The organism is Echinicola marina (assembly GCF_020463795.1).
GTDB classification, from domain to species: domain Bacteria; phylum Bacteroidota; class Bacteroidia; order Cytophagales; family Cyclobacteriaceae; genus Echinicola; species Echinicola marina.
In genome coordinates this window covers 5,340,344-5,398,014 of record NZ_CP080025.1, presented here as the reverse complement: position 1 = coordinate 5,398,014, position 57,671 = coordinate 5,340,344, and the positions used below count along the sequence as shown (strand labels likewise).

Here is a 57,671-nt window from a genome sequence, read left to right as displayed (position 1 = left end):
TTTCATAGCCATGTCCTATTTCTTCAGTATTTTGAAGGTAGCCTGTTCCTCCTAGGATATAGGATTTGTCAATGGTGATTTTTACATCGAAATCACCCCAGATTCCATAAAATTCCCTGCCTATGTAGGGATTGGCATGCCAGCCTTGATCATCGTAATTGGCCATTTTGGGATACCATTGTGACATAGAATAACGAACACCTTCTTTATTGTCCCTGCCTGCTCTTCTGATTTGCAAAGGCACTTGTCCTTCAAAATCCATTTCAAAATTTACCGTTGTATTAGGAAGGATAGGTTCCTTAAGTTCGACTTCTAGGATGGTGCCTACATGTTCGAAATCCAGTTTTTTCCCATTCATTTTTAAGGAATGAACTTTGAGGTAGCCGATTTCATCAGGAGTCAGTTTTGAAATTCTGTCATTTACCCTGCCATCAGGATCCTCAATGGTCCTGGACCTGATGTCCATCATGGAGTTGGGCTGGAATGCGTTATAATAGAGGTGATAGAAAACCTTATAAAGTGTGTCGGGGGAATTGTTGGTGTAGGCAAGGTCTTGCTGGCCTTCGTACTGGTTTTTTTCGACGTCCATTTGCACGTCCATTTCATATTTTACGGCTTGTTGCCATCGGGTGGTCTGGGCATTTGCCTCCAAGAGGGAAAGGCAGCAGCTTCCCACCAAAGCTGTTAACAAAAATAATCTCATAGTTATAAATTTTTTCAAAAGTAAAATAAAAACTAAAAAACACCTAAACCGCTTATCAAAGGTTTTGGATGGAGAGGTTTGTCCTAAAAGCTGAATTATTCAATTGCTTCCTTAATATTTGGACTAATCAAGGGGACTTTACTAAAGGTTGCTTTGATGGGGTAATGGTCGGAATAATCTACTTCCTCAAGTGTGTTGAACTGTATAGGCGTAAGTGAATTGGAAAAGAAAATATTATCAATTCTGAGAAAAAACAAGACCCTGTTAAAGGTGAAACCAAAACCTCTGCCTACTGACTCGAAAGCATTTTCCAAAATAGACCTGAGGGTGAAATAGGTGTAACTGTAAGGTACATCGTTAAAATCCCCCATCAATATTACCGGGTATGGGCTAAGGCCTATATGTTCTCTCAATACATCTACTTGGCTGGCTCTGCTTACCATGCCTTTATTGAGCCTTCTCCAGGTTTCCTTATAATTTTCCTTTATTCCATCAATATTATCCAGCTGGTCAGCGGGTATGCTCATGGATTCTAAGTGCACATTATAAACCCGAATGGTGTCCTTGTCGACTTTGAGGTCAACGAACATGGCCCCGTTATTTCTTTTATTATCGAATATTTTGCCTTCGTTAATGATGGGGTACTTTGAGAATATGGCCAACCCATAGAATCTTTTGCCCGGTTTTCCTCCGGCAGATTGGGTGGAGTGATGGTATTTTCCCTCATTGCTGATCATTTTGATGGCATTTCGAGCAGGGGTGGTGTGATCCTGGAAAAATTCCTGAAAGCCCATGATATCTACATCTTGTTCTCTGATCCAATTATAAATATTTGATGGGGCTTTGGGGTCATTGGCCTTGTACCTTTCGTAACTAAACATGTGTGCATTATAGCTCATGACGGTAAGGCCTTTGGCGTCTTCAACTTTATCGTTCATTTGGAAAGTAATACCAAAAAACTTCCAGCCCAGTAAGATGGCAATAAGAGGGAAAATGAAGGTTTTTTTCCTGGCAATGACCAAAATGATCAAAAGGATAATATTCAGCAGTAATACCAGAGGAATCAAAACAGGTACGAGGCCGGCATAAGGCAATACTTCCGGTGAAATATTGACGCCGAAAAAGAGGATGATTGATACTGAAAAAAACAGAAACACCAGGTACCGCATAGTCTAAAGACACTTAAATGTTAGCGAAAATAGGAGATGATTAAGTGAATAACAAACATTCGAGCGCATGTATGAGCAATTTTAATGCAAGTTTTTTCAATTACACCAAAAGTGATGGCCGATTTGAAGATGCCCATAATGAAGTTTTACAGATGGTAAAGAGCAGGTTAAAAACGAACGGAAGATGAAATCTTTTAGGGATTAGGACAAGAGTTTGAAAAAATGTTTAAATTCGTTTAAAATCAACGGTAATAAATTTATGAAAAAGTCAACTACTTTATTTTTAATGCTATTCGTATTGATAAGTGTCTTTTTGGTCAGTTGTGGAGCAAAGGAGGAGAGTAAAGCGTCGAATGGTATGGGGGATATGGAGGAGATGGCAATGGAAGAGGAAGAAAGAGCAAGTCCTTTGAAAAAAGATGAAGGGATGATAGGAGATAAAAAGGTAAGTATACAATATGGAGCTCCATCTGTCAAGGGACGAGTGATTTGGGGAGATTTGGAGGCATATGGAGAAGTATGGAGGACTGGAGCCAATGAAGCGACCTATATTGATCTTCCACAGGATGTAGAAGTAGAGGGAGAGGCTTTGGCTGCTGGTAAATACTCCATATTCACCATCCCACAAAAAGAAGGAGATTGGACAGTGATTTTTAATTCAGAGTGGAATTTGGAACATGGCCATTATCAGTATAAGGAGGAGAAAGATGTATTGCGTGTTCAAGTGAGTCCACAATGGCTCGAAGAAAACCAAGAGCAATTGAAAATCACAGTTGAAGAACCTGGATTGGTCATAAGATGGGAGAAATTGTTGCTGCCAATAGCGATTAAATGAAAATTTAAATCATCAACAGAAAGCCTTAAGTCATGGACTTAGGGCTTTTTTAATATTTGAAATTATATTTCAAAAGCTAACAATTGAAAGTATTTCAGTAGCCATTAGAACTGTTTACTAAGTTTGACTCTTCATTTCATTTATTCAGGGACTATTGTTTTTTTATGGCCTTCATGAATGCCAGGCATTTATCTTAGATGAAAAGAAACGAAGCAAACCTGTCCCGAAAATTTCGGGAGAAAAATCAAGACACAGCTAAAGCTTCTTCCCTCTAGGCCCAGGCCGGCCTCCGCCAAGGCGGATCAACCTCCCCGCAATAAAACATCTTTCGAGATAATACTATTTGACTGCCTACTCCAACGAGTTTCAATTTTATAAGCTGATTTGATGGAAAACTGTAAAAAAGAAGTTTATATTAGAATTGTTTGTGGATATACATAGGGAAATGTGTCATTCATAAAATTCAATCATTGAGTAAGGATCAATTCGAACCTCAATTAGTGCTATAAACTATGAAATACTTCGGTTTTTTAATCGTGTTTATTTTTACTTTGATTTTGGCTGTAGGGCTTTCTGTAAAGCTTGGACCAGTGCCTCCTTTGGGCTACCTCATGGACCCCTTTCATGGGTTCTGGCAAAATTCCTACAGCGAAGATGAAACGGTCAAAAAGTCGGTAAAAATCACCGGACTCGAAGCGGAAGTGAAGATCAATTACGACGAAAATCTAATTCCACATATTTTCGCACAAAATGAGCATGACCTTATGATGGCCCAAGGCTATGTTACTGCTAGACACAGGCTGTGGCAAATGGAATTTCAGACCCGGGCAGCGGCAGGACGCATTGCAGAAATTGTGGGGCCAGTGGCTTTAGAATTTGATCGTATGCAAAGGAGAAAGGGGCTGGGCTATGGAGCTGAAGCAGGCTTGGAATATATAAAAAACAATGATCCAGAGACATTATCACTAATTGAAGCTTATGCCTCTGGAGTGAACCAGTATATCGATCAGATGGATATGGGGGAATTGCCGGTAGAATATAAACTCCTTGATTATCGTCCGGAGCCTTGGACGCCCTATAAGACGGTGCTTTTATTGAAGTATATGGCAGATATGTTGGTGGGAGATAAGGATGTAGAGTATACCCATCTCAGAAAAGTGCTGGGAGAAGCAGGGATGAACAAGTTTTTTCCGGATTATCCTGGTGTAAATGATCCCGTAATTGAAATGGACAAAAAGTGGGATTTCATTCCCCTAGAAGTGCAGCGGCCGGAGGGATTGGATTATCCTGATTTTTCTATTTTACAGGAAGCACTGCCTGATCCGGAGCCGGGTGTGGGTTCCAATAATTGGGCAGTATCAGGAGCCAAAACACAGAGTGGAAACCCTATCTTAGCCAATGATCCACATTTGGGATTGAACCTGCCCAGTCTTTGGTTTACACTTCAATTAAGTACCCCGGCCTACACGGTCAAGGGCGCATCTTTGCCAGGGGCCTTGGGGGTCATTAGTGGCTTCAATGAGGACATTGCTTGGGGAGTGACCAATGCAACCCGGGATGTAAGGGACTGGTATTCGATTGAATTCAAGGATGAAAACAGGTTGGAATACCGCTATAATGACCAGTGGATCCAAAGTACCCATCGAATAGAGGAGATTGCGGTACAGGGAGACTCGGCCTTTTTGGATACGGTGATTTATACCCATTATGGACCGGTCATGTATGACCATAGTTTTATGCCTAATAAGCAGAAGGTCAATTTTGCACTAAAGTGGACTGCATTGGACGGGTCCAATGAACAGAGAACTTTTTTGGATCTAAATAGGGCAAAAGACCATGATGATTTTATTGCTGCCTTGGATCATTTTACCGCCCCGGCACAGAATTTTGCCTTTGCCAGCAAGGAGGGGGATATCGCCCTGAAGGTACAGGGTAAATTCCCCCTGAAATGGCCTGAGCAGGGAAAATACCTTATGGATGGCAATGATGCCAGGTATGAGTGGACTGGCTATATTCCTAATGAACAAAATCCGGCGACCTTAAATCCTGATAGGGGATTTGTGAGTTCCGCAAACCAATATTCGGTAGGGTCTGATTATCCTTACTATATATTTGATGATAGTTTTGAGGAGTATAGAAACAGAAGGATCAATTCCAGGTTAACGGAAATGCAGGATATTTCTGTGGAGGATATCAAGTCATTGCAATTTGATGATTATAATTTGCATGCTGCGGAAGTACTTCCGGTAATGCTGAATTATTTGACCGCTGATAGTAGTCAGGTATTTGAAAGCCCTGCAACAGCGTTGATAGATACTTTGTCCCGATGGGATTTTTATGCGGATCCAGAGAAAACGGCACCGGTGATATTTGATATTTGGTGGGAAAAACTGCGCAGCAGTGTATGGAGGAAGTTGTCAGAAATCCCCGGGGCCATAGTACTTCCGGATAATTATAGAACAGCCAAATTTTTGATAGAAACGCCCAATGATAGCATTTTTGATCAGGCGGCAACAAATGCAAAGGTTGAAACGGCCAGTGATCATATAGAAAGTACTTTTTTTGAGGCTGTTGAGGAATGGAGTACTTTAGTAGAAAAGGATGAGAATTTAAATTGGTACCGTTATAAGGGAACCAGCATTTTGCATTTGGTTCCGAATTTTGCTGCTTTTAGTCATCAAAATATTAAAACGGGAGGAGGGAAAAGCATTATCAACGCCACTAGCAGTAGACATGGGGCGAGTTGGAGAATGGTGGTAGAGTTGGGGGATAAAGTGAATGCATTTGGTATTTATCCCGGAGGACAATCGGGAAATCCGGGCAGTAAGTTTTATGATAATATGATCCCGCTTTGGGCAGAAGGAAAGTATCTTGATTTTGGATTAAGGAGCAGTGATCAGACTGAGCATTTATTATATTCCACTACAATGGTTCCTAATTAAAAGACTTATGAAATTTGTAATATATATTATTGTATATGCTTTGATAACCATGGTTTTGGGGCATTTTCTAGGCTATTGGTTAATGATGGTGGTATGGGGCATATTGGGAGCAACACTAGGGGGAGAGGGTTCCCTTGCATTTTTTTCAGCAGCGATAGGGGTGGGCCTAGCATGGTTTGGACAAAGTATTTGGATCAGCCTTGGCACAGGTTCTCCCTTGCCTGAAATGATGGGAGAAATCATGCAGTTAGGAGGAAGGGGCGTGGTGATGACGCTTACTGGGCTAATTGGTTTTCTAATAGGCGGGTTCAGTGCTTTGACGGGAAACAGGTTTAGGAAGTTGTTTGAGAAAAAGAAGCCCTATTATTTCCGATAATGGGCGCTTATAATTGGTGGGGTTGTTTGGTAATCCTCTGATTGTTAGTTGTGTATGTGTGGTAGGTGGTTGAAGGAATCAACATTAAGGCATTAAGGAGTTAAGGACATTAAGTTTTTGATCTTAAAATTAGAACCATTGTGGCATGAAAGGGATAAGGGTATTGGGTGTTTGATTGTAAAAAAAGTGCACCATTAAGGCATTAAGGGGTTAAGGACATTAAGTTTTTGATCTTAAAATTAGAACCATTGGGGGATGAAGAGGATAAGGGTATTGGGTGTTTGATTGTAAAAAAATGAACCATTAAGGCATTAAGGAGTTAAGGTCGTTAAGTTTTTGATCTTAAAATTAGAACCATTGGGGGATGAAGAGGATAAGGGTATTGGGTGTTTGATTGTAAAAAAAAGTGCACCATTAAGGCATTAAGGGGTTAAGAACATTAAGTTTTTGATCTTAAAATTAGAACCATTGGGGGATGAAGAGGATAAGAGTATTGGGTGTTTGATTGTAAAAAAGTGCACCATTAAGGTATTAAGGGGTTAAGGACATTAAGTTTTTGATCGGGAAAACCGATAAGGCTATTGAGTTTTATTTATCTAAGATGGTTTCTGTTTTGGATTTTGAAAAAGGCTATGAAATTACTTCCAAGAATTTTCTAGGGACATTGACCATGACCGTTTGATGGATACTTGGTACACGGATAATAAAGTAATCTTGGTTGCCTTTTTGGATGCATTCTCCTTCAAAACCCTGTAGTGGCCCACCTAGGATTTTGACTTTTTCACCTTCTTGGATTTCTGAGCTATCCACTTCTACCGCTACGCCAGTATTGACAATTCTTTTGATGGCCTCAATTTCCTCTTCCCGCACTCGGGCATGGGTCCCTGAAAAGTTGACGAATTTTACGGCTCCCTGTACCTGCAAGGCTTCCCAGAGTCTGTTGTGTTCAATTCTTACAAAGATATAGCCATTGAAAAGTGGGCGCTGTACCTTTTTCTTTCGGTCGCTCCATTGCCTGATTTCCTCTATGATGGGTAGGTATACTTCAATATTGTTTTCTTCTAGCCTCTTTGCTACTTTCTTCTCCGCCCGTGGGGCAGTGTACATCACAAACCAGTTCCTTTCTGAATTCATATCTCCGTATTTTGAAAAGGCAAAAGTACATAATATTATTTGTGTATCCGCAATGTTATGAATAGACAAATTCAATAATGTTTTTCTTAAATAATATTACCTACTTTTTCCATTGATGAAAAAGTAGGCAAACCTTGCCTGCGGAAGGCAGGAAATCTAGGCTGTGTAGCATTCTTCAAATTGAGCAAATTAAGATTGGAATACGGTTAAAGTTTCTCAATTTGATTTTGTACCAGTCGCTGCTGACTAAAAATGAGTGGATATAGGGATCGATGGTGATCGGGACCTGCTCTTTAGGAAGAGGAACCGACCTCGTAAAAGAGACGGCCTGCCCTGCAAGCTGGCTACTCGCTAAAAACAGTCACTGACTGTTTTCTTTACGCTTGTCCCTCCACTTCGCGAGCTAACTCATTTTCTTAACGCCACCAACAACTGTCCCAAAACCGAATGCTCCAAAAGCCTACTAAAAGAATTTCGAAGAATATTATGCCTTTATTTTATTAGTCTATGCATAAAGTTATGGATGGTCAGAAAATATTAGGTTGTTTTGGAAAGATTTTTTAGGTCCTTTATTGACTTATCTTTGGTATTCAATTTCTTAAAGTTCTAGGGGAATAGCTGTCTAGGGAGGCTTGTGCTTTAGCGGGAATTAATTTGCACAATTGGCAGGCTTTGCGGCTAAAGCGCTCAACTAAGTTGTTCCTGGCCCCGGGATGAACCCGGGGTTAATAATATTTAGCCCCTTCAGGGCTGTTTTAAAGGTTTAATAGGGAAGTCGCAAGGATGGAATTGATGGTTTTAAAGTGAATTATTTTAAAGAGGTCATTGTACACATGGAGTGAATGAAACTTCAATTTAATATATGCTATAAAAGGGTTTTATGCCTCAATTGAGGGTAAAGCTTTCTGATTTTATAAGGGCTTAAGATAGGGACTATTCAAGGAGGCTTGTGCTTTAGCGGGAATTAATTTGCACAATTGGCAGGCTTTGCGGCTAAAGCGCTCAACTAAGTTGTTCCTGGCCCCGGGATGAACCCGGAGTTAATAATATTTAGCCCCTTCAGGGCTGTTGTGATTGTTTAATGCGGTAAAAGTTTAGGCCGGAAGCTTTATGGCTTTATTTGATACCCGAAAAGAACCACTCCATTAACATAATTCATGAGTTGGTACTTTATTGAAATTTTGTTCTCGTTAAATTACCTGATAATCTTTATTTTAAAGTTTGCATAGCTTTTAATTTTGTCTTTGGCTTTTGAATTCAGCGGTTATGCCATTTATAAATGTTATTTTTAATTTCTTAATTTGAACTGTTAACTATGAAAATTACTGTAGTAGGAACTGGATATGTAGGCCTCGTTTCCGGGGCTTGTTTTGCTGATGTGGGGATTGAGGTGGTATGTGTGGATATTGATGAGAAGAAAATTGATAAACTGAAAAATGGGATCATGCCCATTTACGAGCCTGGGCTGGAAGAAATCGTGGTCAGGAATTATGAAAGTGGTCGTTTGAAGTTTTCCACTAATCTTGGAGAGGCCATCCAAGGTTCGGATGTCGCTTTTATTGCTGTTGGGACACCACAGGGCGAGGATGGATCAGCTGATTTGAAATATGTGTTGGCCGTGGCTGATGAAATCGGCAGGACCATGTCTGATTATATAGTAGTGGCCACCAAAAGTACCGTCCCTGTTACTACAGGAAGTAAGGTGCAAAAGGCCATTCAGGATGCTTTGGACCAGAGGGGAAGCGACTTGCCATTTGCCGTAGCTTCCAATCCCGAGTTTTTAAAAGAGGGAGCGGCCGTTGAGGATTTTTTGAAACCGGATCGGATCGTTATTGGCGTGGAGGATGAAAGGGCCGAGGAGATCATGAAAAGATTGTATAAGCCTTTTCAGCTAAGCGGCGACAGGATTATTTATATGGATATCCCATCCGCTGAGATGACCAAATATACCGCCAATGCGATGTTGGCTACCAAGATCAGTTTTATGAACGATATCGCCAATCTTTGCGAGTTGGTAGGGGCAGATGCCAATATGGTCAGGGCCGGGATAGGGTCAGACCCCAGGATCGGCAATAAGTTTATTTATCCCGGGGTGGGCTATGGAGGAAGTTGTTTTCCCAAAGATGTCAAGGCTATTGTGAAGACTGCCAAGCAGTATGGCTATGACCTTAGGGTACTGCAGGCTGTAGAAGAAGTCAATGAGGCCCAGAAGCACGTTTTGGTGAAGAAAGTCAAGCAGCATTTTGGGGATGATTTGAGCGGAAAGACCTTTGCCATGTGGGGATTGAGCTTTAAGCCCAATACAGATGATCTTCGCGAAGCTCCTGCACTGGTCATTATCGATGAATTGAGGGCCGCCGGGGCGAAGGTGAAGGCCTTTGATCCGATCGCTATGGAAGAAGCCAGGGAGGTTTATATTGGCGATAAGGTCACTTATTGCAAAGATGCTTATGAGGCTTGTGTGGATGCGGATGCTTTATTGTTGGTGACAGAATGGTCACAGTTTAGGATACCGAGTTGGAGTGCTTTGGGCAAGTTGCTGAATCATAAAGTGGTCTTTGATGGCAGGAATATATATGATCGGAAATACCTTAAGGAGTTAGGTTTTACCCATTATGGGATAGGGGTTTAAGAAGTCGAATAGTGGGACTGGTGAATTGTCGAATTGTGGGGTTGTTGGATTGTGGAACTGTTGAAGCGTCGAATTGTTTGACTGTTGTTTCTAAAAGCTAGTTTTATGAAATTTGATTCCTATTCATTAGAGAAGCTTGAAGTAGGGCAGTAAAGGAAAGAAGAGAACTCAATGAAGAATGATGAATTATTAATGAGGAATGGGTGAATATTTCGTTTCTCAGGGGACAGGTGAAAAGACACGGATATGCAGATTAAATACTCTGATTATCCGTAATGATGCAAAAGCCATTGCTTAAGTGGGTGAAAGACAGAAGTCTGAAGACCGAAGTAACTGATACTTTATCAAAGCTATCGTTTTAATTCACTTTTAATCTTTACTGGTAAAATTGCGGATAAACTATTAAATAATATATAAGTAAATGAATATTCGTTCTCAAGGGAGCATTTCAGGGAAAAAGATATTGGTGACTGGTGGGGCTGGATTTATTGGGTCCAATCTGGTGGATGAATTATTACATCATGGGAATAAAGTGGTCTGTTTGGATAATTTTTCTACAGGGAAGCGGGAGAACCTAGAAGAAGCCAAGCAATTCAAGGATTTTATTTTGATAGAGGGGGATATCAGAAATTATGAAGATTGCCAAAAGGCGGTTGAAGGCTGCGATTTGGTATTTCATCAGGCGGCTTTGGGGTCTATACCGCGTTCTATAGCAGACCCTATGACCAGCACGGATGTGAATATAGGCGGTTTTGTGAAAGTATTGTTTGCTGCACATCAAGCAGGGGTAAAAAGGCTAGTGTATGCCGCAAGTTCTTCCACCTATGGGGATCATCCAGATTTGCCTAAGGAAGAACATAAGATAGGAAAAGCCTTGTCTCCCTATGCGATTACCAAATATGTGGATGAATTGTTTGCTAAGAATTTCACTGAAATATATGGAATAGAAACTATTGGCTTAAGGTATTTTAATGTCTTTGGGAGAAGGCAGGATCCAGATGGAGGATATGCTGCCGCAATTCCAAAATTTCTATGTTCATTGATCAAACATGAATCTCCAAAGATCAATGGTGATGGTACTAATTCCAGGGATTTTACCTATATCGATAATGTTATCCAAGCTAATTTATTGGCTGCTGAAGTACCAAAAGAGGAATTAGTAGAAAAGCTTGCTGCTTATTATAGTTCTATTGATGATCATTTTGACAGGGAGAAGGGAGTTTCAGAAGTGTTTAATGTAGCCTTTGGGGAAAGAGAAAATCTAAATAACTTGGTCAGAAACTTGAAATCTAATTTGTCCTTCTTTGATCCAGAAATAACAAATGTTAAAATTATTTATGGACCTAAAAGAAAAGGAGATATTCCCCATTCCTTGGCTTCTATAAAAAAAGCAAGTGAAGTTTTAGACTATGCGCCTTTATATAACTTAGAGCAAGGATTGTCCAAGGCCTGTGAATGGTATTGGAATAATTTAAAAGCTATTAAAGAAACTGATTATCCGCAATGACGCCAGTAGCCTTAAATCCTTTGTTCAAGTGGTCAGAAGGCTGAAGACCGAAGCAACTGCTACCAACGATCAAAACGATCATTTGGATATGCAGCCAAACTTTACTGGTACAATTTCGGATATACATTTAAAGAAATTTAAAGTTTTTGTAAAACAACTTTTTAGAGAAATGAAAATTATTAATGTAGTATTATCGGGAGGTGTAGGAAGTAGATTATGGCCCCTTTCAAGAAAGAGTTGTCCTAAGCAATATTTGCCAATCTTTGAGGGTAATACGCTTTTTCAAAAAACGGTACAAAGAAACCAAGCTTTTTGTGAGGAGTTGATGATAGTTGGTAATAAAAACAACTTTATGTTATCTAGGAAAGATTTGGAGGGACTAGGTATAATTAATTATATAGAAATTGTAGAAGCCTGTAGAAGAAATACGGCTGCGGCTATTGCTTTTGCCGCTCTATCCGCTAAGCCAGAGGATGTCCTTTTTGTTACACCATCGGATCATTTGATTGATGCGGGAGAAAATTATACCGCTAGTGTCCATCGGGCTATTGAATTAGCAAAAAAGGATCATATTGTCACTTTTGGATTAAAGCCAGATCATCCTGAAACAGGCTATGGATATATTGAATCAGAGGGAGAGGAAGTGAAAAGCTTTAGGGAAAAGCCCAACTTGGATACTGCAGAGAGATTTTTGAAAAAAGGAAATTTTCTGTGGAACTCCGGAATGTTTTGTTTTAAAGCTGGTGTATTCTTGGAAGAATTGGGGCGTTTTGAACCTCAAGTGCTGAAGTATTCCAAGGTAGTGATAGACAGTGCTGAAGATGTGTTTTTGGACTACGAAAAATCTTTAAAAATACCTTCTACCTCAGTTGATTTTGCTGTGATGGAACGGTCTTCAAAAATAAAAGTAGTTCCTTCAGCATTTTCTTGGTCTGATATGGGCTCATTTGAGTCAGTTTTTGAGTATTTGGAAAACCATGGTTATCAGTCGGATGAGGACGGAAATATGGTAATTGGCACAGATTTACATACAGAGTTTGTAGGGCTTAAGAATACGATGTTTATACAGACAAAAGATGCCATTCTGATATTACAAAAAGAAAAGGCGCAGGATGTGAAGAAGGTATTTGAGAAATTGGAAAAGGAAAAGCCGGATTTGGTAGATTGAATGTGAAGGGAAGCCGAATGCGGAAAGCCTAAGGCCAAAAGCTGTTCGACTTTTGCAAAGTCGAATAATAGTAGAAGAGGATTTTAAATCCTCTTTTATTATTATTTCCAGATTGTAAATTTGGAAAAGCATTTGAAATATTCGTAGAGGAGTCAGGGGACTCCTGTATTTAAAGGCTCGTAGAACAAAAGCGGACCTGCTTGGGTCCCGCAGCTCAGCTGGCGGGACAACGAAGTTTAGTAATGCCGAATGCTGAATGTCTAAGGCCTAAAGGCTGTTCGACTTTTGCAAAGTCGAAGAATAGTAGGAGAGGATTTAAAATCCTCTTTGTTATTTCCATATTTTAAATCTGTAAAAGCATTAGAAATATTCTTAGAGGAGTCGGAGACTCCTGTATTTAAGGCTCGCAGAGCAAAAGCATATCTGCTTGGGTCCCGCAGCTCAGCTGACGGGACAACGAAGAGTATTTAGAACACTATCGTGACATCTCGAATACTGACGATCAGGATAATTTTATCCTAGAGTAAGTATCAGAATTTCATTCTTGAACAAACCTATGCACTTCTAGTGCATAGTGGTTTAGTAGGTCCAAGTTAACGCTGCGCTAGAGACTTGGAGTAACGGAGTTAGGGCATTACAAATTCCCATTATTTAAAGGTCCGCATTGCAAATACGGACCAGCTCGTAGGCTTAATTCCTTGAGGTAATTAATAATTTATTGGCTTTAATTAAATTTCAATGTATAATATTGATAATTTAGCCGATTGAATTAGGCTAAGTGATTTAGGAGCGTTTTCCTGGTCAGGGATTCTAGCCTTTGCGATATCAGAAGGGTAATGTTTTGAGAGATGATCATTGGCCTTTTGTTTATTCAAAGTTTAAAAATCACCATTGAAGAAAAGTATGACATCACCTATTTTTTTGTTAAATCAAAGCAGGATAGCGGTTATTGGCTTGGGCTATGTAGGGTTACCATTGGCAGTTGAATTTGCCAAAAGGTACTCCACTGTTGGATTTGATATTTCTAAAAAACGTATTGATGAATTGGGTTTGGGAATAGACCATACCCTGGAAGTCGAAAATGATTTACTTCAGTCCGTATTAATCAAGGATAAATCAGCAGCTTCCAATACTCCTGGATTTTTTCCCAGCGATGATGCGGAAGCATTAAGTGATTGTAATGTGTTTATTATTACCGTGCCGACTCCTACGGATAAGCATAATAGGCCTGTTTTAAGCCCTATGTTAGCCGCCTCAAAGACTGTAGCCAAGTTTTTAAAGCAGGGAGATGTCGTGATTTATGAATCTACGGTATATCCAGGTGTAACCGAAGATGAATGTGTGCCTGTTTTGGAAAATGGCTCTGGACTGAAGTTTAATCAAGATTTTTATGTAGGCTATTCCCCCGAAAGGATCAATCCAGGGGATAAGGAGCATACCATCTCCAAAATTTTGAAAGTGACCTCTGGAAGTACAGCAGCTGCTGCCGAATTTGTAGATCAACTTTATCAATCAATCATTACTGCGGGTACTTATAAAGCTTCCTCCATTAAGGTGGCTGAAGCGGCCAAAGTGATAGAGAATTCCCAAAGGGATATCAATATTGCCTTTGTCAATGAACTGTCCAAGATTTTCAATCTGCTCAATATAGACACGCAGGAAGTTTTGCAGGCCGCAGGCACGAAGTGGAACTTTTTACCCTTCAAGCCTGGACTAGTAGGAGGGCATTGCATAGGTGTAGATCCTTTTTATTTGGCCCAAAAAGCCCAAGAAGTTGGTTATCATCCAGAAATTATTTTAGCTGGGAGGAGATTGAATGATTCCATGGGCAAATATGTAGCCACAGAGGTGATCAAGCATATGATGCGCAAAGACCTGAAAGTGATCGATTCCAAGGTGTTGATTTTGGGCTTTACCTTTAAGGAAGATTGTCCGGATGTAAGGAATACCAGGGTTATTGATATCTATGAAGAGCTGAGGAATTTTGATATTGCTGTGGATGTATATGATCCTTGTGCTGATGCCGAAGAAGTTCAAAGGGAGTATAATATCAAGATGCTAGAGGGAGATGAGCGGCCTGATCCCGATAAATATTCGGCCATTATATTAGCCGTTGCCCATCAATCTTTTAAAACTTGGGATATTAAGAAATCTGATCGCTTGGTCGTGTATGATGTGAAGGGCGTATTGGATAAGGATAAGGTGGATGCGAGGCTTTAGTAATGCCGAAGGGCGAATGTCTAAGGCCTAAAGGCTGTTCGACTTTTGCAAAGTCGAAGAATAGTAGGGGAGGCTGTCTCAAAACAAGAGTTAAAAAAGTGGGACAGTCGATTTTAGCCAATAGAGGCCGATTTTCATTAATCGGCCTCTATTTTTTTTGACTTACGGTCAATTCAGCTCTAGGTTCTTTGTTCTGAAGCGACAGTTTAAACTTGGGGGATCAGAGGGTTTTTGAACTTAAAAACGGCGTCAGCTCCTTCTTACCCGGCCATTTTTGCCAGGTTGTGGGCGATGGCAATCAATCCGGTTTCAATTGCTACTTTTTCGGCTCCTCTTAACATAAACCTTGCCCTCCCTTTGTTGTGTTTGAAGTCTGCAAATACCGGTTCCACATCGGTGGCCCGTTGCCTTCGTTTCTGGACTCCCTGCTCAGAGGTGAGTCGTTGTTTTGCCCTTGTCTTCTGTTGCTGTAACCTGGTGTTTACCCTGAGGGTTTTGTTACCGGCCCCTGGTCTACAACTAGCAGCCAGTGGGCACCCCTGGCAATTTTTGGCTGCATAGTGCCGGTAGTGCTGGACAAAACCGGTCGAGGTTTTTCCGGTACTTTCCCCACTGGGTTTCATCGCCTGTCCCATCGGACAGATGTAGTGATCTTTCTGTGGATCGTAATACAGGTTTTCCAGCAAGCCATGGACTTTCTTTGATTTGGATTCCTGACGGAGTTCTTTGTGGAAGGTGTTGTACTTGACGTAAGCTTCGATCCGGTTCTGCTCCAGAAAGCAATAGTTCTCTTCACTTCCGTATCCAGCATCTGCTGTACAACAGGAAGGGTAGAATCCGTAATACTGATGTAGATGGGGCTTCAGGGTTAAGGTGTCATTGGGATTGGGATGCAGGGAATAGTTGACCACGAACCGTCCATGGGTGCTGAGTTGAAGGTTGTAGGCTGGTTTAAGTTGGCCATTTCTCATATGGTCTTCTTTCATCCTCATGAACGTGGCATCCGGATCTGTTTTGGAATAACTGTTCCGTCCAGCCAGTACTTCCTCTTTCTGGGCATATTCTTCCAGTTTGGCTGGCCAGTTCTTTTGGGCATAACCCAACTTCTGTTTCACCTTCTTGTCAACGGCTTTCCCTTCCAGCGCCTGATTGATCTTTTCGATGGTCCGGGAAACGTTCTCTGCATTCGGATTTACAAAGTCGGGTTCTTCTGTCCCCAACTCAGCAGAGGCTACCGAACCGGCATAGTTCCAAAGTTCCTGAAGCTGGGAACTGATCCGTTCCTTGCTCTTCTTGATCGCCTTGCCCCAGACAAAGGTGTAGCGGTTGGCATTGGCTTCTATCTTGGTCCCATCGGTGTACACTTCTTTGATGTCCAAAAGACCTTCCTCATGCAACAACAGTACCACCTGGGCAAAAATATCACCAATCACATCTCGGAGACGTTCTGAACGGAACCGATTGATTGTATGGTGATCGGGACGCTGCATTCCGGCAAGCCACATGAACACAATATTCTCCCGGACCGCTTTTTCAAGCTTGCGGGAAGAATAACAGTTCTCTAAATATCCATAAACCAGCACCTTTAACAACAGCTTGGGATGATAACTGCTAGATCCGTTCTCTGAGTAGCGGCTATACACCTCGCTCAGATCTATCCGCTCAATGATCTGGTAAACAATACGGCCTGGATGATGGACGGGAATAAGCTCTTCCAAACTAGGAGGAAGAAACATCAGTTGGTTGGGATTGTAGTCTTTAAAAGCTACATTTAAGTCTTGTTTTTGCACACCTCAAAATAACATTTTTGAGTTAAACAAGAAAGGCTAGCCGAGAAATCGACTAGCCTTTTAAACTATCTACTTTTGAGACAGCCTCTTTTATTAATATTTCCAGATTATAAATCTGGAAAAGCATTGGAAATATTCGAAGAGGAGTCTGGAGACTCCTGTATTTAAAGGCTCGTAGAGCAAAATCGAACCAGCTTGGGTCCCGCAGCTCAGCTGACGGGACAACGAAGTTTAGTAATGCCGAATGCTGAATGTCTAAGGCCTAAAGGCTGTTCGATTTTTGCAAAAGTCGAAGAATAGTAGGAGGGGATTTAAAATCCTCTTTGTTATTATTTCCATATTTTAAATCTGGAAAAGCATTAGAAATATTCGAAGAGGAGTCAGGAGACTCCTGTATTTAAAGGCTCGTAGAGCAAAATCGAACCAGCTTGGGTCCCACAGCTCAGCTGGCGGGACAACGAAGTTTAGTAATGCCGAATGCTGAATGTCTAAGGCCTAAAGGCTGTTCGATTTTTGCAAAAGTCGAAGAATAGTAGGAGGGGATTTAAAATCCTCTTTGTTATTATTTCCATATTTTAAATCTGGAAAAGCATTAGAAATATTCGAAGAGGAGTCTGGAGACTCCTAAATTTAAGGCTCGTAGAGCAAAATCGGACCTGCTTGGGGCCCGCAGCTCAGCTGACGGGACAACGAAGATTTCTTGAGTGGGGGCAGGAGGTTCCTGTGATTTGTTAGGTTCAAGTCAGCGCTGCGCTAAGGAGATCCTTCCTTTGTCGGTATGACAAGGGGAATTATCCCAAAAACACTTTTTTATATACATCTTTTTTCCTGTCTTTGACAAGATTGGTTTTTGTCAATATGATAATCTTGTTTGGTCAATATTGTCATTTGTGTATTTTTGACGGTTTTTAATAAAAAATCAGAAAAAGCTTGGCGCTTTTGAAAGGACTGAGTACTTTTGGTGCTCATTAGGGAAGGACTTCTTTTTATGCTAGATTCTTTAATTACTTCCAAGACCAGATTGCGACTTTTGGTAAAGTTTTTTATCAACGCAGACAACCATAGCCATCTCCGCGGTTTGGCCGAGGAGTTTGGAGAATCTACCAATGCCATAAGAAAAGAACTCAATAATTTATCCGAAGCAGGTTACTTGCAGAAGGAGTCTGAAAAGAACCGAATCAGCTATAGTGCGAATACCCAGCATCCCTTATTTGGGTCCTTGCAGGATATTGTCCGCAAGTATTTGGGCTTGGACACCTTGGTGGAAGAGGTACTCGATAGGATGGGGGATGTGCACAAGGTTGTCTTGATGGGGGATTATGCCAATGGATTGGACACCGGTACTATTGATATAGTGATCCAAGGTAATGAATTGAATGAGGAATACCTCGACAGTTTGGGTAATCGCATAGCCGATTTGATCAACCGTAAAGTGAGTTTTACGGTTTTGGCAGAAGATATTCAAACTGGCATAGTTTTATATAATAAAGCTGCGGAGTAAGGAAAGCGATTTCCCTACTCTTTTTTATTAAATGAATTGCTCGCTAAGCACAGAATGTGACTGACCGGGCGAAGCTGTGGACGGAGCGGAAAGCGCAAGGCTAAAAGCCAAATGCCTAAAGAAAGGAGTCTAAAGCTGAAGGGCGAAGGCTAATAGAGAAGGCTGAATGTTGAAAGCCTAAAGCCGAAAGATAAAAGCTAGGGGACAAAAGCTTTTAAGTCTAAATATAGTAGTAAGCTGTACTGGATTGATGAGTGAGCGACATTTTAATTTTAAGGAGCTTAGGGTGTGGCAGAAATCGATGGATTTGGCTGAATATTGTATAGAGCTTGTTGAAGAATTGAATACTCCAGGAAAGCATTTTAGATTAATTGAACAGTTCGAATCTTGTTCTGCTTCTGTTCCACAAAATATTGCAGAGGGGAAAGGTAGAAATACAGACAAGGAATTTAAGCAATTCCTCTATTATAGTCGTGGATCATTATATGAGATGGTGACACTCGCTAATCTTTTCCACAGACGAAATTGGATTACAACAGCACAACTCAATAGAATAGAATCAGAGGGATTGGAGATAGCCTCAATGTTAAAGGCGCTTATAAATGCCATATAAACGAGCTTTCGGCCTTAGACCTTCGCCATTCGACTGTTAATCTAACAGTCCTCCAGTTCGACAGTTTGACAATAACACCATTCCTAATTATATATTAACATTCATCATTCCTAATCAATAAGGTATGTCCATTAATATCAAATCTTTTTATTTTACAATAATACTACTGCTATCAGCGATTGTGCTCCATGCCCAGTCCTTATCCAATATCCAAAATGTGAAGGTGGATGAGCTGTCGGATGCGCAGATTGCTGCTATTGTACAAAGGGCAGAGGAGCAAGGGATTTCAAAATCCCAAATTCCGACTCTAGCACAGGAAAGGGGGCTTTCGGCCATGGAAGCCAATAAGCTGGCCACTCGGATCAGTCAGTTGGGGACTGCTGGTGGAGGTGTAGATCAGTCAGCCAATAGCCCCGCGGATACAGGAGCACAGCGCATGGTGTCCACTCCTGTAGCAGGAAGTTTTAATGGAGATAATAGTAAATTAACTGAGAAACAGCAAAAGATCTATGGTTTTGGTCTTTTTCATCATAAGGAACTGAATTTTTCTCCCAATCTGAATATCCCTACCCCAGAAAGCTATGTGGTGGGCACTGGGGATCAGTTATTGATTGATGTGTATGGGGATTCTCAGCAGTCATATAGTTTGACGGTGAATCCAGAGGGCAGGCTGTATATTCCCAATGTGGGGCCCATTGCAGTAGGAGGGGCTAGTATATCCGCAGCTACGGCAAGGATCAAGCAGGAATTGAGCAGTATTTATTCAGATTTGAACAGTTCCAATCCCCGTACTTTTTTACAGATTCGATTGGGGAATATCCGTTCCATTCAGGTGTCTATGACGGGTGAACTGGCCCATCCTGGGACTTATACTTTACCCTCCTTCGCTTCGGTATTTAATGCCTTATACGCGGCTGGAGGTCCTAATGAGGAAGGTTCTTTTCGGAATATCAAAGTATATAGGAATTCCCGTCAGGTAGCGGAAGTGGATGTCTATGAGTTTTTGACCAATGGTAATCAAGCACAAAATATCCGTTTACAGGACAATGATGTGATTATCGTACCCGCTGTGCAGACCCGGGTTGAGGTACAAGGTCCGGTTAGAAGGCCAGGTTTATTTGAAATTCAGGCGGATGAGGATATTAGGGATTTGATCCACTATGCGGGAGGCTTTAAAAGCCAGGCCTATACACAACGTATCGGGGTGAGAAGGGTTTCTGAGGATGCAAGGAAGGTGGCTGATATATCGCAAGAGCAGTTTGAAAGCTTTAAGGTGCAGGATGGGGATATTTATTTGGTCGGAGAAAAACTGAACCGTTTTGAAAATCGGGTACAGATTTCCGGAGCGGTTTACCATCCTGGAGAGTTTGCTTTATTTGATGGGATGACGGTGAAAGACCTGATTGATAAAGCAGAGGGTTTAAGAGGAGAGGCATTTCTTAACCGTGCCACGCTTTATAGAACACAAGAAGATATGACTTTGGAGATTGTTCCTGTGGATGTCAAAGCAGTCGTCAACGGTACGGCTCAGGATATTCAATTACAAAGGGAAGATGTATTGCATATCCCGAGTAAGTATGATTTGAGCGAAGAGTATTATGTAAAGATTTCCGGTGAGATCAATCGACCGGGGGCCTTTGCCTTTGCGGAGAATATGACGGTAGAGGATTTGGTGTTAAAGGCAGGAGGATTTAAGGAGTCGGCTTCTGATGCCTATATAGAGGTGGCCAGAAGAGTTAAAGATAGAACGGATGGGCAGATCGCAGAAATCTTTACCATTGATATTGATCAGAATTTAGAAATTAATGGGGCAGATAAAGAGGTAGTTTTACATCCTTTTGATCATGTGATTATTCGAAGAAGCCCTGGTTTTCAAAGGGAGCAATTGGTACGCGTAGAGGGAGAGGTGAATTATCCTGGTCAATATACCATCGCTACTGCCACAGAGCGAATTTCTGATCTATTAAAAAGGGCAGGAGGGATTAATCCTTTTGCCTATACCAAAGGGGCTACTTTGATTCGGCGTACAGAGTTTTACAGTCCTCAAAGTGATAATGAGATCAAGTCAGCTGAATTAAGAGAGGTGAAGAATAATTTGCTGAAGGAGGATGGAAAGAATACAGAGGCCGAGAATAATATTCTTTCTAGGATAGATCAAAAAATTGGAGAAAAGGGTGGCGATTTGGCCAATCAAAAAGGTTTGGCATCTGGTGAATTTAAAATCAATCGTGTGAAAGAAGTCGCAACATCTGATAGTTCCAGGGTAGCAGAAGTTGAATTTAGAACCCAAGAACTGATCGGTATAGACCTGGACTATATTATGGAACATCCTGGTTCCGATCAGGATCTGATCTTACAGGAAGGGGATGTATTAAGTATCCCGAAGGAATTGCAAACCGTGCGTATGCGCGGAGAAGTTTTATTCCCTACCTCAGCCAGATATGAAAAAGGGGATAGCTTTAAAAATTATGTATCCAAGGCTGGAGGATTTACGGATAATGCCCGAAAAGGCAAGGCCTATGTGGTCTATGCCAATGGGGATGTACAGCGAACCAAAGGATTTTTGTTCTTTAAGAACTATCCGAATATTGAACCAGGTGCAGAGATCATTGTTCCACAAAAGCCGGTAAGAGAGGGCATGTCCGCTACTAACTGGATTGGTGTAGCTTCAAGTTTGGCGACTTTGGCGATATTGATTGACCGGATAGCGCAGTAGTAATACGTCATTCCGAGGCTTTTGGGTAGTAGCGAGGAGAGCAAGTCGTGGGAGTTCCGCATTTGGGATAGTGATTCGAGTAATCGATAATCGTGATTAGGGATTCGAGTAATAGAGATTAGAAAATTAGGAATCTGGTATTTGAGCAATCCGGATTTGTGATTGGAGCATTGGAGGCTGGTAATCTGGGATTGGTGTATTTGGGATTTGAATAGAAGAATTTAGTTTTCCTATTATTAATTATCAATGAATAGATATGGGATCTTATACATCATTTGAAGAATTGAAATGCTGGCAGGCATGTGATGGACTCAAGTGGTATATAAGAGAGGAAGTATTGACAAAATTGCCCAAGCATGAACGATATGAATTGTTCAGTCAATTATTAAGGGCTAGTAGATCAGCTACGGCAAATATTGCAGAAGGCTGGGGTAGGTATCATTTTAAAGAAAATATTAAATTTTTATTGAATGCCCGGGGATCTGTAGCTGAAATTTTAGATCATGCTTTGGAAGCCAAATCTTGGGATTATATCGATGATGCAATTTTAACCCAAATTAGAAAAGACTGTGAAAAGTGCCTTCAATTAATCAATGGATATATTCGATATTTGAGAAATCAAAATGAAAGACAGTGAATCATTGGGATTGGAGTAATTGATATTGGGGATTGGAGTAATCGGGGATTGAACGCCGAATCCCGAATAACAAATCCCGAATAACATTAACAATAACCTTGTCATAAGAATATTTATCATAAAATATGAACAACGATTCAAACAACAATACAGCTCCGAATTCCGACGACGAAATCGATCTCCTCGCCTTAGCCAAAACCGTTTGGAATCAAAGGAAGCTTGTTTTCCGTATCGTGGGACTTTTTGTCATCTTGGGATTGTTGGTGGCGATTCTTTCGCCTAAGGAATTTACTGCTAGCGGAACCTATTTGCCTCAGACTTCTGAGGGAGGTAAACCGGGAGGTAGCTTAGGTGGCTTGGCTTCTTTGGCAGGGATAAATTTAGGAGGTGTTGGAGGTGGATCAGAGATCCCGCCTACTTTATATCCTAAAATTGTAAGCAGTATTCCTTTTAAAAAGGCCATGTTAAAGGCACCTTTACAGTTTGAGGGAATGGATCAAGAAGTGACTTATCAGGAATATTATGAAGTGTATTACTCTCTGGGGCTTTTAGGTTATATCAAGCAATACACCATTGGATTGCCTGGGCTAATTATCAGAATCATTAAGGGGGGAGGTGAAAGTAAAATGGCTGGAGAAGAAGATAGGGAACAAATTATTGAAGTCTCGCAGGGAGAATTAGAGCATTTTAAAAGATTGGGTGAACAGCTTAGCGTATCATTTAATGATCAAGAAGGGTTTGTGGAGTTATCAGTTAGAATGCCGGAAGCAAAAGCAGCCGCCCAGTTAGCCAGTTATGCAGAGAAGTTACTTCAGAAAGAAGTGATCACTTTTAAAATAAAAAATGCACAGGAGCAGTTAAAGTTTACAAAAGAGCGTTTTGACGAAAAACAAAAGGAATATGAGCTTATTCAAAGCCGACTTGCAAGATTTAGGGACAGGAATCAAAATATATCCAGCTCGGTAGCCTTAAACCAACTGAAAAAACTGGAGGGGGAATATAACCTGGCATTCACCGTTTATTCAGAGCTGGCCAAGCAGCTGGAACAGGCCAAGCTTCAGGTAAGTAAGGATACACCGATCTTTTCGGTTATCCAGCCTATTAGCATACCTGCTGAGAAGTCTGCTCCGAGAAGACCTTTGATTTTAGTGGTCTTTACCTTTGTAGGTGCTGTATTGGGCTTAGGGATAGTGTTCGGTTCGGAATATTTGTCCAGTATTAAAGAGGAGTGGAAAAACGTCTAATAGATTAACGAATCCTCTGTAAAACTGTCTGATAAGTTTGTTATTAACTTTGTTGGAATTAAGATTAAAAAAACATCGATAATTGATAGAATATATGAATACACCGCTTTTACCCTTAAATCAATCCAAAATAGCCGTGATTGGTTTGGGCTATGTAGGTTTGCCTTTGGCCGTAGAGCTGGCAAAGCATTACCCTACCGTGGGCTATGATATTTCTCCCAAAAGGATCAAGGGATTGGAAGAAGGACATGATTTTACCTTGGAAGTGGAGGATGAAAAGTTACAAGTTTCTTTAGTGAAATCCTCGATTGATTTGGATCAAAAAGGTAAAGGATTTTTACCTTCTAATGCGATTACAGCTATATCTTCCTGTAATATTTTTATTGTAACGGTTCCCACTCCTATCAATGAACATAAGACCCCGGATCTTCAGCCATTGATTGCAGCTAGTACCATGTTGGGGAAAGTTTTAAAAAAGGGGGATGTGGTGATTTATGAATCCACCACCTATCCGGGATGTACAGAAGAGGATTGTGTGCCGGTGTTGGAAAAGGAATCTGGATTGATATTTAACGAGGATTTCTATTGTGGATATTCTCCTGAGCGAATTAATCCTGGAGACAAGGTGAATACCTTGACCAAAATCAAAAAAGTAACCTCAGGTTCTACTCCCGAGGTAGCAGATTTTGTGAATGATCTGTATGCTTCTATTATTGAAGCAGGCACTTATAAGGCTTCATGTATTAAGGTTGCCGAAGCTTCTAAAGCGATAGAAAATGCCCAAAGGGATGTGAATATATCCTTTGTCAATGAATTGGCCTTGATATTTGACCGTTTAGGAATTGATACGAATGAGGTATTGGAAGCAGCTGGAACTAAGTGGAATTTCTTAAAGTATAAGCCAGGCTTAGTAGGAGGACACTGTATTGGCGTGGATCCTTATTATTTGGCACATAAAGCAGAACAAACTGGATATCATCCAGCAGTCATTCTTTCTGGAAGAAGGGTGAATGATAATATGGGGATGTTTGTGGCCAATAAGGTGATCAAATTAATGATCCAGAAAGGCAAGACTATTAAGGGAAGTAAGGCTTTGATCTTAGGTTTTACCTTTAAAGAGAATTGTCCTGATATCCGTAATACAAGGGTAATCGATATCTACAAAGAATTAAACCAGTTTGGATTGGAAGTAGATGTATACGATCCTTGGGCTTCAACCGAAGAGGTACAGGAAGAATATGGTTTATCATTAACCTCTAAGGGAAATTTAGGTAAATACGATTCTATTATCTTGGCGGTAGGACATAAGGAATTCTGCGATATGGACTTAGAAGCCATCAAATCAAACGGCCGTACGGTACTATATGATACCAAGGCGTTTTATGCAAAAGAGTTAGTAGATGGAAGGCTTTGATTTTTTATCTAGATGGAATTTTTTGAATTACAAAAAGCTATTGGAAAATGAAAAATATTGGCGAGCTAATTAGTTTAGTGAAAACACAATATCCTGAAAAAGAGATAATTGCTTTGCATGAGCCTGTTTTTAGGGGGAATGAGAAAAAATACCTTTTGGATACCATAGATTCTACCTTTGTATCTTCTGTGGGCAAATATGTGGATAGGTTTGAGGAAATGGTCCAGGCCCAGACCAACACCAAGAAAGCTGTGGCGGTGGTGAATGGTACGGCATCCCTACAGGTGGCCCTACGCTTGGTGGGTGTAAAACCTGGAGATGAGGTGATCACCCAGGCGCTTACCTTTGTGGCCACCGTAAATGCAATCGCGTATAATGACGCCTCTCCAATTTTCATCGATGTAGATTTGGACACTATGGGCCTTTCGCCGTTCGCTGTGGAAATTTTTTTGAATGAATATGGAGAGATGAGAGAAGATGGGTGCTATAATAAACAAACAGGGAAGAAAATTTCAGCCTGTTTACCCATGCACACATTCGGCTTTCCTGTTCATATGGATAAATTAATTGAGATATGTGAAAAGTGGAATATCCCAATTGTGGAGGATGCCGCTGAATCCTTGGGAAGTGAATATAAGGGACAGAAGACCGGAAGTCTTGGTCAAATTGGTGCTTTTTCATTTAATGGCAATAAAATCGTTACTAGTGGAGGTGGGGGAGCAATTGTCACCAATGATTTGGAGATTGGAAAGAAGGCTAAACATTTGACTACCACTGCTAAAGTTCCCCATTCGTTTGAATTTATGCATGATGAACTCGGCTATAATTTTAGGATGCCAAACCTAAATGCTGCATTAGCTTGTGCTCAATTAGAGCAATTGCCATCCATAATGAAAAACAAACGTGAGTTAGCTTTACTCTATACCGAGTTTTTTAGGACTCAAGGCGTAAAATTCAGACAAGAACTTCCAAATACAAAAGCAAACTATTGGTTAATGTGTGTGGAGCTGGAAAATATGAAGGATAAAGAGATATTTTTAAAAGAAACAAATTCTAAGAAAATATTAACACGGCCTATTTGGCAGTTAATGTATCGATTACCAATGTATTCCCATTGCCAGCGGGATGAACAAATAAATGCTGAATTTTTGGAGGAAAGAATTGTAAATTTACCAAGTGGTGTTAGATAAAATAGCAATAATAGGCTACTCTGGTCATGGTCTGGTCGTCGTTGATGCGGCTATGGAGGCAGGAATGAAAATCACACATTATTGTGAAAGTGAAATAAAAAGCTCTAACCCATTTGGTTTAGAATATCTTGGAGATGACCAAAAGGATGACTTTCAGGGATGGGAAGTGGATTATGCTTTTTTATTGGGAGTGGGTAATAATAAGATAAGGAAGATAATAGCCGAGCGAGTTATTTCGCGTAAAAAGCAACTCCCTAATGTCATCCATCCTCAAAGTTCAATATCTAAGCATATAGAAATCGGTTGTGGAAATTTTATATCTAAAAATGTAGCCATAAACCCCTTGGCTTCAATAGGAGATTATTGTTTGTTGAATACTGGTTGTATTATAGAACATGAAGTTCGATTGGGGGAAGCTGTTCATATAGGTCCTGGAGCTGTTCTGACAGGAGGAGTACATGTGGGAGATTTGAGTTTTATAGGTGCGAATGCCGTGGTTAAGCAAGGAGTGAAAATTGGGAGTAATGTGATTGTTGGGGCAGGGACAGTAGTAATAAATGATATACCGGATAATGCAACTGTAATTGGAAACCCAGGAAAAATTTATGAAAGAAAATAGTGTGATTATCATCGCTGAGGCAGGTGTAAACCATAATGGTAATATTGAAAATGCCTTTAAACTTGTAGATGCAGCTGTTGCTGCAGGAGTTGATTATGTTAAGTTTCAAACTTTTAAACCTAAAAGCATGGTTTCAAAGTTTGCCACTAAAGCAAAATATCAAATAGAGAATACCAAAAAGGAAAGCGAAAGCCAATTTCAGATGCTCAGTAATCTTGAGCTTTCAGAAGACCATCATAATCTTTTGATTCAATATTGTCAAGACAAGGGGATCAATTTTTTTTCTACAGCATTTGACCTAGAGTCATTACAATACTTAAAAGATATAGGCTTGGAATTAGTTAAAATTCCTTCAGGAGAACTTACTAATCTTCCATATCTAAGGCTGGCGGCTAAATTATTCGATAGGGTAATTCTATCAACGGGTATGGCCACACTAGAGGAAATTAAGTCCGCAGTTAAAGTCTTTGTGGATAATGGTGCAAGTAAAGAAAGTATTACTATTCTTCATTGTAACACCGAATACCCTACACCCATGAAGGATGTGAATTTAAAGGCCATGTTGCATATTCAAAATGAATTGCAGACGAAAATCGGTTATTCTGATCATACCTTGGGGATAGAAGTGCCCATAGCGGCCGTGGCATTGGGGGCAAAGGTTATTGAAAAGCATTTTACCTTGGATAAACAAATGGAAGGGCCTGATCATAGGGCTTCGTTGGAGCCTGATGAACTTAAAGCCATGGTCCAAGGGATAAGGCATATTGAAGAAGCGTTATCTGGCTCAGGCATGAAAGAGCCCAGTGATTCTGAGAAAAAAAATATATCTATCGCAAGGAAAAGTATTGTTGCGGCTAAGGATATCGCTAAAGGAGAAGTGTTGACCGAAGAAAATATCACTACCAAACGACCTGGATCCGGCCTTTCTCCCATGTTATGGGATGAAGTGATTGGCAGAAAGGCTTCCAAGGATTTTCAAGAGGACGAACTGATAGAGCTATGAAGATCTGTGTCGCCACAGGAACCCGCGCCGAGTACGGTTTGCTGAAGCCTTTGATCAACCGGTTAAAAGCCTGTCCGCAGTTCAATCTTCAAATCCTTGTGACAGGCGCGCATCTTTCCCCGGAATTTGGTCTCACTTATAGGCAAATAGAAGAAGAGGGGCTCAAAGTGGACTATAAGGTGGAAATGCTGCTTTCTTCCGATACAGCCGAGGGAATTACCAAATCCATGGGCCTTGGGATGCTTGGGTTCACCGAGGCATTTAAGAATTTAGAACCCGATCTTTTGGTCATTCTCGGAGATCGTTATGAAATGTTAGCCATGGCTTCAACTGCCCTGATTTTTAAAATTCCAATCGCTCATATCCATGGGGGCGAAATTACTGAGGGTGCTTATGATGATGCCATTCGACATGCAATTACTAAGATGAGCCATTTACATTTTTCTTCGACAGAAAGCTATAAGCATCGTATCATCCAAATGGGAGAACAGCCTGACCGAGTTTTTAATGTTGGGGCCATAGGCTTGGATAATATTGTCAGCCTTGACTTATGGAGCAAAGAAGAATTAGAGAAAAACTTAAATATCCGATTCAAACCGCATAACTTTCTGATCTCCTTTCACCCGGAGACATTAGCTGAAATAAGTGTGGAACGGCAGTTTGAAAACCTACTTGATGCCCTTACCAAGTTAGAGGATAGCTTCTTTATTTTTACAAAAGCCAATGCAGATACCAACGGGCGGATTATTAATCAAATGATGGAGAACTTTGTAAGCCAAAACGGGGACAAGTCAGCATTGTTTGATTCATTGGGTTCACTGAGGTATTTATCAGTGATGAAAATTGCTGATGCAGTAGTGGGGAACAGTTCCAGCGGCATTATAGAAGCACCCTCAGTAGGTACAGCAACCATTAATATTGGTGACAGACAAAAAGGTAGGATCCAAGCTGACAGTGTTTTAAATTGCGGTTCAGATACCAAAGAAATCTACGACTTGCTAAAGAAAGCCCAAGAACCCGATTTTAATGTTAGGTTCAGAGAGGTAGAAAATCCCTATGGTACTGGGAATACTAGTGCTCAAATTGTTGAAGTGTTAAAAGAAATCGATTTATCAAACTTTGGACCCAAAAGGTTCTATAATTTTATATGATGAAAAGCCACATAATAAATAAAGACCTACCCGTAAGAGAAGCCTTGAAGAAATTGGATTTGCTGGCGTCCGATGCTATTCTTTTTGTAACAGATGATAATGAAAGGTTAATTGGGTCCTTGACGGATGGAGATTTGCGTAGGGGATTTATTAAAGGCTTGGGGTTTGAAGATTCTATATTGCAATTCGTTCAGCCAAATCCAGCCTTTATCAGGGAAGAGGAAAATGCGGTGGATAAGTTGGAGGAATATAGTAAAAAGAACTTTAAGGTCGTTCCGATTTTAGGCTATGATGGCCGGATAGTTGATGTATTTAATTTTAGGACAAGAAGTACCATTATTCCCGTAGATGCTGTAATTATGGCTGGAGGGGAAGGAAAAAGGTTAAGACCTTTGACCGAAAGAACCCCTAAACCTTTACTGAAAGTTGGTGACAAGCCCATAATCGAGCATAATATAGACAGGTTGGCAAAAGTTGGGGTGAAAAATATTCATCTCAGTATTAACTATTTAGGAGAGCAATTAGAGGAATATTTTGGTTGCGGATGTGAAAAAAAGCTAAATATCAAATACATAAAAGAAACCGAACCCATGGGGACAATCGGTTCTATACACTTGGCTGACAAGCTAGAGCATGAGGATATTTTGGTAATGAATAGTGATCTACTTACTAATATTGATTTTCTGGATTTTTATAAAACCTTCAAGGCATCAGATGCGGATATGGCGGTAGCTGCCACTAGTTACAGTGTGGATGTGCCTTATGCCGTTTTGGAAACCGATGGTGAACAAAGGGTCAACTCTCTCAAGGAAAAGCCACGTTATACCTATTTTTCAAATGCGGGAATTTATTTATTTAAGAAAAGTGTTTTGGATCTGATCCCAAAAGGTGACTATTATGATATTACCGATTTGATGGATAAAATTCTTGCCATGGATCGTAAACTGGTTACTTTTCCAATCAATGGGTATTGGTTGGATATCGGCAAGCATGAGGACTTTAAAAAGGCACAGGAGGATATTAAACATTTGAAATTGTAATGAAAGAGATTAAAAGACCTTATATTATTGGGGAAACAGCGTTTCATCATGAGGGAGAAATCAATTTTTTATTAGAGTTAATTGATGAAGCTGGGCGTGTAGGTTTAGATGCCATTAAGTTTCATGCATTATTTGATGTCAATGATTATTTTGTAAGTGATCATGAGGGTGTTCCGATTATAGAAAAAATATCTCTTAGTAAAGAACAAATGCATGTGGCAATTGACCATGCAAAATCAAAAAATCTCGATGTTGTTCTGCTCTGCAATGATGTTTCATCATTAGACTGGGTGTTGGAAAACAATATAGCCTTGAAAGCTGTAGAAATACATGCTACAGGGCTTAATGATATTTTTCTTTTGGAAAAGGCTGCGACTTTTAATAATACTGTAATTTTAGGCATTGGAGGGTCAACAATTGATGAAATAAAATTTGCGGTGGATTATTTGAATGAAAGAGGGAAAAAAGATGTGTTTTTGATGCATGGCTTCCAAAATTATCCCACTTCCTATTCAGATATATTTTTGGAGAGAATTGAAAAGATTGGTCATTTATTTGACTTGCCTATGGGGTATGCGGATCATACTGACCCCACTGATGTCAATAACGAATGGATAAGTGTTTTAGGACTTACGAAAGGAGCTTTTGTAATTGAAAAACATTTCACCACCAAGGTTGGGGAAAAAAGGATTGATTCTCAGGCTGCTGTTTCATTAAAACAGATTCTGAAAGTAAAAGAACTAGCTGGATTGCTTCATCAGGTTTTAGGAGGGGATAAGCCTTTAGATTATTCCTTAGCGGAATTGAAATATGGAAATACCGGTCCAATGAAAAAGGCCCCAGTAGCAAGGGTGTCAATAAAATCAGGAGAAAAGATCACTAGGGATAATATCGCGTTTAAGCGGACTAAGGAAAGCGCTAACATCCTTCAAAAGGATCTAATAAAGCTTTTAAACTTGTCTGTCAGTAAGAATATTGATCCTGACGAAATCATAGATTATTCAAAGGTTAATTTTGAGTTTAATTTAGCGGATACTTCTCAGTTTAAAAATACCGGAAAATGAGAATAGGCTTATTTATTACAGCTAGAATGAAGTCAACAAGACTTCCATTTAAGCTATTAAAAGATTTAAACGGATTCTCCATAATTGAACATGTGATCAAAAGGTCTCAGAAAATTAAGGGAATAGATGAAATTGTTCTATGTACGTCCAATAATCCTCAGGATAAACCGCTGACGGATGTAGCTATTGAAAATGGTATTCATTACTTTTTAGGGTCTGAGCAAGATGTTTTGGAAAGGTTGTTTCAATCATCTCGTTATTTTGGTTTAGATTATATATTGAGTATTACCGGCGAAAACCCTCTTTTTTCAATAGATATAGCTAATCGAATGGTTGATATGATGAAAAGAGAAAATCATGATTTTTCTACTGTGGATGGAGCTCCTGTTGGGGCTGCTGTATATGGGATAAAAGTGAAGGCATTGGAGCTGGTATGTAAAATAAAAACAGAAATAGATACGGAGATTTGGGGAATTTTATTCAATCAACCTGAAATTTTTAGCATAGGGAAAATACAGGTAGAGGACTTCTTGTACAGGCCTAGTATGAGACTGACCAATGATTTTCCTGAAGATTATAGAATGATGTCAAAAATTTTCCATGCATTCCCTTATAAATCATTGCCATCACTATTGAGCGTGCTGGAATATCTTGATAATAATCCAAGTACTTTAGAAATAAATAGCAAAAAACAACAAGCATCATTGGATCCTGAAGTGGTTTCAAGGGTAAATTCGTTTTATAAAGAAAACAAAAAGAAAATTTTGGATATTAAAAAAGAGATTTATTTATCATGATATTTGACAAAACCGAAAACCTTAAAAATTATGGAGAGAGATTTCAATTTGTTTTGGATGATCTACATGGAGGATCCTTTGAAAAAGGTAAGAAAGATATTAATGAACCTGATTGTTTTAGTATAGGTTTGGTGTACCAAACTCAAAATTCCGATAGGGCTCTTTGGGAATCACATAGAAAATATTTGGATATACATGTTATATTGGAAGGTGAGGAGCTAATACATCTAGCTGATATCGCATCAATGGTCCCAACTAATGAGTACCAAGATGATTACCAGCTTTTTGAAGGCCGTGAGCAACAAACTATCCGTTTGTCCCCAGGGTATTTTCTGATTTTATTTCCACATGAGGTTCATCGTACAAGCATTGCTGTTAATAATAGTTTAGAAGTAAAAAAGAAGGTATATAAAAAGCTTCTTTAAATTTAACAGTCTTGTTTTAGAGTGTTTAATATTAAGTCTCCATCCATGCTTAAATGTTGGATTCTGTGATTTTAATTGATGTCTTTGATTTATGAGAAAGGGAATTTTACATATCATCATCTGTTTGGGAATATCCATTCAGGTCATGGCTCAAAGTTCTATTGAAATCTTAGAATATAAATTAACTAAAGAACCATCAAGATTTTATAATGCAATATACACGTCAGTTGAGAATCCCCTCCTGCGTTCTGGAAACTATATAAGTGTTGATAATGGAAAAACGTGGAAATATAGTCCAACTTCAAGTGTTGAGATAGAAACTCCTCCCAAATCTGGGCGAAGGGCTCCAGTTACATCCATTTTTGATAGTAATAAACAATTATTAGTTACCTTTTTTAATTCATTAGATAACCCCCAAATACCTAAACATGTTAAGGAACCGAAGGAAGCATTGAAAGGATATTATTTGCGATATAGAACTTCTTCTGACAATGGTAAAAGTTGGCTTTACGACATACGAATTAAGAAAAATGAGAACTCAAACTCAAATCCATTTTCAAACATAGTATTAGGAAGAAATGCATTTTACTTAGGTGATTATGGGAGTAAGCCAATAATTAACAATAAAGGGCATATTCTATTGCCTGTACAAGCTACTGTAATTTCTGATAGTAAATGTGACAGCCTTAATTGGGAAGGATTATATAATCCGACCAAGGGATATACTTATACAGAAGTTATTATTCTTCGTGGGAAATGGAAAGGCAAAAAATTAGTTTGGAAACTAGTAGAAAGAATAATAGGTGATCCAAATTCTACAACAAGAGGGTTAATTGAACCTTCCATTATAAAATTAAATAATGGAAATATATTTGGGGTGTTTAGGGGAAGTAATGGAGGGAAATTAGATTCCAATTATACGTTACCGGGATATAAATGGTATTCTTTTTCGAGAGATAATGGTAAAAATTGGACAAAACCAAGGCCATGGACTTATGATGATGGTTCAACTTTTTATTCTCCTTCTTCAATGTCTGTTTTATTTAAGCATTCAAATGGAAAATTGTATTGGGTTGGAAATATTTCTGAGGAGAACCCTAAAGGTAATCATCCACGATTTCCTCTAGTAATTGGAGAAGTTGACCAAAGCTCCATGAAAATTATTAAATCAAGTGTTTTAATACTTGATACTTATAGAAAATATGATGAAGGAAAGAATAGATTGGATTTGGGACATGTTACAATAATAGAAGACAGGGTGACAAAGGAAATTATTATTGTATATCCCCGTTTATATTACAACCAAAAAGAACAAGAATGGGTTACAATAAGGTTAAGTAGTAACTCCAATTTTAATTAGTAATATAGGTTTGGTTCATTCAAATTAGAAGCTCTTTTTTTGTATTATTAATTAGGTAAAAGAGGATTTAACCAGAAGTTTTGTTAGGGTTTGAAGAATTAATTTTAAGTGCTGATATATAGAAAATATAATATATTTAGAATAAATAGAATGAAGGCAATCAAATTGTTTTTTTTCGTTTTTCTATTTATCCATATTATACCATTGATAAAGCGTGAATTGGGGCAAATACTTACTGTTTTGAACTATTCGATGGTTCTAAGTATTATATTTTTTTTATCAATTAAAATGAAAAATGCTAGTCTACCTATTAAATACTGGGGAACGGTAGGACTAGTCTTTTTGGCTTTTGTTCTCTATAGTCTTGGAGCTTCTGGGTCAATATCTGGTTATATACTTTGCGCATCCTTACCATATATTTTATTTGACCGTTTGAGTTCAAAAGATGAAATTGTTAATTTGATGTTTTCACCATTAAAGTTGGCTTCTGTTTTGCTAATTCTTGGAGGAGCGGTATTATTTTACAATGTAAAAGATCAGTTAACAAATTTTACTTTATTGGGAAAATTCTTTATTAATTCTAGTATTAACTATGTTTCTTTAATATTTTATGGATTTTCAATGTTATACGTTATTTTTTACGAAGTATTGAAAGAAAGATCTGGAGGAAAAGTTTCAACTTTAGATTTTTTTATTGGATTTTTTCTGTTATGCTCTGGTGTTTTTTATAGTGCGTTATATTTAACAAGAAGTACTCTAATAGTACTTATTGTTATGTTATTAATTTATATCAGAGAGTATAGGAAAATTATTCTCATGCTTGGGTTAATAGGGGTTATATATTCAGGAGCTATATTAATTGATTACTTTTTAGTTATTATAGGGCCAAGTGCAAATAATACCAAGGATTTGGTTGTGCCAAGTAACAGAATTGAGTCTATGCTCTTTTTAATTAGAAGCGCAGTTAATTTTAATTATGATTTTTCAAAAACCATGTCGAATTCATCTTTGATAAATCTTCTCTTTAGTTTATTTCCATTCACATTAGTATTTATCATAGATATATTATTTGCTGGAATTTCAATCCCCTTTCAAAGGGGGATAAATAAGTCAATAATCTACTTGATTCTATTGTTATTGGCTCTAATTGTTTGTTATTATCAGATGGATTTTTTTTCCATATTTGTACTATTTTTGCTTATTCAGGTTATTAGTTTTAAAAAGTCTATTAGGGTATTAAAAAGACTCCCTAATACTGCTTAATGATTGTTTTAGAGCCTAAACAAATTTTGAATAACTTTCATCAGACTATAATATCTTTTCTACAATTAGAGGTTTATATATAGTATAAGTGAAAAAAAAGTATTGTTATTGTGATTAGTATATTGGCAAGAAGAAATAAGGTCTTTAGGAATATAGGTTTATATACACTTTTGAATTTTGTGAATTCTGCAATTCCATTTTTATTGCTACCTGTTTTTACCAATTATCTAAGTAAATTCGATTTTGGAATTGTTGATCTATTCACAACGTTTTCTTTTATTTTTATTCCTATTGTTGGATTAAATATTGGGAGTTCTATTATTAGATACTATTATGAATTAGATAAAAATGAATTTTCAAATTTCATTTCAACTATTTTAACTTTTTTATGTTTACTAGGAGGTGTTATTGTTGTTATAGTCTATTTTGTTTTCTTAGTAGTTAAACCGGACTATTTTGAAGGAGGAATTCCTATTCAAATAGTTTGGTTATCTGTTTTGTATGCCTTATTTACCCAAATAATTGAAGTATTATTAAATATATTTAGGGTTGAAGAAAAACCTGCTCTATTTGGATTATTGAGAATTACAAAAACAACCATGGATATTTTACTATCCGTTTATTTCATTGTTTATCTCAATTATGGATGGGAAGGGCGTATATATCCAATGTTATTTGTGTCTGGATTAATATGTATTGCAGCTATCTTATTTATTAGAAAACTTTATGGTTTTAAATTTTTAATCCATAAAACATATTTAAAAATTGCATTGAGTTATAGTGTTCCTCTAATAGTACATACCCTAGGAGGATATATATTAGCTTTTTCGGATAGGCTTGTTATAGCACATTACCTGGGAGTTGACGAGGTAGGTTTATATGCTGTAGCATATCAAATTGGCATGATAATGTCATTTTTAGGTACATCATTTAATCAAGCTTGGACTCCATTTGTCTTTTCAATTCTCAAGAAAGATGAAGGGAAAGGGATTCTAAAATTAAAGAAATATAACCTAGTTTATTTCGCTACAACTTTTATTGTAGCATTGGCTATTTATTTAGCTGTTCCATTAATTTATGAATTATTTATAAATAATGATTTTATTGTAAATTATTATGTAGTTCTATGGGTTTTAATAGGGTATTCATTCTTTGGGATGTATAAATTTGTTGTAAATTTTCTTTTTTATTTTAAAAAGACAAAATTACTAGCTGGAATCACTCTCGTTTCTAGTTTGATCAATTTAATATTAAACTTTATACTAGTTCCGGTATATGGATTGCTTGGTGCTGCAGTATCAACAACAATAGCATTCTTCATTTTATTTTGTATTGTGTATTATTTTTATCATCGTCTTTGTGAAGTTCATTTATTAAAATGATTAATAATATTCCAATATTATTTTTTATTAATGAAATTAAGAAAAACAATAAGTTATTGACTTGGTGAATAAAGCCTTTTGAATAGAAGTGATGTTAAAATATTATAAATTAATAAAACAAAAAATAATTTCAATTAATTGGGGTGTGACATGGGAGGAAGAAGAAAAAATACTCAAAGAACTTTCCCTCCAGCGTAAAAATTTCGATGATAGTTATATATATGATAGTATTTTCCAATTCAAGGCACAGGTTTACTTTTTAAAAAATACCGATAAGATCATTCTTTGGATCGTTTCCATGTTTGGATTTTTTATCCTTCTTTTAAAGAATTTTTTTCCAAAGAAATCAATAAAAGAAAAGAATACATATGACATAGCTTATTTTTACTCAAAAACCATATTCAGTAATGAGCTTGTTAAAGGCAAAAGATTAGTTTACATCGAGCCAAGAAAAGGAGAATTGTTGTTTAGAGATATAGTGTATCTTTTGGGTGTTTTAGTAAAGACTCAGTTTAATTTTGGCCTATTGGCTATATCTGTATACAGAATAGCTCAAATAAGATATGCAATAGAAGCCTATAATGTAAAGAGTGTATGGGTAAACATGGAGTATAGTGCTTCTTGCGGCATTGTGAGAGATTTTTGCCATCATGAATGTATAGAACTTAATAACTTTATGCATGGTGAGAAATTATTAACTTTGAGGGATGCGTTTTGTTCTTTCGATAAATTCTATGTTTGGGATCTACATTATAAGGGTATGTTTGAAGAATTAATGTTTAAAGGCGAAATAATAATAGATAATCCATTTTCTATATGCGGAAATAAAAAGAAAAAATTTAAAAGTAAGAATTCAGTTTGTTATTTTTTAAAAGGTATTGAAAGTCCAGAAGAACTCAGAATAATTAATGAAGTTTTATCAAACATAACCAGAAAAGGATATTTTGTTAAAGTAAAAGATCACCCACGTCAGAAAGTTTGTTCGAATAAATTGAAAGGAGTTTCGATCTTGGAGAGTGAAGGTAAAGACATTTCTGAGATATTATGTGAAAATGAGTATATAATTGCACAGTATTCCACAGTACTAATTCAAGGTTGGAGTATGGGGAGTAAAGTTGTAATTGATGATGTATCAAATGAAACCCTAATAAAAGAATTAGAGGACAGATCCTATTTCTTTTTTAAGAAAAAGGAGAAAATATATAGATTATCAGAGTTTTTAAGTAAATAGTTTTCGATGTTAAGAGATTTGTATTTTTCTTTTAGGAGATTTTTTAGGATTTGGGAGTATTTTCTTCGAAATGTTAGATTAGGTAGAAAAGTATATATAGAACCAAGGGTTTTCCTTTCTAATACCGTTATAGGAGATTACTCCTACATAGGTCATAATTCAGTTATTGATAAGGCTGAAATAGGAAATTATTGTTCTATTGCGGCTTTTGTTCAAATTGGTGGGATGGAACATTCTCATTGGTGGTGGTCCACGTCTCCAAGGTTAAGTTCTTTTGGAATAAAAAATAAAACAATTATTGGACATGATGTATGGATAGGTTCAAAGGTGTCGTTACGTGAGGGGATTCGGATAGGGAATGGAGCTGTTATAGGAAGTAATTCAGTTGTTTTAAAAGATGTGGAACCATATACAATAGTAGCAGGAGTTCCAGCAAAAGTAATTAGGAAGCGTTTTGATAACGAAATGATCGAAGCTTTAGTTAAAACAGAATATTATAAATCACATCCGAAGGAAGCTAAATTAAAGTTAGATGAACTCGATCAAAAATTTCGACTTAAAGAAAATTAGAGTTATTGCACTAAATGTTTATCCGATCTGTATTTCTAACGGTTTTAGAATGAATTTTCCATGTTTGTGAATTTAAAGTAATATTAGGTTCCCAGAATGAAGTTTAGTTATTTATTTTCCAAATTTTAAAAAGGTCATTACTAATAAAAATGAAGATTTTGTTTTTCTATCAATACTTTGGAACCCCAAAAGGTAGCTGGAGTACTAGAATTTATGAGTTGACTAAAAGGTGGGTAAAAGAGGGACATGAAGTGACAGTGGTTACAGCTCCATATGACAAATCTGACATTAAGGCATCCTCGTTTATTAGCCATCAAAAGATCGAAGGTATTAATTTAATCGTTATAGATTTAGGCGATTCCAATAGGTTTAATTATGTTACCAGGGCGTTTCGAGCCATTTTATTTTCGATTATTTCAATTTGGTATTCCATTTTTCGAACTTACGATGTTTGTATTTCTTCATCAGGCCCCATAACGATTGGGTTTCCTTTAATTGTTTCGAAGTGGTTGAGACGAAAAAAAACAGTATTTGAGGTTAGGGATCTTTGGCCAGCTGGTGGAATAGAACTTGGATTAATAAAAGGGGAAATACAAAAAAAAATCAGTATAATTATAGAAAAGCTTTGCTACTATTCATCCAATTTAATAATTACTGCTTCGGTTGGGCAAAAAGATCATATTCAGAAAAGATTTGAAAAGCTAACCATAGAGGTAATACCAAATGCATCCGACATAGAAGTTTTTAATGTAGAAGGAAATGAACCTTTACCAGAATGGACCACAGGTAAAGTGATTTTTACACATATTGGTTCTTTGGGACTAATTCATAATATATCTTTTTGGCTTGATGTTGCCAGAAATTTGAAAGAATTAGATGAAAACAATACAGTATCTTTGGTTTTTATTGGAGATGGTAAAGATAGACTTCCTTTATTAGAGCAAAAGGAAAGGTATAAGCTTGATAATATATTTTTTTTAGGTCTTATGCCAAAATCCCAACTTCCTAAATGGGTCAATAATAGTAGAGCAACTCTATTTGCGACGCTAGATAATCCTGTTCAAAGTACTTGCAGTCCAAATAAAATATTTGATTCTTTTGCGGCAGGAGTTCCAATAGTTCAAACCACAACAGGTTGGATTAGAGATCTTGTAGACAAAGAGAAGTGTGGGATAAATGTTTCATTATCTTCTCCAAGGGATGCAGCAAAAAAAATTCTATGGTTGGCAAATAATTCAGATGAGGCAAGTATAATGGGCAAAAATGCGTTCAGCTTAGCCATGTCAGATTTTAATAGAGATATATTATCAAAAAAGTATTTGGATTTATTATCTCAAATATGACAAGAATCTTATTAACTGGAGCCTCGGGTTTCCTTGGTAAAGAGTTGAAAAACTATTTTTTGAAAGAGGGACATAATGTAGATACTATTGGAAGGAGTAATTGCGATTATAATATAGATTTGACAAAACGATTTGCTTTAAAGTCTTCTTTAGAATTTGATTTAATAATTCATGCTGCAGGAAAAGCTCATTTTGTTCCTAAAACTGAAAGGGAAAAGAAAGACTTTTATAAAGTTAATTTTGAAGGAACAAAGAATTTATGCCATGCGATTGATAAGCTGGTACAAAAACCCCGATCCTTTATTTTTATAAGTACAGTAGCGGTATATGGTGTAGAATCAGGAGAATTAATTGATGAATCCCATTTTTTGTTAGGAGATTCCCCTTATGCAAAAAGTAAAATACAGGCAGAAATGTATTTGAAAAAATGGGCAAATGAAAGAAATATAATTTTAGGCATACTAAGGCTGCCTTTAATTGTTGGTTCAGATGCTCCTGGAAATCTTGGAATGATGATAAAGGGGATTAAAACAGGGAAATACCTAAGTATAGGAAAAGCAAAATCAAAAAAGAGCATGGTTTGGGTGGGAGATATTCCTACGGTTTTTCAAAAATTATCAGAGGTGGGCGGCGTTTATAATTTGACAGACGGATATCATTCATCTTTTGGAGAACTAGAAGGGAGCATCTCAAAAGCATTTAATAAGGGTTTGCCAAGGAGGATACCAATTTGGTTAGCCAATATACTGGCTAAAGTAGGAGATGTTGTAGGAAATTCTTTACCAATTAATTCATCTAAATTAAAAAAAATAACTTCTGATTTGACTTTTGATGACAGTCTTGCGAGAATGCACCTAGACTGGAAACCTAGTAAAGTCTTAAATAAACTAAAAGAAACATTGAACTCATAAACATATGGATACTAACAAATTTATATTAAATTATTTGCAAAGAAAAGAGAGCCTTTTTGAACAGGACTTGAAGAATAATCATGACGAGCTGTCATCGAATATTGAAGGGAAATATTTAATGGTTATTGGTGGAGCTGGTACAATTGGTTCCTCTTTTATAAAAGCTGCCTTAAAGTATCTTCCTGCTAAACTAGTAGTAGTTGATATTAATGAGAATGGGCTGACAGAATTGGTGAGGGACCTAAGAAGTGTGGAAGGGCAATATGTTCCTGATGAGTTTTATTCATACCCATTATCGTTTGATAGCCCCGCTTTTAGAAAACTTTTCAGAGCTCATGGGCCTTTTGATATAGTAGCCAATTTTGCAGCTCATAAACATGTGAGAAGCGAAAAAGATATTTTCTCAATAGAGGCGCTGTTGGAAAATAATTTAGTTAAGGCAAAAGGTTTATTGGATCTTTTAGTTGAACATCCTCCAAAACATTTCTTTTGTGTATCGACAGATAAGGCTGCCAATCCGGTAAATATTATGGGGGCTAGCAAGAAAATGATGGAGGAACTGATTTTATCCTATGGGGATAGATTAAAAGTATCTACAGCAAGATTTGCCAATGTGGCTTTTTCTAATGGGTCTCTTTTGGAAGGGTTTTTGAAAAGGATAGAGAAAAATCAACCCATTTCCTGTCCTAGTGATGTTAAAAGATTTTTTGTTTCTCCTCAAGAATCAGGAGAGATCTGTTTGATGGCTTGTGTTCTAGGCAATAATAAAGAAGTGTTTTTCCCTAAGTTAGATATGGAGAAGGATCTAATCAAATTTGCTGATATTTTCCCTCCATTATTAAAAAAACTAGGTTTTGAACCTGTAATTTTTGATTCAGATGAGGAAGCTAGAAAAAATGTACACTTAATAGATCAAGGTAAATATCCGGTGTATGTATTTAAAACAGATACTTCTGGGGAAAAGCTTTATGAGGAGTTCTACACAGAAGAAGAATCGTATGATTTGAATAAGTTTCAAGCATTAGGTAAGATCAGTAAGGAGCCTACCTATCCAATTGAGAAGTTTGATGAGATTTTCGATGAACTTTATAATTTGCTTGATAAGAATGAAACACAGAAAACTGACATTGTTGGTTGGTTAAAAAAATATATTCCTGAATTTGAGCATATCGAAACAGGGTTAAGTTTGGACAAGAAAATGTAAAGCTATGTTAAAAAGGGCATTTGATATTGTATCGTCATTGATTTTTCTAATATTGATTTCTCCTCTGATGATTCCTATAATGATTTTGCTTAAGTTCACCGGGGAAGGTAAGATATTCTATGTTCAACAAAGGATTGGAAAGAGCGGAAGACCTTTTGGATTATTTAAGTTTGCAACCATGTTGGAAAATAGTCCTAATATGTCAGGCGGGGATGTTACATCAGGAAACGATCCTCGAGTATTACCTGTGGGTGGGTTTTTGAGAAAAACAAAGATAAATGAGCTTCCTCAATTATTAAATATATTGCTTGGAGATATTAGTGTGGTTGGGCCAAGGCCTATGACACCTCGTAACTTTGCTTATTATTCAGAGGAAATACAAAAGGAAATAAAAGATTTAAAGCCAGGTCTTACCGGGATTGGTAGTATAGTATTTAGGGATGAAGAGAGAGTATTGGCTAATTCTCCTAAACCTCATTTACAATGTTACGAAGAGGATATTGCTCCATATAAGGGGGAGCTGGAGATTTGGTATAAAAAACACTATTCTTTTGGTTTGGATTTATTATTGATATTTTTGACTATTTGGGCCATTTTGTTTCCAAAATCTAAGCTGCATCTTAGCTTATTTAAGGATCTTCCTAAATCTGAAATATTGTCTTTTAGTTGAAAATCAATTACCTAAAAAAGATATGGTCTCTTTCTGCCAAATTGAAAGAGACCATAGTTTTTATATAAGATAATCAGTATGTTAAATAAAAAGAATATATATTTTCTTACAATACTGTTTAGTACCTTATTAGTTGATGTTTTAGAGGCACAAACCATTCCTGCCGGTTTTCCTGTATTGGAAGAATCTTTAAGAAGGAAGCAATTGTTGGGAGAATTGGATTCGGTTATTAGTTTTAATAGTCGTCCGCTTCAACCATCATTATTTTATAGTAATGAGGTGTTTAATGATTACACAGGTTTTCAAATAGGTAGTACTTTAGGAAAAAAAAATGGAAAACTAGATAAAAAGTACATCAGCTATTTACCAATAAGAAATACCATCGCTTATAATTCAGGAAGACCTTATGGATGGGGCAATGGTGCTATGATTCCTAACGTAGGTTTTCAGAATATGATTACTGGGGGAATTGCTGCTAAATTTCATTTTGTTAATATACAATTGATGCCTGAATGGGTTTGGACTCAGAATAAATCTTATGATGGTTACTATAATGGTTTTTCAGATAGGATAAATCGGGCAAGGTATTATTTTTGGAATTTTGGAGATAATCCCGAAAGGTTTGGTAATACTGCTTATTCTAAATTTAGTTTGGGTCAGTCTAAAATTACTTTAAGTTATGGCTCATTTGAAATAGGGGCTTCTACAGAGAATATCTGGTGGGGGCCTGGTCAATTTAATGCCTTGATCTTTTCCAATAATGCAGAAGGTTTTCCCCATTTGACTTTTAATGCCACCAAACCTGTAAAAACCTTTTTGGGGTCTATTGAAGGGCAGCTTATTATGGGGAAATTACAGCCTTCTGGATATAAACCAAGTCAATGGGATGAATTGAATGATAAATATTTTGTTGAATTATCAGAAGACTGGCGTTATTTAAATGGCATTTCCATTTCTTATCAACCTAAGTGGGTTTCTGGATTGTTCCTTGGGTTAAATAGGACCTATCAACAATATAGTGAGGACAAGACCAATTCCTTTGGGGATTGGTTCCCTATCTTTGAAACATTTACCAAAAGCAGTCTTTTTAATAATGGTAATTCTGTGGATTATGATGGAAAGAGACAGGATCAACAAGTTTCGATCTTTGGAAGGTACCTATTTACAAAAGCCAATGCAGAATTGTATTTTGAGTATGGAAGAAGGGATCATGCCTATACGGCTCGGGAATTTGTTCTGAATCCAGAACATGCTAGGGCCTACTTATTGGGATTTCAGAAATTATTTGAATTGCCTTATCCTAAGCAATTTGTTCAAGTTAGAGCTGAAATGCTACAGCAGCAAGAATCCATTAATCGATGGATGCGGTACCCTGGTTTGGGAGGAGGAACTTCTTGGCAAACCCATTATCAAGTGAGAGGTTTTACTCATGTTGGCCAAGCTTTAGGTTCTGGAGCAGGAGTGGGAAGTAATGTACAAACCATTGAAGTTTCTATAATTGATCAACTCAACAAGTATGGGATTGTATTGGAGCGATTGGCCAATCACCAAGACTTTTACTATAAAGGCTTGGGCTATCAAGAAGAACGTCAGCCTTGGGTGGATTTATCTCTTGGTTTCTTGTTTGATTATCAGTGGGATCGATTTATGCTCAGTTCTCGTTTGCAATTTATCAATGGGATGAATTATCAGTGGCAGTTAGATGATAATAGTACTGAAGAATTTCCTGTTGGGAAGGATAAGTTTAGTGTGTTTGCGCAGGCGCATTTGATTTATTTGTTGAAATGAGCCGAAAGCTGAAAGCCGAAGGCCGAATGACAAAGGGTAGATGCTAAAAGTCGAAGGTCAAAGGCCGAAAGGATGGAGGCTCCGTTTAATAATCAATATTTGACGTTACGAACAATATCCCATCACTAATCCCGAACCACAATTATCAAATCACTAATCCCTAAACAATTAACCAGTTAAACAAGCAGCCTTGCTCCCAAGTGAGGAAGCTGCCTAATCAGTTAAACAATTCGACGCTCCAACAATTCGACCTTAAATAACAAGAGACCCTAATAAACATAATATATAATGCATTCAACGAAACCAACATTATTGATTTTAGCTGCGGGGATGGGCTCGCGGTATGGGGGGAATAAGCAAATCGATGGCTTTGGCCCTAATAACGAAACCATTTTGGAATATGCTATTTATGATGCCATCCAGGCCGGATTCGGTAAGGTGGTCTTTATCGTAAGGGCAGAAATCCTTGACTTGGTGTCTGAGCGCTTTTTGGATAAAATCCAGGATCAGATCCAGGTGGAATTTGTCATCCAGTCCCTCAGCAGTCTAGTTCCTGCAGCTTATCAAAATCCAGAAAGGACCAAGCCTTATGGAACGGCTCATGCGGTTTTATGTGCCAAGGATGTGATACAAGAACCTTTTGCCGTGATCAATGCAGATGATTTTTATGGTAAGGAAGCCATTGATCAGTTGGGTGATTTTCTTGGAAGTAATCAAGAGCCAAATAAGCATTGTATGGTGGGCTATGCCCTTAAGAATGTATTGTCAAAACATGGGATGGTAAACCGTGGGGTGTGTGCTTCCAATGAACACGGTGAGTTGACGGGAATGACGGAAAGGGAAAAGATAGCAAGAGAAGGGGAGAAGGTTATCAGTAGAATGGGAGAGGATGTCTTGGAGATCGATGGGAATACACCGGTATCCATGAATTGCTGGGGATTCCAGTCATCATTTTTTGAGGAAACTGAAATACGATGGTATCAATTTCTGGAAGATAATAAGAATAATCCCAAGGCGGAATTTTATATTCCTACCGTGGTGAATGAATTGATTGAGGAGGGAAAGGCTTCTGTCAATATCCTAGAGGGAGGCAAAACCTGGTTTGGGGTAACCTATCCTGAGGATAAGGAGTTTGTTGAGGAGTCCTTAAGGGATTTGCATCAAAAGGGAGTTTATCCGGAAAAGCTATGGAAGAAGGAAAGTGTGGTAGAGAAATAGTCGAAGGCTGAAGGCCGAAAGTAGAAGGTCTAAGGCTGAAAGATATAAATAATCACAAAGCCATCTCATTTATTTGAGGTGGCTTTAATGCTTTTTTAAGGATTATAGTGAATCATCGTTTGATAATTAGTATAAATCCATTTCCTGGTTTTTTATCCATAAGAGCAGATTGGGAGTCTGGACTACTCCCAATCACAGCGGAGGTCTTTAGGTTTAAACCTTCATCTTGTACCTAAGCAGCTATTTGCCATTTTAGAACGAGTGATAGAGCATATCAAAGATATGCTCAATTATTAGTTGAAAATATTTGTGATCTAAGATTAGGAGACTTTACCCCAATATGAGTAGTGTTTTCAACATTTGTGAAGTGAAGGCATCCTGCATATAAATTCTTGTGGGTGGCATCACATTTGTAATCGTGGGTAAAACTAAATTAGTTATGATCATGACAGGAAATTGCTTAGTGAAGGAGTTGCTCCTTAAGTGTGCTAGGGGAGCGAAGAGTGAGGAAATGAAAGATTGTCATTAAGCTCTTCTTTATCTATACAAGATAATGAATTTTCAACTTGAGGAATATGAAGAATAATATGAATAAATAAAATAAATTTCCGACCCTAATAAACAAAAACTTTTATGTGTGGAATTGTAGCCTATGTTGGCAAGCAGGAAGCCCTGCCTGTCATCATAAAAGGCCTAAAAAGACTCGAATATCGAGGCTATGACAGTGCCGGTGTGGCCTTACTAAACGAAGCCGGCCTGAATGTCTACAAAAAAAAGGGAAAAGTTTCCGAACTGGAAAACTCCCTTTTGGACAATACCAACCTCCATTCCCATATTGGGATAGGTCACACGAGATGGGCAACGCATGGTGAACCCAACGATGCCAATGCTCACCCTCACTATTCCTCATCAGAAAATTTCGCCATGATCCATAACGGAATCATCGAAAACTATGATGTGCTGAAAACTGACCTGATCAATAAGGGGTACACCTTTCATAGTGAAACGGATTCAGAAGTCTTCATCAACTTTATTGAAGACATTTATCAAAACAACAACTGCAGCATTGAAGAGGCTGTACGCTTGGCCCTGCATAAAATCGTAGGGGCCTATGCCATTGTTTTGATTCACAAGGATGAACCTGATACGCTCATAGCTGCCAGAAAGGGGTCTCCATTGGTCATTGGAGTAGGAGAGGATGAATTCTTCTTAGCTTCTGATGCTACCCCGATAGTGGAATACACCAACCAAGTGGTCTACTTGGACGACTATGAAATCGCTGTGATCCGGGATGCCAAACTACAGATCAAGACCATTGAGAATGTAGAGACCCACCCTTATATCAACCAATTGGAGATGGAATTGGAGTCTATCGAAAAAGGTGGATTTGATCACTTTATGCTTAAAGAGATCAGCGAACAACCCAGGTCCATTGCGGATTGTATGCGCGGAAGGTTAGATGCCAAAGGTGGCCGATTGGTCTTAGGCGGATTAAGGGACTATATGAACAAGTTCCAAAATGCCGACCGGATCATCATCACTGCTTGCGGGACCAGCTGGCATGCAGGCTTGGTGGCAGAATACCTCTTTGAGGAATTCGCCAGGGTACCTGTTGAGGTAGAATATGCCTCGGAATTCAGGTACAGAAACCCGGTTATCAACAGCAAGGATTTTGTCATTGCCATTTCCCAGTCTGGTGAAACAGCGGATACCTTGGCGGCCATTGAGCTAGCCAAATCTAAGGGAGCAACCATCTTTGGCGTATGCAATGTGGTGGGATCTTCCATCGCACGAGCAACACACGCTGGGTCTTATACCCATGCGGGACCAGAAATCGGTGTTGCCTCCACAAAAGCTTTTACGGCCCAGATCTCTGTGCTTTCCATGATGGCCCTAATGCTCGGCTACCAAAGGGGTACATTACCCGAGAGCAAATACATGCAGCTTTTAAGTGAGTTGGAAGCCATTCCAGCAAAAGTAGAAAAGGCCTTGAAACTTAATGAGCAAATTGAAAAAATATCTGCTCAGTATAAGGACGCCAGTAACTTCCTCTATTTAGGCAGGGGATATAATTTCCCTGTTGCTTTAGAAGGTGCATTGAAGCTTAAGGAGATCTCTTATATACACGCTGAAGGCTATCCTGCCGCTGAAATGAAGCATGGCCCCATTGCACTGATCGATGAGGAAATGCCGGTTGTTTTCATTGCTACACAGGATAGCTCATATGAGAAAGTGGTCAGCAATATCCAAGAGGTTAAAGCGAGGAAAGGGAAGATCATTGCCGTAGTGACAGAAGGCGATGAAACTGTGAGAAAAATGGCCGATCATGTCATTGAAATCCCTAGAGCTCACGAAGCCTTTGTCCCCTTGATTTCTGTGATTCCTTTGCAGCAGCTTTCTTACCATATTGCAGTGATGCGGGGCTGTAATGTAGACCAACCAAGGAATTTGGCAAAATCTGTGACGGTGGAGTAAGAAAAGGGTATTGCAATTTGTATATATATCGGCCCTGCTATAAAAAATGGCGGGGCTTTTGCTTTATGTTATATTAAAGGATAATTTGCATGGAATTTATTTAATTGTTTAGATGGATATTATTTTTGTCATATTAGCTTCGTTTATCATAACCATGATTAGTATTCCTTTGGTGATCAGGTTAATGTCAAAAAGTAATATGCTAGATCAACCTGGAGGACGGAAAATTCATAAAATATCTGTTCCATCAATGGGGGGGTAGGCATTATTTTGGGATTTATTTCTGGTGTGATAGTGATTTTTTCTTTTGGTGAGTTGGGGAATTTTTCCTACGTTTTGGTGAGTATGGGGATGTTATTTTCCATTGGTTTATGGGATGATATGAAAGATTTGTCTGCCATGCAAAAATTAATTGGCCAGTTAATGGCATTTTTCTTAGTGGTGATATTGGGAGATTTTAGAATTCATAGTTTTTATGGTTTTTTAGGAGTGGAAGAACTACCCATTTGGATAAGTTATAGTTTGAGTCTTTTTATGTTGGTAGGACTTACCAATGCTTATAACTTAATAGATGGATTAGATGGTCTTGCGGGGATTTTGGGACTTATATCGACAGGGTTTATGTCTATTTGGTTTGGACTGACTGGCTTTTATATTCCATCCTTGCTCTGTTTATCCTTAAGTGCTGCCATCATCGGTTTTTTGTTTTATAACTGGCATCCTGCTAAAATATTTATGGGGGATACAGGGTCATTGCCATTAGGATTATTTATTGCTACGATGGCCTTTTATTTTATTTATGCGAATGGAGAATTAATGAATAGTAATAATTCACTATTTAGGTTTGATGCTCCTATCACTACTGGGCTCGTAATGATGGTGATTTGTTGTTATGATACCTTAAGAGTATTTGTACGCAGGATACGAAGGGGACATTCACCATTTAGCCCCGACAAATCACATATCCATCATTTCTTAATGCGGATGGGGAATCGTCATGATCAAGTGGCTATGATGTTAGGGGGACTTAAATTATTGTTTTTGGCCTTGATGATTGTTTGTAAAGATTTAAATGATTGGATTATGTTTCCAGTTGTTTCCATCTTGGCCATAAGTTTGGGAAGTGTAATCAATGTGGTTACCCTAAGAAAGGTAAGGGCTAAGGTACTGAGTTCACCTAGGGTACTTTCAAAATCGACTTATAGATTTCCAGAACCTGTTAAGGAGCAGAATTGGGAGAGAGAGAAGATTAAGGAATATTAGTTTTTGCAATTCCTAAGGACGAAAGTGAAATGCCAAAAGCCGAAAGACTAAGGTCTAAGGCCAAAAGATATAAATAATCACAAAGCCATCTCATTTATTTGAGGTGGTTTTTTTTGCTATATTCTTTTAAATCCTTAACCCTAATAAGCCTTCATGGCCACTTCCACCAATCCTTCAAATAAGTACCCTCAATCCAATCTATGAACATCAGGAAAAGGAGTGCTGCTTCAGGAAAGTGTAAACGAGAAATAGTTGTAAACATAATGCTGAAGGTCGAGGGAAAAATAAAGAAGCCATCTCAATAAATTGGCTTCTTTATTTTTAAGTATAATATGGATTATTTGAGCTTATTTTTTTCTATACAAGTATAAATAAGGAATTCCACTAGCAGCATAGGATCCATCTATTTCAGATCTAAACCTAAGCCCTAGTTGAATTGATTTTTGAGGTATATGAGTAAAAATGTTGCCTGTTTTGATTTGTGTTCTTCCACTATACAACTTATTACTTCTAATCATGCTTTCAGTAACTATTTCAGCATCTGTAATATTATAAAGCTCTAAGCTCGCGTAATTATTAGTTTCAGCAACCCATGGATCTGAAACAAAGACGACAGAGTCAACATTTGGATAATTGTTTAAGTCGAGATAGGTAGTAAGTGGAACAAGGGTAGGTGTAGAGCTACTTGTATTCATAGCAGTCCCTATCCCATTGGATAATTTGATTTGAATTTCTTCATTAATTATTCCGCTTGATCCATGACAAACATATTTAGTTACAAGGATTTCACTTTGGTCAAGTTGGTAGTTATTATTAATGTCTATACCTGATTCTATCTTTATCCCCCCATTTTCACACTTATCTCCCTTACTTTGATCTGAAATATTGATTAAACTTAAGTTCCCATCCAAGCCATTACAAGTGTAGGATGTTGATTCAATTTCAATTTCATCAAGAACGCCATTATTATTTGAGTCAATTCCTGAGCTGAATTTTAAACCTCCATTTTCACATCTTTCACCTTTGGGTACAATATTAACTTTAGAAAGGCTGTTTTTTCCGTCATTTCCGTTGCAAACTAGGGCGCTTGAGGTGATTTCAGTCTCATCAAGAATATTATCTCCATTAGTGTCAATACCAGAATTGATTTTTATGCCACCGAATTTACATATTTCGCTTGGAGGTTCGCTTGTTGAATTGATTAACCCGTTTTGGCCATTTATTCCATTACATACGAATGATGAAGTCGTAACTTCCTCATCACCTAACACTCCATCTTTATTCAAATCTATTCCAGAACTTATTACAATTCCTCCATTTTCACAATTTGAGCCAGGAAGTTCTGGAGAAAACCTAGTTAAACTGGATAAACCATTGGAGCCGTTACAAACATAATTTACATTCAAAACTTCATTTTGGTCTAATAGTCCATTTGAATCAGAATCTAATCCAGTTTCAATTTTTAAACCTCCTGTTTCGCAATTTGTCCCTGCTTTTTCATCTGTGATATTTGTTAGGCTACTAAGACCATTGGGTCCTATTTCTCCTTCACAGGAAAATAAAAATAATGAAAGAATACAAGGTGTTCCAATTGATTTTATGCAATAATTCATGGTTTATATTGAATTGAATGGAAAAGAAGGGATATTTTTTTGAAAAATTAATTTACTATTTTAGATATTAAAGTAGAGGAATTGTTCTCTGCGTATAAGAAATAGTAAAGTTAATATTTTCTCTAAATTATAGAAATGAAATTATTTTTTTAGTTTAAGATGTAGAAGTGATAGATTTCCCAATAAAAATGTTATTTGTTGCCTAATTACACTCAAGAGTAAAATTTCCTCTCTAATAAACCATCCCTACCACTTCCTCGAATCCTTCAAATAAGCACCCACAATTTTTGGACCTTAGGAATAGGAGGGAGGTTTTGGTGAAGGTTTAGAAGTAGGTTCTACACTCATTACTCTCACTGGTCAATTCATCTTCAACCGTTTAAATGCCGTAATGAACAGATCATAATCTTCCAGATCATCAGGTCTGCAGGTCTTTCTTCTTCTAACAGGTTTTCCTTTCCTGAGGGCCCGTAGTTCCTTTGACTTCGGGTGGAAATACCGTACTTTATCATCTTGGATATAGCTTACCTTTTTGTTCATATATCCGCTCGCATGATGCCTGATCAGCCAATACTCATCCTTCTCCTTACTGATCAGGGTCCGGTCCCGGGTATGCTGGTACACAGAGCCAAAAGGGAAAAGCCGTTTATGATACCAGCTAGAATCCAAATCAAAACTATAACCAAACATCAGGGAGGTGTCAAACCAACAGAGCTTCAAATGCCATATCAGCTCAAACAAAGATGGGTAAGACGTCTCCTTGACCAGCTTTTGATATCCTCCAAAAGGTAGCTCTTCTCCGATATTGGAGCGTACCTCCCATATTGCTTTGCTGGTGTCTAGCCGGAGCTTTCCACTGTGCAGCATCCAGGCCAGGTGTACCAGTTGGTAAGAGAAACTACTCGGGAGTTCCATTTCTTCTTGCCCTAATAAAGTTACTTTTCTGGCTTCCAATATCTCCAGAAAAAAATCCAAAAGGGATGCCTCTTCAATCTCATATATTGAAAAATATTCTCTATTTATCATAGTACCAATAGTTTAAGTGAAACAGTCAAACTTTTATTATTATCCTTAAAAATCACCCTATTCAAAAATACAACAGCCCCTAGGTTTCAAAAGCCTAATCATCTTTTCTTATCTTAGGATCCTTATTCTACTTTTAAAATCGTCAAAAAAAGCCAGTTTTTCAAATAACAGTTTAAATTTGACTAGTCCTTGAATAAAGATTCTGATTATCCGCAATGATGCCAGTAACCTTAAATCCTTTGCTTAAGTGGTCGGGAGTTTGAAGACTGAAGACCGAAGGAGTTGATATTTTAATTAAAACGAACATTTCGATTCGCTTTTAACTTTTACTGGTGCAATTGCGGATATACATAATAAAGATTAATCAATATTATTGGAACAAGTGGTCAAGATAGATCTGAATAAATAACCATCTTCCTTTGGCCTATTATAGTACTTTTTCTAAAAGAATTAAACCCGCTTTATGCATTAGTGAAGACTTCCCTAAAACAAAAAAATCTTCGGCTTTGACGAGGTCTTCTGAGATGAAGTTTTTCGTAACTGGAATTATAAATTCCAAGGATAGTAGGGTGGAGTGGCATACTCCACCCAGGCGTGGGAGGGCTAGAGGGATGTAGTCGCAATCTAGACGCTAATCAGCGTGATTACATTACCATTCCCTATCTTATTGAATGAGTTTCAGTAGTTCTTTGATTTGATTGTCTGAAATATTTTCTTGATCTGACTTGTCGTAAATGGAAAGAAGAAAAACAGTATTGTCAGCCACATAAAAATGGGTAATTATTCTGGCCCCACCAGACTTGACTTTTCCTTTGGAAGCGATAGCCATTCGGATTTTGTAACAATTATTTCCAAGAGAAGTACCTGTAGTAGGATTATTGGAAAGCTGCTTTCCAAGTTCTGCCAATTCGTTTTTAAGGGATGGATATTTTTTAATGAGTTTTTTAACAGCTTTTCGGAAAGCTGTAACCGTATCCACTTTATAGCTCATCAAGAAACTTGTCAAGAGGTTGTGCTTTTATCTTATTGGTTTTAATAAGATTCACTTCTTCAATAGCTTCTTTTAATCCTTCTAGTACTTCAGCTTTGTATGGGGTAAGTGGTTTGGCCTTTACGAACTTGAAATTATTGAGTAGTTCCATAATAAAGGCTGCCTTATCGTCTTTTATATCCAACAATATTTTCATTTTTTTTCTTGATTTTATCGGGATAACGCAGTGGGAATATTTAAAGTTCTATATTATGTTCTCAGTGAGAAAGCAGAAGTGATTACTAATAAGGATCGCTTCATATTATGTCTTTAGTTTCCTTTAACCTCTTGACTTTGATTAGGAGTTCAGATTATACAAATATATTCAAAAATCAAAGTACACCAAATTTTAGGATAAGATGAGGGGAAATGTCTAAGGCAGGAAGAAGGAAGGGCGAAGGAAGGGCGAAAGCTTAAGGCCAAATGCCGAATGCTATAAATAATTATAAGCCATCTCATTAATTTGTGGTGGCTTTTTTGTGCTGTTTAATTTTATATTTCTCAAATAAAATCCTTTGCGTCAATAGTCCATTTGCAATGGCTAAAATAAAAATGCTGTAATATCCTGCTAATAATTTACTCGATAAGTCCTTTTTACTACAGATCAGTTTATTCAAAATAATAACTCTGTAATCCTTACTTGTAAAAAAAAATACCCATACAAAACCTGAAAAGCCAGACAATAAGGCATTTCTTGGTCATTGATGTCTCTACCAGTAACTATCAGAACGATATGCATCACCCATATCTGAAAAAGTCCACATTTACTGTAATTACAAATTCCAAGGATAGGAAGGCGTAGTCACAGACTACACCTAGCGGCCGTTTCTCTGTTACTTGGCGGAAATATCTCTTAAGTCTTTTATTTTGGTCAACAAGTCTCCCATTTCAACACCTAAAATTAAAGCTATTTCATACAAGTTCTCATATTTAGGTTGTTTGGTGTTCCTACACCATGAGGATACCGTGTTAACATTTATTCTGAGCTCTTCTGATAACCATTTTTGAGTTTTTCCTTTTGTTGCTAAAACAGATTTTATGCAATTATAATTTTTTGAAATGGACATTTATTAAATCAAATCTATACCTAAAAAGACAAATATATCAATTTGATTTTATCTTAATTGTCATTATAATATGTCTAATAGATTTATAAATAATACTAATGGAAATAAAAATATGTTTAATAGATTGTTTATTGAATTGATTTTTATATATTTGATTCATTGTTAGTTCTTTGTTGCAGATAAGTAATAAAGCTTGAGGGTTTTTATTTAATCATAATCTATACCTAATAAAATGAATACGAACCCAAACTTCATTTACGAAAAGATTATCAGAAATCCTGAGTGATTTCTTGACTTTAAAACTTTTATCGCAATTCGTAGGCTGCATTCGTCCCGCTCCGGAAGGGACGTCTGGTAGGGCAGCCTGGCCTGGGGCTTTATAAGCACTGGGGTAATTAAATGATTTCTTAACAATTGTAGAAGGAAGGAAGCTAAAAGTCGAAAGGCGAAGGCCGAAAGCTTTGGAGTACGTATTGGACGGGGAGACTTATATACTCTAAGACAGTAATTTACCCCCACCTCCTGCGCTTCAGGCTGGCTACTCGCTAAAAACAGTCACCGACTGTTTTATAAACGCTCATTCCTCCCTGAAGGGTGAGGAATGGATTTCGATTATGAGATCAAGAAGTCCCCTTTAAGGGGGGCTAGGGGTGATTACGAGACTATTTCGTTTTCGGATCGTAATCCAAGTTCCGGCCCTTGGAGCTGTTGGTTTTGTGGAGTTGTCGGAGGGCGTTAAAAAAAGAAGTTAGCTAGCCCTCGGCTAGATCCACTTCTTTTTAGCCCGTAGACAGCGACACAAAATACCTTTGGGATTAACGCCATCTTCATCGTATGAATAAATGGCACAAAGGTAAAACAGCTCCACCGGCCTAGACCTTTTTGCTACTTTTTCCGGCAATGGGAAAAAGTAGGGGAATAAAAAGGGAAAGGGGAATTAAAGGCTTCGGAAGGCGGGATTGCTTCTCCCGGCTCACCGGGATCGCAATGACGGAGAATTAGACGTTCTTGCCTACGTAAACCAGTCTTTAATCTTGGCTCTTGCTACTAGTATCTGACAAGACTCCGAGTCTTGTCCCAATACTTTCTACACAACTGCATTTTAAGCATGAAAAAAACAACATTCACATGCTTCCTGGCATACTTATGCCTTTTTGGAAGTGATTTATTTCCACAGACGAAAGTTGCTGACACCTTTACTGGAGGAGCGGCCGTGAGTAATGCCGCTCCCTCACAGCTAAGCGAACTTAAAGTAGGGGACCAATTACCCGACCTGCTGATCGAAAATGTCCTCAACCATCCCGAAGGGAAAGTGCAGCTCTCCGATTACCGGGGCAAACTCCTGATCCTGGACTTCTGGGCCACTTGGTGTGCGCCTTGTGTGAAGGGCTTTCCGAAGCTAGACAGTCTACAGCAGGAATTTGAGGAAGACCTTATGGTCCTTCCGGTGACCTATCAGGATCAGGAGAAGGTAAATAAGTTATTTGATAAGCTGTCTAGTCTAAAGGGAATATCCATGCCCATAGCGGTATCGGATAAGCTACTAAGGAATATGTTTCCCCATAAGACTTTGCCGCATTATGTGATCATTGGTAGGGAAGGGATGGTATCCGCCATCACCGGTGGGGAAAATATCACACGGAAAAAGATCCAGGCCCTGGTGGAGGATAAAACGCAGGAATTCCAATTGAAAGCGGATAAAGAAAACGAGTTTTTTGACGAGCAGCTTTTCATTGGGGGTAATGCTCAGATTGAGGATAAAAATCTGCTTTTCCAATCTGCCCTTACGGGATATATTCCTGGATTGCCGGGAAGGATGGTGGAGTTTAAGGATAGCCATGGTGGCCGCATCTTTTTTACCAATACCGTATTGGAGAAGCTCTACAGGATTGCTTTTTATGCAGGAGACCCCAATCTCTATTTTGGAAAAAACAGGATCATCTATGAAGGAGTGGATAGGAGTCGCTTCAATACTGACCTGAGCGGGGCGGATTATCTGGCCTGGATGGCCGAGGGAAATGTCTATGGCTATGAGCTGGTACTGCCACCATCGATGTTAGGGAGGAAATTTGAGCTTATGCAGGAAGATTTAAGGCGTTATTTCCCGCAGTACAGCGCCCAGATCGAAGTGCGCGAGCGCCCTGTCTATGCCATTATGCTAAAAGACCAAGCACTGCCCAGGTATGGCTCCACGGAGAAATCCTTTGACTTCAAGCCATATGGCCTGAGCATGAAGGGTTATCCACTGGACCGCTTTGTACTGCAGCTGAATGCCTATTTCTACCAAAAGTCGCCTAGACCTATAGTGGACAGGACAGGAATGGACTATTCCATAGCACTGGATATAGAATGCAGCTTGGGAAAGGTAGAGGAATTAAAAAAGGCCTTGGAGGCAAAGGGATTAGTCCTCAAAGAGGTGGAGGTACCGATAGAGGTATTGGTGATCCGAAAGCATCAGGACTGATCATTTATTCTAAAATATATCAATCATGAAAAGATTTTTTACAGGAATATACGTGATTTTCGTCTGTATGGGGACATTAGAGGCGCAGGAGCATACCTTGAGAGGGGAGCTGTACGATGCTGCTAGCCATGAGCCCATCTCAGGAGGAACGGTCCTTATCAAAGGAACTGCGGTGGGAACGGTTACCGATCATTCGGGAAACTTCTCCCTAGAGCTTGCCCCTGGGGATTATGCGCTTGTCTTCAGCTTTCTAGGCTATACCAAAAAGGAAGAACTGGTAACCGTGCCCCTGGAAAGGACACTAAAAGTAGGATTACAGCCATCGGATTTTAGTATGCAGGGGGTGGAGGTGGTTTCCACAGGTTATCAGGAACTGCCCAAGGAAAGGGTGACCGGATCATTTGTGCAAGTGGATGAAGAACTGCTCAATCGCAGGGTGAGTACTTCCATTCTCGATAGGTTGGATGGCATTACCCCGGGTTTGGTTTTTAACAGAAACGGCAATGAAGCCCGGGAACCCATTAGTATCAGGGGGAGGAGTACCTTGATGTCCGATACCAGTCCCTTGATCATTTTGGATAATTTCCCCTATGATGGGTCGTTGGAAGGGATCAATCCCAATGATGTGGAGAGCATTTCGGTACTTCGTGATGCTGCCGCCGCATCCATCTGGGGGGCCAGGACAGGAAATGGAGTCATTGTCATCACCACCAAAAAGGGCAGTAGGGACCAAGCACCCACCGTTTCCCTCAATTCAAATATTACCATTAAGGAACCGGCGGATTTGTTTTACAGGCCTACAATGAGCCCAGAAGAATTTATAGATGTAGAGCGAATGCTCTTTGATCGAGGATTTTATAATTCCAGTGAGAGCAGCCCCAACCAAGTACCGCTGACACCTGCTGTAGAGTGGATGATCAAGAATCGTGATGGAGAGATTTCCGAGGGGGAATTGGAAGATGTGCTTTCTGATCTTGGTAGCCATGATGTGCGCCATGATGTGGGTAAATACTATTACCAGAGGGCCATTAACCAGCAGTATGCCCTCAATGTCCGTGGTGGAAGCAAGCACCAAAATTATTATTTGAGCATGGGATGGGATGAAAACCGGCAATCGCTCATAGGAAATAAGGACAGGAGAATCACCCTGTCTGCCAAAAGCGAGCATCACCTTCTTAAGAACAAGTTAAAAGCGAGTGTAGGCATTTACCTGAGCAAGTACAGGGAAAGGCTCCGAAATGAGGGAATGGCCTCCCTGGAGTTTGAAAGTAATCAGGACATTTACCCCTATGCCAGTCTGGCTGATGAAAACGGCAGACCCTTAAGGACTACCCGCAATTTTAGGGATGGGTATATTGATGGCCTGGAGGGAATGGGCTTAGTGGATTGGACATTTGTGCCCCTCAAGGATAGGGGGCTAATGAATGATCTGGAAGAAAGCAACGATATACGATTCAATCTGGGATTGGATTATAAGGTATTCAAAGGCCTCCATGCTTCCTTACAGTACCAATATTGGGAAAACAGGGTCGAGAGGAATATACACTATCCGGTGGAATCCTATTTTGTCCGCAATATGGTCAATACCTATACCCAGATCGATGATGAGGGGAACCTCACTTATCCTGTACCCAAAGGAGGGATCTTGGATATCAGGAATGCCCAGATGGCCAGCCATACCCTTCGAGGGCAGTTGACCTGGAAGCAAGAATGGCAAGGAGGCCATGCCATTAACCTGCTTATAGGAGGAGAGGTCAGGGATAACCAAGGAGCAGGATATAGTACCAGGTTTTACGGTTATAATGATCAGTTGGGCACCAGTCAGCCTGTAGATTATATCAGTCGGTTTCCCCGGTTTTATCGACCAGCCCTGACCGGTAGGATCATCAATGCCGAAGGCCAG

General features: G+C 38.4%; 45 protein-coding genes (2 of these 45 running past the window's edge). 36 read left to right on the top strand and 9 right to left on the bottom strand.

Annotated features, from left to right (window positions below):
* Together KZP23_RS21930 and KZP23_RS21925 are read right to left on the bottom strand one after the other, a co-directional pair.
* On the bottom strand, positions 1 to 703 hold the beginning of the coding sequence (locus tag KZP23_RS21930) for a M1 family metallopeptidase (protein WP_226333947.1). 1,163 nt of this gene lie to the left of the window's left edge; only the first 703 of its 1,866 coding nucleotides appear in the window; it begins with the start codon at positions 701 to 703; the stop codon falls past the left edge of the window.
* A 95-nt stretch (positions 704 to 798) separates the two neighbouring features.
* Positions 799 to 1,872 (bottom strand): endonuclease/exonuclease/phosphatase family protein, encoded by a 1,074-nt coding sequence (locus KZP23_RS21925; protein ID WP_226333946.1) that lies wholly within the window; start codon positions 1,870 to 1,872, stop codon positions 799 to 801.
* 259 nt (positions 1,873 to 2,131) lie between these two features.
* Here KZP23_RS21925 and KZP23_RS21920 point away from each other — a divergent pair, with 259 nt between their 5' ends.
* The 3 genes from KZP23_RS21920 (at position 2,132) to KZP23_RS21910 (ending at position 6,025) form a co-directional block, all read left to right on the top strand.
* On the top strand, positions 2,132 to 2,707 hold the full coding sequence (locus tag KZP23_RS21920; RefSeq protein ID WP_226333945.1) for a DUF2911 domain-containing protein: 576 nt from the start codon (positions 2,132 to 2,134) through the stop codon (positions 2,705 to 2,707).
* A gap of 512 nt (positions 2,708 to 3,219) precedes the next feature.
* Entirely contained in the window at positions 3,220 to 5,649 is a 2,430-nt protein-coding gene (locus KZP23_RS21915; RefSeq protein WP_226333944.1) for a penicillin acylase family protein, read from the top strand.
* A 7-nt stretch (positions 5,650 to 5,656) separates the two neighbouring features.
* Complete coding sequence (locus tag KZP23_RS21910) at positions 5,657 to 6,025, top strand: hypothetical protein (RefSeq protein ID WP_226333943.1); 369 nt, start codon at positions 5,657 to 5,659, stop codon at positions 6,023 to 6,025.
* Between the two features lie 630 nt (positions 6,026 to 6,655).
* Here the strand turns inward: KZP23_RS21910 and KZP23_RS21905 are convergent.
* Positions 6,656 to 7,159, bottom strand: a complete 504-nt coding sequence (locus KZP23_RS21905; protein ID WP_226333942.1) for a UpxY family transcription antiterminator — start codon at positions 7,157 to 7,159, stop codon at positions 6,656 to 6,658.
* A gap of 1,315 nt (positions 7,160 to 8,474) precedes the next feature.
* Here KZP23_RS21905 and KZP23_RS21900 point away from each other — a divergent pair.
* The 4 genes from KZP23_RS21900 (at position 8,475) to KZP23_RS21885 (ending at position 14,686) form a co-directional block, all read left to right on the top strand.
* Complete coding sequence (locus KZP23_RS21900; RefSeq protein WP_226333941.1) at positions 8,475 to 9,791, top strand: UDP-glucose dehydrogenase family protein; 1,317 nt, start codon at positions 8,475 to 8,477, stop codon at positions 9,789 to 9,791.
* Between the two features lie 421 nt (positions 9,792 to 10,212).
* On the top strand, positions 10,213 to 11,298 hold the full coding sequence (locus KZP23_RS21895; RefSeq protein WP_226333940.1) for an SDR family oxidoreductase: 1,086 nt from the start codon (positions 10,213 to 10,215) through the stop codon (positions 11,296 to 11,298).
* A gap of 169 nt (positions 11,299 to 11,467) precedes the next feature.
* Positions 11,468 to 12,466 (top strand): mannose-1-phosphate guanylyltransferase, encoded by a 999-nt coding sequence (locus KZP23_RS21890; RefSeq protein WP_226333939.1) that lies wholly within the window; start codon positions 11,468 to 11,470, stop codon positions 12,464 to 12,466.
* Positions 12,467 to 13,369: 903 nt separating this feature from the next.
* The gene (locus KZP23_RS21885) at positions 13,370 to 14,686 is read left to right on the top strand and encodes a nucleotide sugar dehydrogenase (protein WP_317198026.1); all 1,317 of its coding nucleotides are present in this window, start codon (positions 13,370 to 13,372) and stop codon (positions 14,684 to 14,686) included.
* A 260-nt stretch (positions 14,687 to 14,946) separates the two neighbouring features.
* On the opposite strand, the gene KZP23_RS21880 is transcribed toward KZP23_RS21885, so the two are convergent.
* On the bottom strand, positions 14,947 to 16,476 hold the full coding sequence (locus KZP23_RS21880; protein WP_226333938.1) for an IS1182 family transposase: 1,530 nt from the start codon (positions 16,474 to 16,476) through the stop codon (positions 14,947 to 14,949).
* Positions 16,477 to 17,464: 988 nt separating this feature from the next.
* On the opposite strand from KZP23_RS21880, the gene KZP23_RS21875 reads away from it, so the two are divergent.
* From KZP23_RS21875 to KZP23_RS21745, 27 genes are all read left to right on the top strand, one after another.
* Positions 17,465 to 17,977 (top strand): helix-turn-helix domain-containing protein, encoded by a 513-nt coding sequence (locus KZP23_RS21875; protein ID WP_226333937.1) that lies wholly within the window; start codon positions 17,465 to 17,467, stop codon positions 17,975 to 17,977.
* Between the two features lie 250 nt (positions 17,978 to 18,227).
* Positions 18,228 to 18,590, top strand: coding sequence for a four helix bundle protein (locus KZP23_RS21870; protein WP_226333936.1), 363 nt, complete (start codon positions 18,228 to 18,230; stop codon positions 18,588 to 18,590).
* A 124-nt stretch (positions 18,591 to 18,714) separates the two neighbouring features.
* Positions 18,715 to 21,306 (top strand): SLBB domain-containing protein, encoded by a 2,592-nt coding sequence (locus KZP23_RS21865; protein ID WP_226333935.1) that lies wholly within the window; start codon positions 18,715 to 18,717, stop codon positions 21,304 to 21,306.
* A 256-nt stretch (positions 21,307 to 21,562) separates the two neighbouring features.
* Positions 21,563 to 21,943 (top strand): four helix bundle protein, encoded by a 381-nt coding sequence (locus KZP23_RS21860; protein ID WP_226333934.1) that lies wholly within the window; start codon positions 21,563 to 21,565, stop codon positions 21,941 to 21,943.
* A 125-nt stretch (positions 21,944 to 22,068) separates the two neighbouring features.
* Complete coding sequence (locus tag KZP23_RS21855) at positions 22,069 to 23,187, top strand: Wzz/FepE/Etk N-terminal domain-containing protein (RefSeq protein ID WP_226333933.1); 1,119 nt, start codon at positions 22,069 to 22,071, stop codon at positions 23,185 to 23,187.
* A gap of 94 nt (positions 23,188 to 23,281) precedes the next feature.
* Entirely contained in the window at positions 23,282 to 24,601 is a 1,320-nt protein-coding gene (locus KZP23_RS21850) for a nucleotide sugar dehydrogenase (protein WP_226333932.1), read from the top strand.
* 47 nt (positions 24,602 to 24,648) lie between these two features.
* On the top strand, positions 24,649 to 25,791 hold the full coding sequence (locus tag KZP23_RS21845) for a LegC family aminotransferase (RefSeq protein WP_226333931.1): 1,143 nt from the start codon (positions 24,649 to 24,651) through the stop codon (positions 25,789 to 25,791).
* Entirely contained in the window at positions 25,781 to 26,410 is a 630-nt protein-coding gene (locus tag KZP23_RS21840; protein WP_226333930.1) for an acetyltransferase, read from the top strand. Before KZP23_RS21845 ends, KZP23_RS21840 begins: the two co-directional genes overlap by 11 nt.
* Positions 26,397 to 27,413, top strand: coding sequence for an N-acetylneuraminate synthase (neuB, locus tag KZP23_RS21835; RefSeq protein WP_226333929.1), 1,017 nt, complete (start codon positions 26,397 to 26,399; stop codon positions 27,411 to 27,413). Before KZP23_RS21840 ends, neuB begins: the two co-directional genes overlap by 14 nt.
* On the top strand, positions 27,410 to 28,564 hold the full coding sequence (gene neuC, locus KZP23_RS21830) for a UDP-N-acetylglucosamine 2-epimerase (protein WP_226333928.1): 1,155 nt from the start codon (positions 27,410 to 27,412) through the stop codon (positions 28,562 to 28,564). Before neuB ends, neuC begins: the two co-directional genes overlap by 4 nt.
* On the top strand, positions 28,561 to 29,604 hold the full coding sequence (locus tag KZP23_RS21825; RefSeq protein ID WP_226333927.1) for a nucleotidyltransferase family protein: 1,044 nt from the start codon (positions 28,561 to 28,563) through the stop codon (positions 29,602 to 29,604). The genes neuC and KZP23_RS21825 overlap by 4 nt, the downstream gene beginning before the upstream one ends.
* Entirely contained in the window at positions 29,604 to 30,668 is a 1,065-nt protein-coding gene (locus KZP23_RS21820; protein ID WP_226333926.1) for an N-acetylneuraminate synthase family protein, read from the top strand. The genes KZP23_RS21825 and KZP23_RS21820 overlap by 1 nt, the downstream gene beginning before the upstream one ends.
* The gene (locus KZP23_RS21815) at positions 30,665 to 31,465 is read left to right on the top strand and encodes a cytidylyltransferase domain-containing protein (protein ID WP_226333925.1); all 801 of its coding nucleotides are present in this window, start codon (positions 30,665 to 30,667) and stop codon (positions 31,463 to 31,465) included. Before KZP23_RS21820 ends, KZP23_RS21815 begins: the two co-directional genes overlap by 4 nt.
* Positions 31,462 to 31,890, top strand: a complete 429-nt coding sequence (locus KZP23_RS21810) for a YhcH/YjgK/YiaL family protein (RefSeq protein ID WP_226333924.1) — start codon at positions 31,462 to 31,464, stop codon at positions 31,888 to 31,890. Before KZP23_RS21815 ends, KZP23_RS21810 begins: the two co-directional genes overlap by 4 nt.
* A 91-nt stretch (positions 31,891 to 31,981) precedes the next feature.
* Complete coding sequence (locus tag KZP23_RS21805) at positions 31,982 to 33,250, top strand: exo-alpha-sialidase (protein WP_226333923.1); 1,269 nt, start codon at positions 31,982 to 31,984, stop codon at positions 33,248 to 33,250.
* Positions 33,251 to 33,538: 288 nt separating this feature from the next.
* Entirely contained in the window at positions 33,539 to 34,513 is a 975-nt protein-coding gene (locus KZP23_RS21800; RefSeq protein ID WP_226333922.1) for a hypothetical protein, read from the top strand.
* A gap of 110 nt (positions 34,514 to 34,623) precedes the next feature.
* Positions 34,624 to 35,895 (top strand): oligosaccharide flippase family protein, encoded by a 1,272-nt coding sequence (locus KZP23_RS21795; protein ID WP_226333921.1) that lies wholly within the window; start codon positions 34,624 to 34,626, stop codon positions 35,893 to 35,895.
* 91 nt (positions 35,896 to 35,986) lie between these two features.
* A complete protein-coding gene (locus tag KZP23_RS21790) occupies positions 35,987 to 37,126 on the top strand; it encodes a hypothetical protein (protein WP_226333920.1) in 1,140 nt (379 codons plus the stop codon).
* A gap of 6 nt (positions 37,127 to 37,132) precedes the next feature.
* A complete protein-coding gene (locus KZP23_RS21785; RefSeq protein WP_226333919.1) occupies positions 37,133 to 37,696 on the top strand; it encodes a CatB-related O-acetyltransferase in 564 nt (187 codons plus the stop codon).
* A gap of 149 nt (positions 37,697 to 37,845) precedes the next feature.
* A complete protein-coding gene (locus KZP23_RS21780) occupies positions 37,846 to 39,039 on the top strand; it encodes a glycosyltransferase family 4 protein (protein WP_226333918.1) in 1,194 nt (397 codons plus the stop codon).
* Complete coding sequence (locus KZP23_RS21775; RefSeq protein ID WP_226333917.1) at positions 39,036 to 39,950, top strand: NAD-dependent epimerase/dehydratase family protein; 915 nt, start codon at positions 39,036 to 39,038, stop codon at positions 39,948 to 39,950. Before KZP23_RS21780 ends, KZP23_RS21775 begins: the two co-directional genes overlap by 4 nt.
* Before the next feature lie 4 nt (positions 39,951 to 39,954).
* Entirely contained in the window at positions 39,955 to 41,154 is a 1,200-nt protein-coding gene (locus KZP23_RS21770; protein WP_226333916.1) for a UDP-N-acetylglucosamine 4,6-dehydratase, read from the top strand.
* A gap of 4 nt (positions 41,155 to 41,158) precedes the next feature.
* A complete protein-coding gene (locus KZP23_RS21765) occupies positions 41,159 to 41,824 on the top strand; it encodes a sugar transferase (protein WP_226333915.1) in 666 nt (221 codons plus the stop codon).
* Between the two features lie 78 nt (positions 41,825 to 41,902).
* Positions 41,903 to 43,612 (top strand): capsule assembly Wzi family protein, encoded by a 1,710-nt coding sequence (locus tag KZP23_RS21760; RefSeq protein ID WP_226333914.1) that lies wholly within the window; start codon positions 41,903 to 41,905, stop codon positions 43,610 to 43,612.
* Between the two features lie 288 nt (positions 43,613 to 43,900).
* Positions 43,901 to 44,830: a nucleotidyltransferase family protein gene (locus KZP23_RS21755; RefSeq protein WP_226333913.1), complete on the top strand. Its 930-nt coding sequence runs from the start codon at positions 43,901 to 43,903 to the stop codon at positions 44,828 to 44,830.
* A gap of 633 nt (positions 44,831 to 45,463) precedes the next feature.
* On the top strand, positions 45,464 to 47,305 hold the full coding sequence (gene glmS / locus KZP23_RS21750; RefSeq protein ID WP_226333912.1) for a glutamine--fructose-6-phosphate transaminase (isomerizing): 1,842 nt from the start codon (positions 45,464 to 45,466) through the stop codon (positions 47,303 to 47,305).
* 270 nt (positions 47,306 to 47,575) lie between these two features.
* The gene (locus tag KZP23_RS21745; RefSeq protein WP_226333911.1) at positions 47,576 to 48,568 is read left to right on the top strand and encodes an MraY family glycosyltransferase; all 993 of its coding nucleotides are present in this window, start codon (positions 47,576 to 47,578) and stop codon (positions 48,566 to 48,568) included.
* Positions 48,569 to 48,915: 347 nt separating this feature from the next.
* Here KZP23_RS21745 and KZP23_RS21740 read toward each other — a convergent pair whose 3' ends face one another.
* The 5 genes from KZP23_RS21740 to KZP23_RS21720 form a co-directional block, all read right to left on the bottom strand.
* Positions 48,916 to 50,181, bottom strand: a complete 1,266-nt coding sequence (locus tag KZP23_RS21740) for a DUF7151 family protein (RefSeq protein ID WP_226333910.1) — start codon at positions 50,179 to 50,181, stop codon at positions 48,916 to 48,918.
* A 360-nt stretch (positions 50,182 to 50,541) separates the two neighbouring features.
* Positions 50,542 to 51,207 (bottom strand): hypothetical protein, encoded by a 666-nt coding sequence (locus KZP23_RS21735; protein WP_226333909.1) that lies wholly within the window; start codon positions 51,205 to 51,207, stop codon positions 50,542 to 50,544.
* 664 nt (positions 51,208 to 51,871) lie between these two features.
* Complete coding sequence (locus KZP23_RS21730; protein ID WP_226333908.1) at positions 51,872 to 52,198, bottom strand: type II toxin-antitoxin system RelE/ParE family toxin; 327 nt, start codon at positions 52,196 to 52,198, stop codon at positions 51,872 to 51,874.
* On the bottom strand, positions 52,188 to 52,394 hold the full coding sequence (locus KZP23_RS21725; RefSeq protein WP_226333907.1) for a hypothetical protein: 207 nt from the start codon (positions 52,392 to 52,394) through the stop codon (positions 52,188 to 52,190). The genes KZP23_RS21730 and KZP23_RS21725 overlap by 11 nt, the downstream gene beginning before the upstream one ends.
* Before the next feature lie 676 nt (positions 52,395 to 53,070).
* On the bottom strand, positions 53,071 to 53,304 hold the full coding sequence (locus tag KZP23_RS21720) for a helix-turn-helix transcriptional regulator (protein ID WP_192010955.1): 234 nt from the start codon (positions 53,302 to 53,304) through the stop codon (positions 53,071 to 53,073).
* 1,108 nt (positions 53,305 to 54,412) lie between these two features.
* Between KZP23_RS21720 and KZP23_RS21715 the strand changes: the two genes are divergently transcribed.
* Both KZP23_RS21715 and KZP23_RS21710 read left to right on the top strand, forming a co-directional pair.
* On the top strand, positions 54,413 to 55,768 hold the full coding sequence (locus KZP23_RS21715) for a TlpA family protein disulfide reductase (protein ID WP_226333906.1): 1,356 nt from the start codon (positions 54,413 to 54,415) through the stop codon (positions 55,766 to 55,768).
* Positions 55,769 to 55,793: 25 nt separating this feature from the next.
* Positions 55,794 to 57,671, top strand: the 5' portion of a protein-coding gene (locus KZP23_RS21710) for a SusC/RagA family TonB-linked outer membrane protein (protein WP_226333905.1). It continues 1,341 nt past the right edge of the window; only the first 1,878 of its 3,219 coding nucleotides appear in the window; its start codon is at positions 55,794 to 55,796; the stop codon falls past the right edge of the window.

Coding starts and splice junctions, on each gene's coding strand:
- KZP23_RS21925 (WP_226333946.1), bottom strand. CDS start 1,872: ATGCGGTACCTGGTGTTTCTGTTTTTTTCAGTATCAATCATCCTCTTT.
- KZP23_RS21920 (WP_226333945.1), top strand. CDS start 2,132: ATGAAAAAGTCAACTACTTTATTTTTAATGCTATTCGTATTGATAAGT.
- KZP23_RS21915 (WP_226333944.1), top strand. CDS start 3,220: ATGAAATACTTCGGTTTTTTAATCGTGTTTATTTTTACTTTGATTTTG.
- KZP23_RS21910 (WP_226333943.1), top strand. CDS start 5,657: ATGAAATTTGTAATATATATTATTGTATATGCTTTGATAACCATGGTT.
- KZP23_RS21905 (WP_226333942.1), bottom strand. CDS start 7,159: ATGAATTCAGAAAGGAACTGGTTTGTGATGTACACTGCCCCACGGGCG.
- KZP23_RS21900 (WP_226333941.1), top strand. CDS start 8,475: ATGAAAATTACTGTAGTAGGAACTGGATATGTAGGCCTCGTTTCCGGG.
- KZP23_RS21895 (WP_226333940.1), top strand. CDS start 10,213: ATGAATATTCGTTCTCAAGGGAGCATTTCAGGGAAAAAGATATTGGTG.
- KZP23_RS21890 (WP_226333939.1), top strand. CDS start 11,468: ATGAAAATTATTAATGTAGTATTATCGGGAGGTGTAGGAAGTAGATTA.
- KZP23_RS21885 (WP_317198026.1), top strand. CDS start 13,370: ATGACATCACCTATTTTTTTGTTAAATCAAAGCAGGATAGCGGTTATT.
- KZP23_RS21875 (WP_226333937.1), top strand. CDS start 17,465: ATGCTAGATTCTTTAATTACTTCCAAGACCAGATTGCGACTTTTGGTA.
- KZP23_RS21870 (WP_226333936.1), top strand. CDS start 18,228: ATGAGTGAGCGACATTTTAATTTTAAGGAGCTTAGGGTGTGGCAGAAA.
- KZP23_RS21865 (WP_226333935.1), top strand. CDS start 18,715: ATGTCCATTAATATCAAATCTTTTTATTTTACAATAATACTACTGCTA.
- KZP23_RS21860 (WP_226333934.1), top strand. CDS start 21,563: ATGGGATCTTATACATCATTTGAAGAATTGAAATGCTGGCAGGCATGT.
- KZP23_RS21855 (WP_226333933.1), top strand. CDS start 22,069: ATGAACAACGATTCAAACAACAATACAGCTCCGAATTCCGACGACGAA.
- KZP23_RS21850 (WP_226333932.1), top strand. CDS start 23,282: ATGAATACACCGCTTTTACCCTTAAATCAATCCAAAATAGCCGTGATT.
- KZP23_RS21845 (WP_226333931.1), top strand. CDS start 24,649: ATGAAAAATATTGGCGAGCTAATTAGTTTAGTGAAAACACAATATCCT.
- neuB (WP_226333929.1), top strand. CDS start 26,397: ATGAAAGAAAATAGTGTGATTATCATCGCTGAGGCAGGTGTAAACCAT.
- neuC (WP_226333928.1), top strand. CDS start 27,410: ATGAAGATCTGTGTCGCCACAGGAACCCGCGCCGAGTACGGTTTGCTG.
- KZP23_RS21825 (WP_226333927.1), top strand. CDS start 28,561: ATGATGAAAAGCCACATAATAAATAAAGACCTACCCGTAAGAGAAGCC.
- KZP23_RS21820 (WP_226333926.1), top strand. CDS start 29,604: ATGAAAGAGATTAAAAGACCTTATATTATTGGGGAAACAGCGTTTCAT.
- KZP23_RS21815 (WP_226333925.1), top strand. CDS start 30,665: ATGAGAATAGGCTTATTTATTACAGCTAGAATGAAGTCAACAAGACTT.
- KZP23_RS21810 (WP_226333924.1), top strand. CDS start 31,462: ATGATATTTGACAAAACCGAAAACCTTAAAAATTATGGAGAGAGATTT.
- KZP23_RS21805 (WP_226333923.1), top strand. CDS start 31,982: ATGAGAAAGGGAATTTTACATATCATCATCTGTTTGGGAATATCCATT.
- KZP23_RS21800 (WP_226333922.1), top strand. CDS start 33,539: ATGAAAAATGCTAGTCTACCTATTAAATACTGGGGAACGGTAGGACTA.
- KZP23_RS21790 (WP_226333920.1), top strand. CDS start 35,987: ATGTTAAAATATTATAAATTAATAAAACAAAAAATAATTTCAATTAAT.
- KZP23_RS21785 (WP_226333919.1), top strand. CDS start 37,133: ATGTTAAGAGATTTGTATTTTTCTTTTAGGAGATTTTTTAGGATTTGG.
- KZP23_RS21780 (WP_226333918.1), top strand. CDS start 37,846: ATGAAGATTTTGTTTTTCTATCAATACTTTGGAACCCCAAAAGGTAGC.
- KZP23_RS21775 (WP_226333917.1), top strand. CDS start 39,036: ATGACAAGAATCTTATTAACTGGAGCCTCGGGTTTCCTTGGTAAAGAG.
- KZP23_RS21770 (WP_226333916.1), top strand. CDS start 39,955: ATGGATACTAACAAATTTATATTAAATTATTTGCAAAGAAAAGAGAGC.
- KZP23_RS21765 (WP_226333915.1), top strand. CDS start 41,159: ATGTTAAAAAGGGCATTTGATATTGTATCGTCATTGATTTTTCTAATA.
- KZP23_RS21760 (WP_226333914.1), top strand. CDS start 41,903: ATGTTAAATAAAAAGAATATATATTTTCTTACAATACTGTTTAGTACC.
- KZP23_RS21755 (WP_226333913.1), top strand. CDS start 43,901: ATGCATTCAACGAAACCAACATTATTGATTTTAGCTGCGGGGATGGGC.
- glmS (WP_226333912.1), top strand. CDS start 45,464: ATGTGTGGAATTGTAGCCTATGTTGGCAAGCAGGAAGCCCTGCCTGTC.
- KZP23_RS21740 (WP_226333910.1), bottom strand. CDS start 50,181: ATGAATTATTGCATAAAATCAATTGGAACACCTTGTATTCTTTCATTA.
- KZP23_RS21735 (WP_226333909.1), bottom strand. CDS start 51,207: ATGATAAATAGAGAATATTTTTCAATATATGAGATTGAAGAGGCATCC.
- KZP23_RS21730 (WP_226333908.1), bottom strand. CDS start 52,198: ATGAGCTATAAAGTGGATACGGTTACAGCTTTCCGAAAAGCTGTTAAA.
- KZP23_RS21725 (WP_226333907.1), bottom strand. CDS start 52,394: ATGAAAATATTGTTGGATATAAAAGACGATAAGGCAGCCTTTATTATG.
- KZP23_RS21720 (WP_192010955.1), bottom strand. CDS start 53,304: ATGTCCATTTCAAAAAATTATAATTGCATAAAATCTGTTTTAGCAACA.
- KZP23_RS21715 (WP_226333906.1), top strand. CDS start 54,413: ATGAAAAAAACAACATTCACATGCTTCCTGGCATACTTATGCCTTTTT.